Here is a 57527-nt window from a genome sequence, read left to right on the forward strand (position 1 = left end):
GGCCGACCTCGACTGCGTGACAAGGGCGCGTCCAATCGCTGAAAGCCGGCGCGTCACTCATATTTTCTCCAATTCTTGATAGAAGAAATTTGATTGAGAAATAGAAGAACTGCGTTTTTGCACCATGCACGTTTCCGCCCGTCCGAAAGCGCCTACAACCCCTAGCTTGCAAAGTTCGACATTCGCATCGCGGGGCCCATCTGCTGGGGAGCAGCAGAATCAATCGACAAAGGACGTTCGCTATGAACAAAAGTTACGCGCTGGTCTGGAACGCTACCCAGGGGTGCTGGCAGGTCGCCAGCGAACTGACACGCCGCCGTGGCAAGGCGGGACGCGGCCGCGTGCTGATGACGGCAGGCGCCTCGCTGATCGGGCTCGCCTTCGCCGGACTGGCCCATGCCCTGCCGACGGGCGGAGCGGTGGTCGACGGCAAGGGCACGATCCAGTCCGAAGGCCAGCAGATGATCGTGGACCAGCAGAGCCACAAGCTGATCACCAACTGGGAGAGCTTCAACGTCGGCGCCCAGGAAGGCGTCACGTTCCGCCAGCCCGACCAGAACGCGATCGCGCTGAACCGCGTCATTGGCAATGAGGGCAGCAGCATCCTGGGCCGCATCGACGCCAACGGCCAGGTCTTCCTGGTGAACCCGAACGGCGTGCTGTTCGGCCAGGGCGCGCAAGTCAACGTGGGCAGCCTGGTGGCTTCGACCCTGAACATCAGCAACGAGGACTTCAAGGCGGGCCGCTACGTGTTCGCTGGCGACTCGGCCGCTCAGGTCGGCAACGCGGGTTCCATCCAGGCCGCCGCCGGCGGCACTGTGGCGCTACTGGGCGCGCAGGTCGGCAACACCGGCACGATCCAGGCCACCGAGGGCAGCGTCGCGCTGGGCGCCGGCGGGAACATCCGCCTGCATCTCGACAAAGGCAGCTTGATGTACCTGCAAATCGACAAGGGCGCGGTGGACGCGCTGGCACACAACGGCGGCCTGATCCAGGCGGCGGGCGGCGACGTCTGGTTGCAAGCGAACGCCACCAATGCGCTGCTGCGCACCGTGGTCAACAACGAAGGCACGATCGAGGCGGTGTCCCTGCAGGGCGACAGGTCCGGCCGAATCATGCTGCAGGGCTTCAATCACGCCGTAAGTGTCAGCGGCAAGCTGGATGCCAGCGGCGTGAAGAACGCGGCCGATGGCGGCATGATCATGGTCCACGGCTCCAAGCTGGAGCTTGCTCAGTCGATGAAGGCATCCGCCCAGGCCGGCGCCGGCAAGGAAACCGGCATGCTGGAACTGAGGGGCTCGCGCGTGCGCGTGAGCGATACCCTGCGGATGACGCCGGACGGGTCCAGCGATACGCTGTTGTCCGCCGCGCAGCTGACCAATCTGCTGGCGCAGAACCAGGTATCGCTCATCGGCGACAACAGCCTGGCGGTCGAGAACACCCTCGCGTGGCAGCACGACAATGCCCTGAACCTGCTGTCCTCGGGCGATGTCAAGATCGGCGGCGCCATCACCGCTCAAGGCAACAACGCCCGGCTGACGCTGGGCGGCAGCAACGTGCTGATCGACAAGAACATCACCCTGACCGGCCGGAACGCCGCGCTGGCGCTGAACTCCGGCAATGGCCATCGGATCGGCCGCGGCGCCGCCGTGACGCTGTCCGGGGCGAACGCCGCGTTCAGCGCCAATGGCCAGGACTACAAAGTGGTGCACACGCTGGCCCAACTGAAGGCCATCGACGCCAATTTGAGCGGCCATTACGTGCTGGGCAGCGATATCGCAGGCCAGGGCTACTTCACGGCGCTGGCCGGCGGCCAGCGGGAGTTCAGCGGCGTTTTCGACGGCCTGGGCCATACCATTACCGACCTGAGCATCTACGGCAACGGACAAGCGCTTGGCATGTTCGGCCGCGTCAGCGGCACGGTCCGCAACATGACGCTGGACCGCGCCACGGTCAACGGCATGCAAAGCCCCTGGGCCACGCAGCTGGGCGTGCTGGCCGGCTTCAACTCCGGCAATATCGACAACGTCCATGCCACCAACAGCTCGGTGATGGGCAGCCGCAATCCGCATGTCGTCGGCGGGCTGGTAGGCAACTACTTCTGGGGCGATATCAGCAACTCGTCCTTCAGCGGCAACGTGCTGGGCAACGCCGGCAGCACCGCGATCGGCGGACTGGTCGGCCTGGTGCAGGACACGCCGCGCGCCAAGCAGATCAGCAACAGCGCGGCGCACGCGTACATCGCCGGTGGAAGTTATGACAACCCGGCGAACGGCACCGCCGTCGGCGGCCTGGTCGGCCGCAACCTTGGCGCCGAACTGCGCGACGTGCGCAGCAGCGGCACGATCTCGGTGCAGTATGCCAATGCCAGCGTGGGCGGGCTGGTCGGCCTGAATACGCTGGACAGGACGGGCGCCTACAGATCCGGCTACATCAGCAACGCCACCAGCACCGTCTCGGTATCGTCGGCCGGTATCAAAAGCAAGGTGGGCGGGCTGATTGGCGTCAACATCAACGGCATGCTGTCGAACGTGGAAGCGCGGGGCGACGTGAATGGCTACCGCAGCGCCGCCATCGGCGGCTTGATCGGCGAAAACAAGGGCACTGCCTACATGGGCGGCACGATCGAGGACGCGCGCTACGAGGGTCAGGTCAGGGACCTCACGGCCGCAACGCTCGGCGGACTGATAGGCAGCAACGTGTCGGCCAACGTGCAGCGAGTGCAGGTGAACGCCACGGTACAGGGCGGCGTCAACGCGAAGATTGGCGGCATCGCCGGCCAGATCGTCGATAGCAACCTGTCCGACGTCAACGCCACCGTCGACCTGCGCGGCGGATCCGGCGCACAGATCGGCGGCATTGTGGGCAATGCCGAAGACGCGCGACTGCAGAATCTGAACGTCAAGGGCGTGCTGTCGTCGTCGCCGGCGTACTCCGGCGCCGGCGCGCTGGGCGGCATCGCCGGCGTGCTGACGTCGGGATACATCGCGTACTCCGTCGCCAAGGTCGACATCCAGGCGCCCCCCGGCGCGTCGGCGGGCGGCATCGTGGGCGTCAACGTCGGTAACGTCTACAACACCCAGGCCTCCGGATCCATCACCGGCGGCTCGGCGACCGGCGGCCTGATCGGGACCAACTTCGGCTGGATCGCGGACTCGACCACATCGGTGCAAATCAACCGGCCGAACGGTTGGCATGGCAGCTTGATCGGTGACGACCACAATTACAGCTGGTGGACGCAGCAGCAAAACTCGGCGCAGGATAGCGCTCGACCGTCGATCGGGCGCATCGTGGCCGCCTACTAATCACCACCCAGGCAAGGCCCTGCCCCAGGCGGCCCCGGGGCCTTGCCACCCTGCATGGAAGGTAAAAAGGCCGGTACGCCTCACAGCGCACCGGCCTTCATTTTTTTCCACCCGCGTTCAATCGCGCGGCAGGGACAGCAGGGCCTCGCGCAACCGCGCCGTCCATTCGGACGCGTCCTGGTCCGCCGGCGCAACAGCGATTTCGTTTCCGTCCACCGTCACGCGCCCGGCCTGCAGCAGCTCGTCCGGCGAGGCTTCCTGCAGTCGCCGCATGTACTGGCCGGCTTCCTTGGGATCGACAAAAGGACGCGACAGCAGCACCTCGGCGCCATCGGCCGCCAACAGTCGGAAGCGGAAACCACCGTCGTCGCGGAAGCTGACGAAGCGGGCGCCCTTGCCCTTGGCCTTCTTGCCGGCCGCCTTATCCTGCGACACGGCGACGCTCAGATTGCGCAGGCCCACGGCCTCGCGCAGTTCGGCCATGAACGGCGTGGCCAGCTTGCGCGCCTTCGCCGCGCCGGCCTGCAACACTTCTTCGATGCGACCGGGGTTGGCCATCAGGTCGAAGTACTTTTCGCGCATCGGCGCCAGCAGCTGTTCCAGATGGTCCAGCAGGAACTGCTTGGCATCGCCCCAGCCCATGCCCTCTTCCAGCTGCTTGCGGAACGCGGCGGACTGAGCCGGCGTCGCGAAAGCGCGGTAGATCGTGAACAGGTGCGAATTCTCGGCGTCCTTGGGTTCGCCCGGCGCGCGCGAATCGGTCACGATGCGCATCACCGAGGCGCGCAGCGCCTGCGCGCCGCCTTCGAACAGCGGAATGGTGTTGTTGTAGCTCTTGGACATCTTGCGACCGTCCAGGCCCGGCAGCGTGGCGACTTCTTCCTCGATGGTCACCTCGGGCAGCGTGAAATAGTCGCGACCGTACTGATGGTTGAAGCGTTGCGCGATATCGCGCGCCATTTCCAGGTGCTGAATCTGGTCGCGGCCCACCGGCACCTTGTGCGCGTTGAACATCAGGATGTCGGCGGCCATCAGCACGGGATAGGAAAACAGGCCCATGGTCACGCCGTCGTCCGGCTCCACGCCCTTGGCCTCGTTCTGGTCCACCGAGGCCTTGTAGGCGTGGGCGCGGTTCATCAGGCCCTTGGCCGTGACGCAGTTCAGCACCCAGCACAGCTCAGGGATCTCGGGAATGTCGGACTGTCGATAGAACGTGACGCGCTCAGGGTCCAGGCCCACCGCCAGCCAGGTGGCGGCGATTTCCAGCCGCGATCGCGCCACCCGCGCCGGATCGTCGCACTTGATCAGCGCGTGATAGTCGGCCATGAAGAAGAACGCGTCCACGCCGGGCTGGGTGCTGGTGACGACGGCCGGGCGGATCGCGCCGGCGTAGTTGCCGAGATGGGGGGTGCCGGAGGTGGTGATGCCGGTAAGGACGCGGGTGTTCATGAGATGAGGCTGCGGTTGCTGGAGGAGGGTCCAAGTGTAACGTGTCGGCGTTGCGTCCCTGGATTGCCAGCCCCGCTGGCGCGGTCAGGCCCCGCCTTTCCGGTGCCGCCTGGCGACGTTCCGGGTCGCCGATGCGACGGGCGGCGCGACAGGCGGGGAAACGCCGACGTAGCGCGCGCGCGGCCGGATCATCTGCCCTGACCCGGCCTGCTCCAGCGCATGGGCGAGCCAGCCCACGCAACGTCCGATGGCGAAGAGCGCCAGCGGGGCATGCGAGGGCAGACGGTGCACGGCGCTCAGCGCCGCCAGTCCGAAATCGATGTTCGGCCGCTCGCCCGCCAGGCGCTCGACCTGCCGGGCCAGGTCGGCATAGGCGCTTGGCAGGGCCAGGCTTTCCAGCAGCGCGGCGGCGCGCGGATCTCCGGCGGGATACAAGGGGTGCCCGAAGGCGGGAAAGCCCAAGCCCATATGCAGGCGCTCTCGCACCAGGGATTCGGCATCGGCATGCGCCATCGCATCGATCAGCGGTTTCAGACTCATCGCCGCCCGGCCATGCAGCGGCCCCGTCAAGGTCGCCAAACCCGACAGGATGCCGGCGGACAGGCTGGCGCCCGTCGAGATCGTCACGCGCGTGGCGAAGGTCGAGGCATTGAGCTCGTGGTCCGCCAGCAGACACAGCGCCTGCCGGATGGCGGGTTCCGCGCGCGGTCGTTTCCAGGCAGCCGCCAGCTGCTGGCTGATGCTGCCGCCCGCGAGCAGCGCCTGGGATCCGAACATCGAGACGACAAGCGTTGCCAGGACGCCGCGGGCTTCCGCCCTGAGCGCGCCCAGGGACCGGCCCTGCGTGGGCAGGTCGGCGACACAGCGTCCCGCCATCGCCACGATGCCCGGCTGTATGGCCCCGGCTTCGCCAGGAGGCGGCGCCGCGCCGGCCGGCACGGCGGCAAGATCCACGCTTGCATCGCCGGTCTCCCACAAGACGGCCGCGATATCTTCCAACTGACTCGCGCGGGCCAGTTCAACGGCATCGGCGCCCCGGTACCACAGGCGGCCATCCCGCACCGTCGAGATGGCGGACGGCATGACCGGATCACCCCATTCCATGGCGCCGCTGGCCACCGTGGCGGCATTGCGTTGCCCGCGCTGGCGTCCCGCCATGCGGACCACGTCGTCACGGTGATACAGGCTGCGGCGGGAATCGGCGCCGTCCTGCCTGCTGCGGATTTTGCCTCGGCTGACGTAGGCATACAGGGTCTGCATGCGCACGCCCGTCAGCTCGACGGCTTCATGGGCGGTGATCCAGGTCATGGAATTTATATTGATCAAATTAATCAAGATTGACGTCAATACTATTGCAGATGAACATGATCCCATCAACAAGGAGCATGTGATGGCGATAGGTTTGGACGAAGTGATCGCGGCGGAAACCGTCTTGTCCGAGGTGGATGGCAATCGTGGAAAACTGATCATCCGCGGGCGCTCGCTCGATGATCTGGCAGCACGCGAGACCTATGAAGGCGTGATGGCGATGCTGTTCGAGCAGTTCCTGGATGAGCCCGCGCCCCCGCAGCACTGGCAATCGGCGCTGGGCGCCGCCCGGGTCGCGGTGTTCCAGCACCTGGGTTCGGCCGACGCGGCCTTGCTCGCGCTGGAACCCATCGACGCGATGCGCGCGCTGGTCGCCAGGATCCAGGATGGCAATGACCCGGTCACCGCGCTGCATCTGGTGGCCGCGCCGGCGGTCTTCACCGCCGGCCTGATCCGGCTGCGGCAAGGCCAGGCCCCGATTCAGCCGGACGCTGGCCTGGGACACGCCGCCGACATCCTGCGCATGTCGGGACTGCCCGCCGAGGCCGCCCATGTACATGCGCTGGATGCGTACCTGGTGACGGTGGCCGACCATGGCCTGAACGCGTCCACGTTCGCGAGCCGGGTCGTGGCCTCGACCCGGGCCGGACTGACATCGTCGGTCCTGGCCGCGATCAGCGCATTGAAGGGCCCGCTGCACGGCGGCGCGCCGGGTCCGGTGCTGGACATGCTGGATGCCATCGGCACGGCGGACAAGGCGTCGACGTGGCTGGATGCGGCGCTGGCGCGCGGCGACAGGCTGATGGGATTCGGCCATCGCATCTACCGGGTCCGGGACCCGCGCGCCGATGCGCTGAAGGCCGCATTGCAGCCGCTGCTGCAGGGCCATCATGTGCCCGGCCAGCGCGCCGAACTGGCGCAGACGATCGAACGGATCGCGCTGGATACGCTGCGCCGCCACAAGCCTGATCGCGCGCTGGAGACGAACGTCGAGTTCTATACGGCCTTGCTGCTGGACGCCCTGGGTTTCGATCGCGAGGTCTTCACCTGCATCTTCGCCATGGGACGCGTCTCGGGATGGATCGCCCATGCGCGGGAACAGGCATTGACAGGAAGATTGATCCGGCCGCAATCTCGCTATGTCGGGCCCTTGCCCGAAGCGATTGCGGATGAAGCGACGGCCGTCGGCGACTGAGCCCGCCGGCCGGTGACGGGAGCGTGCACATGGCGACACTCAAGGCGCATTTCGATGTCCTCGCGCGGTACAACGCTTGGGCGAACCGGATCCTGTACAACGCGGTCGGCGGGCTCGAAGCCCAACAATACCGCCAGGATTGCGGCGCCTACTTCAAGTCCATCGAGGGCACGCTCAATCACCTGCTCGTGACGGACCGGATCTGGCGGCATCGCCTCTGTGGCCTGCCGGATCCGGGTTATCGCCTGGACCAGATCCTTCTCGAGGACTTCCCGGCGTTGAAAGCCGCGCGAGAACGTGAGGACGAGGAGATCGCCCGCTATGTCCTGGCCTTGCCCGAGTCCGCCATGGATACCGTCATTTCGTACCGGCGGACCTCGACGCCGGAGCAACTGCGGCAGCACGTCGGATCCGCCCTCGCCCACTGGTTCAATCACCAGACGCACCACCGCGGGCAGGCGCACGCCATGCTGACGCGCGTTTCCGGGCAGGCTCCCGAGCTCGATCTGCTGTTCTATCAACGGCAGATGAAACTGGCCGCTCCGGCCTGAGCAGACCGGCGGCGCGTCAGACCACGGCGAGCACGGGCGCGGCCAGCGCGCACAGGCCGCCGGCGGTCAGGGCCGCGCGCGGACGGAAGGTCAGGAACCAGATCAGCAGCAGGCCGGCGATGCTGAGGATGCCGATCCATTCGACCGTGCCGTAGCTCCAGCCCCAGACCTCCGCCGAGGCCCACAAGGACAGCGCCAGCGCGATCCAGCCGAACAGCCGCAGCGACAGACGATGGCGTCGCGGCAGTTCGCGGTCGAACACGTCTTCGTAATGACGGTCCATGCCCAGGCACAGGGCGGAGAAACCCGCATAGGCCAGGCAGAAGGCGGCAAGCGTCATGGTTGCTCCTCGATTCTCAAGCGGCTGGGGAAGATTGAGGGGACGGCGCGGGCCGGGCCGCCGGACGGCCGGCCGGCGCCTTGCGGGCGCGGGCCGCCTTGCGGGCCATCCAGGCCAGCAGCAACGCACCGGCCAGGCAGGTCAGGTCGAATCCGGCCATCACCCAGTCGCCGGCCGGCAGCGAGACCGCCAGATGGCGCTGGGTGGTCAACGCATTGATCACCGGCACCAGCGCCAGCGACGCGGCGGCGACGGCCAGCAGGTCCAGCCATTTGCGGCGTTGGAACAGGAAAGCGTAGACCAGCGACAGGCCCCAGGCCGAGAAAAAAGCGCGCACTTCCCAGAGCTGGCGTCCCGGCAGGTCGGGCGGCAGCAGGCGGTTGGCCCAGAAGAAGGCGGCGACGGCGATGAACAGGCCGGCCACCGTGCCGGCGTTCAAGCCGTCCACCAGGCGCAGCGAGAAGGCTTCGCGCGCGCCCGGCCGGGCCTTCTGGCGACGCTTGGCGATCCACAGCACCAGGCCGGTGCCGACCATCCCGGTGCCGGCCAGGCTCACCAGGAAATAGAACCAGCGCAGCACGGGCGCGGCGAACAGTCCCAGGTGCAGGCCGGTGATCACGCCCGCCGTGCGCACGGTGGGACTGAGTTCGTCCAGGTTCTCCTGCATCTGGCCGGTCACGCCATCAAAGCGCATGTAGGGAGACAGGCGGCCATAGGACACGCCGTCGGCCGCGTTGCGCGTCAGCGTCACGGTGGCGCCGGCATCGCCGGGGTTGTTGACGGTGACGCGCCCCACGTTGCCCTGCCAGTGGCTCTCGGCCTGCGCCACCAAGGGCGCGAGATCGGTCAGGGGCGCGGGCGTGCCGCGCGGCGGCGTGACCTTGAACGAGGCGAAGACCTCGTCGCTGAACTGGCGCGCATCGTCATAGACAGCCAGGATGCCCGCCGGCATCAACATGCCCATGAACAGCACCAGCCCGCTGAACGTGATCATCAGGTGGAATGGCAGACCCAGCACGGACAGCGCGTTGTGGCCGTCCATCCAGGCGCGCTGTCCGCCCTTCTTCGGACGAAAGGTGAAGAAATCGGCAAAGATCTTCTTGTGCGTGATGACGCCGCTGATGATGGCCACCAGCATGAACATGCCCGCGATGCTGGCCAGCCAGCGTCCCCAGGGAAAGCCGATCTCCAGCTCGAAGTGGAAGCGGTAGAAGAAGTCGCCGCCGCGCGTCTCGCGCGCCGTCACGGCCTGGCCGGTCTGCGGATCGAGCTTGACCCGCACGAAGCCGCGCTCGCCCGGCTTGGGCTTGGGCGTCTGGTAAAGCAGCAGGATCAGCGGCTCGCGGTCCGTCGGCGGCGTGATGAACCAGCGCTTGGCGTCGACCGCGTGCTCGCTGAGATAGCGCTGGGCCGTGGCCACGGCCTGTTGCGCGGGCGCGGGCCGGACCTGGATCTCGGGCTGCATCCAACGCGTGATCTCCGGCCGGAAGAATGCCAGCGTGCCGGTCAGGAACATCGCGAACAGCGCCCAGCCGAAGATCAGCCCCGACCAGGTGTGCAGCCAGGACATGGCCTGGCGCAAGCCCTCCTGGCCCTGCTGCTTGGCGTCCGCCGGCTTCATGCCGGCACCGCGACGCGGCCCGCCAGATACAGCAGGCTCAGCGCGGCCGTGGGGATCAGGATGCCGCCCCAGGCGCGCCAGGCGTTGCGGGTCGCGAAGACCCAGATCACGCCGCAGGCGTAGAACACGAAGGACAGCATCTGCGCCGTCACCACGGCGTCGGCCCGCGCCAGCGGCAGCCAGACGGCCAGGCAGGCGGCAGCGGCGGAAGCCAGGCCGTAGCAGCCCAGGATGGCGGCGATGGCGCGCGAGGCCACGGCCAGTTGATAGGGCAGCATGGCTGCGCCGGCGGCGGGAGCTTTCACAGGAATAGCGGAAATGTCAGGTTGGATACGGAGCGGGCCGGGCCATCGGGCTTGCCCGCGGCCAAGCCGGAATCCGCCTTTCAAGCGGATAGAAGTTATAAATTATAACTATTCTCACTACGATATGAGAAACAAAAAAGGCGGCCGTGCGGCCGCCGATTCTTGCCACCCTCCCCGCGCCTTGCCGACGCGGTGGCGCCGCTACAGCGTCACGGTGAGCCGGCGCTCGGATTCCAGGTACTCGCGCGACTGCATCTCCAGGATGCGCGACACGGTGCGGTGGAACTCGTTGGCCAGCGCGCCCTCGGTGTAGATCTCTTCCGGCTCGCACTCGGCCGACATTATGAGCTTGACGCGATGGTCGTAGAACACGTCGATCAGCCAGGTGAAGCGGCGCGCCTCGGAGGCTTGGCGCGGCCCCATGCGCGGCACGCCGGACAGGATCACGGCGTGGAAGCGGTTGGCCAGCTCCAGGTAGTCGTTCTGCGAGCGGGGGCCGCCGCACAACGTGGCGAAGTCGAACCACACCACCGAGCCGGCCAGCCGGAGCGCGCGGATCTCACGGTGCTCGATATGCAGCAGCGGTTCCTGCGGCGGCGTGTCGGCCAGCTGATTGAACGCTTCCTGCAGCGCCGCCTGCGCGCGCTCGTCCAGCGGCGTGTGATAGCACTGCACCTGCTCCAGCGAACGGCGGCGATAGTCGACGCCGGCGTCCACGTTCATGATGTCCATGCGCGCCTGGATCAGCTCGATGGCCGGCAGCACGCGGTCGCGGTGCAACCCTTCGGGATACAAGGTCGATGGTTCGTAGTTCGACGTCATCACGAAGGACGTGCCGTGCTCGAACAGCTTGAGCAGCAGCCGGTGCAGGATCATCGCGTCGGCCACGTCTGACACGTGGAACTCGTCGAAGCAGATCAGGCGATAGCGCTTGGCCACGCGCCGGGCCACTTCGTCCAGCGGATCCTGCATGCCCTTGACCTCTTCCAGCTCGCGGTGCACGCCGCGCATGAACTCATGGAAGTGCAGGCGCGTCTTGCGCACCACCGGCACGGTGGCGTAGAAGGCGTCCATCAGGAAGCTCTTGCCACGCCCCACCCCGCCCCACAGATAGACGCCGCGCGGCACGTCCGGCCGGTTCAGCAGCTTCTTCAGCGCGTTCGAGCGCATCGCCTTGAACTTGACCCATTCGTCGTAGTAGCGCTGCAGGCGGTCGATCGCCTTCTTCTGGGCCTCGTCGGGCTGATAGCCGCGCTCGGCCAGGGCGTGTTCGTAGTATTCGCTGACGTTCATGTGGGGAAACAGGCTGGCAGGATGAAAAAAGGGCGGATCCGCGAACCCGCCCCCAGGCAACCATGGCGCCGATCCGCCGGGGCCAGGCCCCGAACGGACCGGAGCCCGCGCATCAGAAGTTCAAGGCGCGCTTGTCCACCGCCAGCGCGGCTTCCTTCACGGCTTCCGACAGGGTCGGGTGCGCGTGGCAGATGCGGGCGATGTCTTCGGCGGCGCCGCGGAATTCCATGATGGTCACGGCTTCCGAGATCAGCTCCGAGGCCATCGGGCCGACGATGTGCACGCCCAGGACCTCGTCGGTCTTGGCGTCGGCGATCACCTTGGCGAAGCCGGTGGTGTCGCCCAGCGCGCGGGCGCGGCCGTTGGCCAGGAAGGGGAAGCTGCCAGCCTTGTACTCGCGGCCTTCCTTCTTGAGCTGCTGCTCGGTCTTGCCGACCCAGGCGATTTCCGGCGAGGTGTAGATGACCCACGGCACGGTGTCGAAGTTGACGTGGCCGTGCTGGCCGGCGATGCGCTCGGCAACCGCCACGCCCTCTTCCTCGGCCTTGTGGGCCAGCATCGGGCCGCGCACCACGTCGCCCACCGCCCAGACGTTGGGCAGGTTGGTCTTGCAGTCGCCGTCCACGGCGACGAAGCCGCGCTCGTCGAGCTTCAGGCCCACGGCGTCGGCGTTCAGGCCGCCGGTGTAGGGCACGCGGCCGATCGAGACGATCAGCTTGTCGACCACCAGCTTCTGCTCGGCGCCCTTGGCGTCGACGTAGGGCACGGTCACGGACTTGGCGGTCGCCTTGATTTCGCCGATCTTGACGCCCATCTGGATGTTCAGGCCCTGCTTGGTGAAGGCCTTCAAGGCTTCCTTGGCCACTTGTCCGTCAGCGGCGGCCAGGAATTCCGGCATCGCTTCCAGGATGGTGACTTCGGAACCCAGGCGGCGCCACACGCTGCCCATTTCCAGGCCGATCACGCCGGCGCCGATCACGCCCAGCGTCTTCGGCACGGCGCCGATGTTCAGCGCGCCGTCGTTGGACAGCACGACCTTCTCGTCGAACGGCAGGCCGGGCAGCTCGCGCGCCGACGAACCGGTCGCCACGACCACGTGCTTGGCCACCAGGTCTTCCTCGGTGGTGCCGGTGACCTTGATCGCCCAGCCGCCTTCGACCTGGCCGGCGAACGCGCCCTTGCCATGGAAGAAGGTGACCTTGTTCTTCTTGAACAGGTACAGGATGCCGTCGTTGTTTTGCTTGACCACCGAGTTCTTGCGACCGATCAGCGTGTCGAGCTTCAGGCTCACGCCCTTGACTTCGATGCCGTGCTCGGCGAAGTGGTGGTTGGCCTGCTCGTAGTGCTCGGACGATTGCAGCAGCGCCTTGGACGGGATGCAGCCCACGTTGGTGCAGGTGCCGCCGGGAGCCGGGCCGCCCTGGCCGTTCTGCCAGGCGTCGATGCAAGCCACCGACATGCCGAGCTGGGCGGCGCGGATGGCGGCGATGTAGCCGCCGGGGCCCGCGCCGATGACGACGACGTCGAATTGTTTGGACATAGTGTTCTCGCGATGGGAAATGAAGGGGAACGCGCACCGTCCGCGTCAGGCCGGCATGACGCCGGCCCGGGCGCGCGTGGCGGGGCCGCCGCGCGCCGGGACGGGAAAGCTGGAATTACAGGTCCAGCAGCAGGCGCTGCGGATCTTCCAGCGCGTCCTTCATGGCGACCAGGCCCAGCACGGCTTCGCGGCCGTCGATGATGCGGTGGTCGTAGGACAGGGCCAGGTAGTTCATCGGACGGATGACGATCTGGCCGTTTTCAACCACGGGGCGCTCCTTGGTGGCGTGCACGCCCAGGATGGCCGATTGCGGCGGGTTGATGATGGGGGTGGACAGCATCGAGCCGAACACGCCGCCGTTGGAGATCGAGAACGTGCCGCCGGTCATCTCTTCGATGCCCAGCTTGCCGTCGGCGGCGCGGCGGCCGAAGTCGGCGATGGCCTTCTCGATGTCGGCGATCGACAGCTGGTCGGCGTTGCGCAGGATCGGCACCACCAGGCCGCGCGGGCTGCCCACGGCGATGCCGATGTCGAAGTAGCCGTGATAGATGATGTCCTTGCCGTCGATCGAGGCGTTGATCAGCGGGAACTTCTTCAGGGCGGCCACGGCGGCCTTGACGAAGAACGACATGAAGCCCAGCTTGATGCCGTGTTCCTTCTCGAACTTGTCCTTGTACTTGTTGCGCAGGTCGATGACGGCCTGCATGTTCACTTCGTTGAACGTGGTCAGGATCGCGTTTTCCTGCTGCGACTGCAGCAGGCGCTCGGCGATGCGGGCGCGCAGGCGGCTCATCGGCACGCGCTGTTCCGGACGGCCGTCCAGCGACAGCGTCGGGGGCGCGACCGGAGCGGCGGCGGCCTTGCCGGCGGTGTCGATGCGGGCCAGCAGCTCGCCCGAGGTCACGGTGCTGCCATCGCCCTTGACGATTTCAGCCAGCACGCCCGAAGCGGGGGCCGGCACTTCCAGCACGACCTTGTCGGTTTCGACTTCGATGAGGATTTCGTCCGCTTCGACGGCCGCGCCGGGCTGCTTCTTCCAGGTCAGCAGGGTCGCTTCGGAAACGGATTCGGAAAGTTGGGGGACGACGACGTCGGTGATAGCCATTTGATGTATTCCGTTGAGTTTGTGTTCTGTGCTCGCCGCGTGGCGGGCGCCGGTTCTGATTCCGGCGCGCCGCCGCGCGCTTTGGTGCTTACTTCGTCAGCATGACCTTGAACTTGGGCGCGAAGGCGGTCTCGATCAGGGCCTTCTGCTGTTCCTGGTGCTTGGCCAGGTAGCCGACGGCCGGCGAAGCCGACGCGGCACGACCGGCGTAGCCCAGCTTCTGGCCTTCGGTCATGTTCTCGTACACGTGATGCTGGATGTAGAACCACGGGCCCTGGTTCTGCGGCTCGTCCTGCACCCAGATCACTTCCGTGGCCTTGGGGTACTTGCGCAGTTCGGCTTCGAAGGCCTTGTGAGCGAACGGATACAGCTGCTCGACACGGACGATGGCGACGTTGTCGGCGCCACGCTCGCGGCGGGCGTTGACCAGGTCGTAGTAGACCTTGCCCGAGCAGGCCAGCACGCGCTTGACCTTGGCGGCGTCGATCGTGTCGTCCACTTCGCCGATCACGGGGCGGAAGCTGCCGCCGGCCAGATCGGTCAGCGGCGAGCCGGCGTCCTTGTTGCGCAGCAGCGACTTGGGCGTGAACAGCACCAGCGGCTTACGGAACGGGCGGATCATCTGGCGACGCAGAACGTGGAAGATCTGCGAGGCCGAGGTCGGCTGAACCACTTGCATGTTGTTGTCGGCGCACAGCTGCAGGAAGCGCTCGATGCGGCCCGACGAGTGCTCGGGGCCCTGGCCTTCGTAGCCGTGCGGCAGCATCAGGGTCAGACCCGACTGGCGGCCCCACTTGGCTTCGCCGGAGCTGATGAACTGGTCGATCACGACCTGGGCGCCGTTGACGAAGTCGCCGAACTGGCCTTCCCAGATGGTCAGCGTGTTGGGCTCGGCGCTGGAGTAGCCGTATTCAAAGCCCAGCACCGCCTCTTCGGACAGCACGGAGTCGATCACGGTGAAGGGCGCCTGGCCTTCCGAGACATTCTGCAGCGGGATGTAGGTGCCGTCGTTCCAGCGCTCGCGGTTCTGGTCGTGCAGCACGGCGTGGCGGTGCGTGAACGTGCCACGGCCCGAGTCCTGGCCGGTGATGCGGATGGCGTAGCCCGAGGACACCAGGGTCGCGAAGGCGAGGTGCTCGCCCATGCCCCAGTCCAGGTTCATCTCGCCCTTGGCCATGGTGCGACGGTCGTTCAGCAGCTTGGCGACCAGCGGGTGCACGGTGAAGCCTTCCGGCACCGTGGTGATGCGCTCGCCGATGCGCTTCAGTTCAGCCAGCGGCACGGCGGTGTCGGCCTGGTCGGTCCACTTGGCGCCCAGGAAGGGCGACCAGTCGATGGCGTACTTGCTCTTGTAGTCGGTCAGCACCGGCTCGATGGTGCGCTGACCGTCTTCCATCAGCTGGCGGTAGTCCTTGACCAGTTGGTCGGCTTCGCCTTCGGCCAGCACGCCCTGCGTGGTCAGCTTGTCGGCGTACAGCTTGCGCGTGCCGGGGTGATGGCCGATGCGCTTGTACATCAGCGGCTGCGTCAGCGAGGGGGTGTCCTGCTCGTTGTGGCCCAGCTTGCGGAAGCAGACGATGTCGACCACGACGTCGTGGCGGAACTGCAGGCGGTAGTCCAGCGCCAGCTTGGTGACGAACACCACGGCTTCGGGATCGTCGCCGTTGACGTGGAACACCGGGGCTTCGATCATCTTGACCACGTCGGTGCAATACAGCGTCGAACGCGAGTCGCGCGGGTCGGACGTGGTGAAGCCGATCTGGTTGTTGATGACGATGTGCAGCGTGCCGCCCGTGCCGTAGCCGCGGGTCTGGGCCAGGTTCAGGGTTTCCATGACCACGCCCTGGCCGGCGAAGGCCGCGTCGCCGTGCACCAGCACCGGCAGCACCTGCTTGCCTTCGGCGTCGCCGCGGCGTTCCTGGCGAGCGCGCGCGCTGCCTTCGACCACGGGGTTGACGATTTCCAGGTGGGACGGGTTGAACGCCAGCGACAGGTGCACCGGACCGCCACGGGTGGACAGGTCGCTCGAGAAGCCGTTGTGGTACTTCACGTCGCCGTCGGTCAGGCCTTCGGCGTGCTTGCCTTCGAACTCGGCGAACAGGTCGCCGGGCATCTTGCCCATGATGTTCACGAGCAGGTTCAGGCGGCCGCGGTGGGCCATGCCGACCACGATTTCCTGCACGCCGTTCTCACCGGCGTGGTTCACCACTTCGTCCATCGAGGCGATGAAGCTCTCGCCGCCTTCCAGCGAGAAGCGCTTCTGGCCGACGTACTTGGTGTGCAGGAAGCGCTCGAGGCCTTCGGACTCGGTCAGCTGCTGCAGGATGTGGCGCTTTTCCTCGACCGTGTAGGTCGGCGCGCCCAGCGTGGTTTCCAGGCGTTCCTGGATCCAGCGCTTGGCGGCGGGGTCGGAGATATGCGTGAATTCGGCACCGATGCTGCGGCAGTACGTGTCGCGCAGCGCCTTCAGGATGTCGCGCAGCGTCATGGTGCTGGCGGTCGTGAAGTAGGTGTTGGTGGCCGAGTAGGTCTGGTCCAGGTCGGCTTCGGTCAGGCCGTAGAAGGCGGGATCGAGCTCGGGGATCGGCGGACGTTCCTGGCGCTTGAGCGGATCGAGGTCGGCCCAGCGCGAACCCAGCGAACGGTAGGCGGCGATCAGGGACTGCACCGAGACTTGCTTGCTGGCGACGCTCAGGTCGGGTTCGGCGGCGCGTTGCACGAAGGCATTGGCCTTGGCGCGCTGGGCGAACGATTCGACGATGGGAGCGTGGGCCTGGTCGCGGGTGGATTCCTGGCCGTCGGTGGCGGGAGCGTGCTGCAGCTGGTCGAAGTATTCGCGCCAGTTGTCCGGCACCGAACCGGGGTTGTCGAGGTAGGCTTCGTAAAGCTCCTCAACGTAGGGGGCGTTCCCCCCAAACAGATAAGACGTGGATAGGGATTCTATTTCCGAAGACATAATCGCTTCACCTTTACGAGTGCTTCACTCGACACGATGCAGGAAAAAACCTTCCGCGACACGGGCTTCCCGGTTAGCGGATAGCAGGGGCAGAAGGCGCGTACAAGCCCTTAAAAGCCGTATGGATTAAGAGTATAACCCTTTGAGTTTATGGGCGTCTTGCTGCGATTGCGTGACGCAAAACGGCCGTCCATCGCCGTTTCCCGGCCTGCGGGAATGTCCTGGCAACCCCTTCTATCGAGCCGTCTACGCGCATTCAAAATGCCGTCTGCGAAAAATGCGGCGGCGCGTCATGAAAGACCTCGCAGCAGCGCAGTGTTGCGCTTTTGCGTCGGATCAGGCGCGCTCAGAGCGGCAATTCGGTGGTCGACATGATCTCCTTCAATACGAAGAAGGTGCGGATCTGCCGTACCCCGGGCAGCTTGATGATCTCGCCCGCGTGCAGCTTGTTGAAGCGCTCCAGGTCGCGGATGCGCAGCATCAGGAAGTAGTCGAACTCCCCCGCCACCAGATGACACTCCAGGCAGCCGCTGATGCCGCGCGCGGCCTCCTCGAAGTCGGTGAAAGCCTCCGGCGTGGAACGGTCCAGCACCACGCCCACGATCACCAGCGTGGCCATGTCCGCCGCGGCCGGCTCCAGCAGCGCCACCGTCTTGCGGATCACGCCCTCGGCGCGCAGCTTTTCCACCCGCCGCAGGCAGGCCGCCGGGCTGAGATTCACCCGCGCGCTCAAATCCAGGTTGGTGATCTGCGCGTCCTTTTGCAGCACCCGCAGGATCTGGCGGTCGATCCGGTCCAGGCTGGAGAGGGTGGCCATCTTATCCGTCCCTTTAAATTTAATTTTGATGAGTCATCGTTTTTATAAATTCAAAGGACTATCAAGTCCATCAACCTAAATGAAACATCAATAAATCACAAAAATACGCAATTGACCACATAACCCCATGATTCCTATGATTTTTTCAGCCACGGCCGCTTCCGGCCCGGCTCGAAAACGCCAAAGGAGCTTCCATGGACCTGCAACGCTTCCCCCGCCACCGCCTGACCTTCGGCGACACGCCCATCGAACGGCTGGACCGGCTGTCGGCCCACCTGGGCGGCAAGGTCGAGCTCTACGCCAAGCGCGAGGACTGCAATAGCGGCCTGGCCTTCGGCGGCAACAAGCTGCGCAAGCTGGAATACCTGATCCCGCAAGCGCTGGAACAAGGCTGCGACACACTCGTCACCATCGGCGGCATCCAGTCCAACCACACGCGCATGGTCGCGGCGGTGGCGGCCAAGCTGGGCCTGAAGTGCGTGCTGGTGCAGGAAAACTGGGTGGACTATTCGGACGCCGTCTACGACCGGGTCGGCAACATCATGATGAGCCGGCTGATGGGCGCCGACGTGCGGCTGGTGGACCAGGGCTTCGACATCGGCTTCCGGCGCAGCTGGGAAGAGGCGCTGGAGGACGTGCGCCGCCGTGGCGGCAAGCCCTACGCCATTCCGGCCGGCGCGTCGGACCATGAACTGGGCGGACTGGGCTATGTGGGCTTCGCCGAGGAAGTGCGGCGCCAGGAAGCCGGGCTGGGCTTCAAGTTCGACTACATCGTGGTCTGCGCAGTCACCGGCAGCACGCAGGCCGGCATGGTGGTGGGCTTCGCCGACGACGGTCGCGCCGACCGCGTGATCGGCATCGACGCCTCGGCCACGCCGGACCAGACGCGGGTGCAGATCCTGCGCATCGCGCGCCGCACCGCCGACATGGTCGGGTTGGGCCGCGCCATCGAGGACGCCGACGTGACCCTGGACACGCGCTACGCCTATCCGGCCTACGGCCTGCCCTCGGCCGAGACCAACGAGGCCATCCGCCTGTGCGCGCGGCTGGAGGGCATGATGACGGACCCGGTCTACGAGGGCAAATCCATGCAGGGCATGGTGGACAAGGTCCGGCGCGGCGAATTTCCCGCCGGCTCGCGGGTGCTGTACGCACATCTCGGGGGGGTGCCGGCGATCAACGCCTACAGCTTTCTCTACCGCAACGGCTGAGCCCGGCGGCTACGGCGCGCTGGGCTGGCCTTGCGGCGACCTGCGCTGAGCAGGCTCGGCGGTGCAACCCATGCATTCATGTATATGACCGCGACGGGATTCGGGCTATGGTGTCTGGCCCTTTCCCGCCCCTGCCCTCTCACGGATCCGCGCCATGCCCCATACGCTAGCCCGACTCAACGCCGCGACCGCCGACGACGCCGCCAGCATGCTGGCCGGACTGTACCCGGGCGCGCCCGGGATCGCGGCCCGGGCGCTGGACGAACGCCCCTTCGCCACGCTGGCCCAGCTCAAGCAGGCCCTGCGCCGCGCTGTCGACGGCGCGGGCGGCGAGGTGCTGGCGGCGCTGATCGACGCCGGCGCCAGCACGCTCCCCAAGGGCGACACGTCCGCCGAACGAGACGAGCTGGCCAGACTGGCCGCCGCCTATCGCGAGCGCCATGGCCACGATCCCGTGCTGGCGACGCACGACGCACGGGGCCGCGAACTGGACGCGGGCCAGGCCATCGCCAGCCTCGCGCGTCGCCTGGACCATCCGGCCGACATCGAACGGCAAGAGACGCTGATCGCGCTCCATCGCAACGCCGAACTGCGACTGCGCGACGCCTTCGGTGACCGCCCCGCGCTGGGCGAGGATATCTGGGACTGGCATGAGCAACTGAGCGCGCACAGCGACCCCGGCTACGCCGAGCGCGGCCTGCTCACCGTCACCTACCTGACCGATGCCCACCGGGCCTGCGCCCGCCAGATCGAAACCTGGATGCGCGACGGCGGCTTCGACGAGGTCGGCATCGACGCGGTCGGCAACGTGGTCGGCCGCTATCGCGCCGCCACGGCGGACGCCCCCATCCTGTTGACCGGCAGCCACTACGACACGGTGCGCAACGCCGGCAAGTACGACGGCCGCCTGGGCATCTTCGTGCCCATGGCCTGCGTGCGCGAGCTGAGCCGCCAGGGCCGGCGGCTGCCGTTCCAGATCGAGGTGGTCGCCTTCGCGGAAGAAGAAGGTCAGCGTTATCCCGCCACCTTTCTGGGATCCGGCGCGCTGACGGGCGACTTCCAACCCGCCTGGCTGGACCAGGTGGACGCCGACGGCATCAGCATGCGCGAGGCGCTGCGCCGCGCCGGCCTGCGGGCCGAGGACATTCCCCGGCTGCGCCGCGATCCGGCGCGCTACCTGGGCTTCATCGAGGTGCATATCGAGCAGGGCCCGGTGCTGTACGAGCTGGGCCTGCCGCTGGCCGCCGTGACCTCGATCAATGGCTGCGTGCGCTACCGCGTGCGCATCCAGGGCATGGCCAGCCACGCCGGCACCACGCCCATGGGCAGCCGACGCGACGCGGCCACGGCCGCGGCGGAACTGTTGCTGTACGTGGAGCGGCGCGCCGCCGCCGACGCGGGCTCGGTCGGCACGGTGGGCATGCTGGAGGTGCCGAACGGCTCGATCAATGTGGTGCCCGGGGAATGCCGGTTCAGCCTGGACCTGCGCGCGCCCAGCGATGCGCAGCGCGACGCGCTGGCCCGCGACGTGCTGGCCGAGCTGGCCGCCATCTGCGCGCGCCGTGGCCTGCGCCAGACGACGGAGCAAACCATGCGCGCCTCGGCCGCGCCCAGCCATCCGCGATGGCAACAGCGCTGGGAGCGCGCCATCGCCGCGCAGGGCCTGCCGCCGCATTGCATGGCCAGCGGCGCCGGCCACGACGCCATGAAGCTGCATGAAATCATGCCGCAGGCCATGCTGTTCGTGCGCGGTCAGAACCACGGCATCAGCCACAATCCGCTGGAAACCACCACCAGCGACGACATCCAGCTGGCCGTGCAGGCCTATGGCAGCCTGCTGGACGAGCTGGCCCGCGAATCGGGGAATTGAACAAGAAAATCGGCCCGCGATCGCGGGCAGACCGGCGGCGGGCCGATCCGGGAATCGCTCAGGCCAGGCGCATCACCCGGCGCCAGAACAACAGGGCCACGAACGCGAACACGGCCAGCCCCAGGTACGAGGCGGTGACGCCGAAGTCCGCGCCGACCAGGGCCAGCGGCGCTTCGCTGCCCGAGGCGCCGATGATGGCGGCCATCAGCACGCCCACCAAGCTCTCGCCCACGATCAGGCCGGAGGCGATCAGCACGCCGCGCCGGTTGGCGGCGTCGGCGTAGTCGTCATAGCGCTGGCCGGCGGCCGCGGCGCGGCGGCGCAGCGCGCGCTCCAGCGCCCAGGCCAGCAAGGCGCCCGCCACCAGCGGCGCGGCGACGGTGGGCGGCAGATAGATGCCGATGCCCACGGCCAGCACCGGCATGCGCGCCACGCGGCAGGTGCGCTGCATGATGGCGTCGACCGCGATCAGGCCCACGCCCACCGCCATGCCGATCAGGATCATGGTCCAGTTCAGCTGGTGCGAGAAGATGCCGCGCGCGATCGCCAGCATCAGCGTCGCCTGCGGCGCGGACAGGGCCTGGCCCGGATCCATGCCTTCGCGCGGCATGGCGTCGGCGAAGCCGTAGGCGTTATACAGCAGTTCCAGCACCGGCGAGATCACGGCGGCGCCGAGCACGCAGCCGATCAGCAGCGCCACCTGCTGGCGCCAGGGTGTCGCGCCCACCAGCCAGCCGGTCTTCAGGTCCTGCAGGTTGTCGTTGGCGATCGAGGCCACCGCCACCACCGCCGAGGTGCTGAAGATCGCCAGCGCGATGGTCATCTGCACGCCGTTCTTCGCTTCCAGCAGCTCGCCGCCCAGGACCAGCATCAGCAGCGAGACCAACACGATGGCGACGATGCCCACGCCCGAGATCGGGCTGGACGACGTGCCCACCAGGCCGGCCATGTACCCGCAGGCCGCCGCCACCAGGAAGCCGAAGACGAAGGCGAACAGCACGGCGTAGGCGACCAGCTTCCAGACGGCAGCCGCCGACAGCGGCGCGTCGGCCAGGAAGACCTGGAACGTGATGACCAGGATGGCCACCAGCACCAGCGTGACGAGGGAGATCCAGCCCGCCGACAGGTCGCGCTCGGTGCGCGGCGCCTGGCCGGCGCGGGCCTTGCCCGCCTTGCTCAGGGCCGAGAACGAGGCCTTGACGCCGCGCGCCATCGGCATGAACAGCGTGGCCAGGGTCCAGATCGCGCCCACGCCGATCACGCCGGCGCCGATGAAGCGCACCTGCGAAGACCAGATGCCGGTGGCGTACTGCGCCAGCGTCTTGCCGGTCGGCAGGTCGCCCATGGCGGTCAACACCGGCACGGCGATGCCCCAGGCGATCACCAGACCGGTCAGCATGGCCATGCCGGCCACGATGCCGATCAGGTAGCCGGCGCCCAGCAGCGCCAGCGAAAAGCCCATGGGCAGGCGGAACACCGCCCCGCCCAGCGCGAACCAGCCGCTCACGCTCTCGCCCAGCACCCGCAGGCCGCTGGCGGCGAAGCTCACCGCCGCGGCGACCACGCCGCCGGCCGCGATATCGGCCATGCCGGTGGCGGCGGGCTTGGCCGCCTTGCCCGGCGCGGCGTCGGCCTGCGCTTCCTGAGCGCGCTCGGCGCTGCCCACCCGGAGAATCTCGGCCGCGGCCACGCCCTCGGGATAGGGCAGCTCGCTCTGCACCACCATGACGTGGCGCAGCGGAATCGAGAACATCACGCCCAGCATGCCGCCGGCGGCGCAGATGCCCAGGGTCTGCCAGAACGGAAAGCCCTGCCAGTAGCCCATCATGACCAGAGCGGGCAGGATGAAGATGATGGACGACAGCGTGCCCGCCGCCGAAGCCTGCGTCTGCACCATGTTGTTTTCAAGGATGTTGGCGTCCTTGAACAGGCGCAGCACGGACATGGAAATCACGGCCGCCGGGATGGCGGACGAGAAGGTCAGGCCGACCTTCAGCCCGAGGAACACGTTCGAAGCCGTGAAGATGACGGTGATCAGTGCGCCCAGCAGGACGCCGCGGAACGTCAGTTCCGGCAGCGTCACGTCTGCCGGGACGCTGATGGGTTGAGCCATTGAAGTCTCCTTTTCACTGGCCGGGCGGCTGCGTGTCGGACTTCTGGTCCGCGCCGCGGCGCCCGGCCTTAGGGGCATGTCGCCCTGTAGGTTTGCCGGTTGGTTTTTTTGCCAAACCGCGAATTCTAGCCTGCCCGCGTCCGCCCAGTGGTCGCGCGACATCAAACGCATTGCACGGCAGAAACTGCCGCCAGCGAAAAAGATCGCGGAAGATTATGCTGAATCCCTACGATACCGCACGGGAATTTGGACACTCATACCGGAGGCCAGGGTCTAGCATGAGCGCTATAACAGGAGACGATTTCACCATGTGCGACGCCAGCCATCCGAACGCCGGGCAAGACCTCCGGCAAGCCGCCACCGAGGACGCCGATCCCGCCGAAACCGCCGAATGGCGCGAGGCCCTGCAGGCGCTGGCGCAGAGCGCCGGCCCTGGCCGCGCCGGTTACGTGCTGGAGAATCTGCTGGCCCACGCCGCGTCGCTGGGGCTGCGCGCCAACGGCCAGACCCGCAGCGCCTATCTGAATACCATCCCGGCCGACCAGGAGCCGCCCTTCCCCGGCAACCTGGCGGTGGAAGAGCGCATCGCCCGCATCAATCGCTGGAACGCGCTGGCCATGGTGGTGCGGGCCAACCAGGCGCACGGCGAGCTGGGCGGCCACATCGCCAGCTATGCCTCGGCCGCCGACCTGTTCGAGGTGGGCTTCAATCATTTCTTTCGCGCGCAGGGTCCGGACGGTCCCGGCGACCTGGTCTACATGCAACCGCACTCCGCGCCGGGCGTCTATGCGCGCGCCTACCTGGAAGGCTTCCTGAACGACGAGGACCTGGCGCATTTCCGCCAGGAGATCACGGCGCGGGCGCGCGGCCTGCGCGGCCTGTCGTCCTATCCGCACCCGTGGCTGATGCCGGACTTCTGGCAGTTTCCCACCGGCTCGATGGGAATCGGCCCGATCAACGCCATCTATCAGGCCCGCTTCATGCGCTACCTGGAACACCGCTCGCTGGCCCCTGCCAGCGAGCGCAAGGTCTGGGGCATCTTCGGCGACGGCGAGATGGACGAGCCCGAATCGATCGCCGCGCTGACGCTGGCCGCGCGCGAGAAGCTCGACAACCTGGTGTTCGTGGTCAACTGCAACCTGCAACGGCTGGACGGCCCGGTGCGCGGCAACGGCCGCATCATCGATGAGCTGGAAACGCTGTACGCCGGCGCCGGCTGGAACGTCATCAAGCTGGTCTGGGGCAGCGACTGGGACGCGCTCCTGCGGCGCGACGCCACCGGCGCGCTGGCGCGCGCCTTCGCCAACACGGTGGACGGCCAGTTCCAGACCTTCGCCGCCAATGACGGCGCCTTCAACCGCGCGCATTTCTTCAACCAGAATCCCGAGCTGGCGGCGCTGGTGGCCGACTGGACCGACGACGCCATCGACCGCCTGCACCGCGGCGGCCACGACATGGTGAAGATCCACGCCGCCTACCATCGCGCGGCGCGCCACCGGGGCCAGCCCACCGTCATCCTGGCGCAGACCAAGAAGGGCTTCGGCATGGGTACGGCCGGCCAGGGCAAGATGACCACGCACCAGCAGAAGAAGCTGGACGACGAGGCACTGCTGGCCTTCCGCGACCGCTTCGCGCTGCCGATCTCGGACGCCGACTGCCTGGCGCTGAAGTTCTACCGCCCGGCGCCCGACAGCGCCGAGATCCGCCACCTGCAGGCGCGGCGCGCGGCGCTGGGCGGCCACATTCCCCGCCGCAACACGCAGTCGCCGCGCCTGCCCGCGCCCGAGGTCGCGCAGTGGGGCCGCTTCGCGCTGGAGGCCGACGGCAAGGAAATGTCGTCGACCATGGCCATCGTGCGCATGCTGACCGCCCTGCTCAAGGACGCGACCGTGGGCCCGCGCATCGTGCCCATCGTGGCCGACGAGGCGCGCACCTTCGGCATGGCCAACCTGTTCCGCCAGATCGGCATCTATTCGGCGCAGGGCCAGCTGTACGAGCCGGAGGACATCGGCTCGGTGCTCTATTACCGCGAGGCGCGCGACGGCCAGATCCTGGAGGAAGGCATCACCGAGGCCGGCGCGATCTCGTCCTGGACCGCCGCCGGCACCAGCTATTCGGTGAACGGCCTGCCCATGCTGCCGTTCTATATCTATTACTCGATGTTTGGCTTCCAGCGCATCGGCGACCTGATCTGGGCCGCCGCCGACCAGCGCACGCGCGGCTTCCTGGTGGGCGCCACCTCGGGCCGCACCACTCTGGGCGGCGAGGGCCTGCAGCACCAGGACGGCTCCAGCCACCTGACGGCGGCCACCGTGCCCAACTGCCGCGCCTACGATCCGGCTTACGCCTACGAGGTCGCCGTGATCGTGGAATACGGCATGCGCCGCATGCTGGACGAGCAGCACGACGAGTTCTTCTACCTGACCGTCACCAACGAGAACCTGGCCCAGCCCGACATGCCGGCGGACCCGGCGGCGCGCGCGGGCATCCTGCGCGGCCTGTACCGGCTGCGCCCGGCGCGCGGCCAGGCCCAGGTGCGCCTGCTGGGCTCGGGCCCCATGCTGCGCGAGGCCGAACTGGCGGCCGATCGCCTGCGCGACGAATACGGCGTGGACGCCGAGGTCTGGAGCGTGACCAGCTATTCCGAACTGGCGCGCGACGGCCGCGAAGCCGAGCGCGCCCGCCTGCTGGGCCTGCCGGCGGCCCCGGATGCCGACTGGGTCCGGGCCTGCCTGGGCGACAGCCAGGCCCCCGTGATCGCCGCCAGCGACTACGTGCGCGCCGTGCCCGAACAGATCCGCGCCTTGGTGCCCGCGCCCTACCGCACTCTGGGCACCGACGGTTTCGGCCGCAGCGACACGCGGGCGCAGCTGCGCGACTTCTTCGAGGTCGGCCGCGACTGGATCGTGCTGCAAGCGCTGGACAGCCTGGGACGCGCGGCCGACGTCCAGGCGCTGCGCGAGCGGCTGGGCGCGGCAACGCGCCATACGCCGCCCTGGGCGCAGTGAAACACAGGGAGGCGGCCGCGCCATTGCGGCGAGGCCGCCTCCCCGCCGCCCATTCCCCACCGACCTGTTCCCGGATCCAGGTCCGCCGTCGGACTTGTCCCAGGCCGGCATTACCGCCTCTCGTCGCCCCCCATTCCTTTCGCGGCCCGCCCGCAGCCCGAACCGCGCGGATTTCCCGCCGCGATCACGCGCCGGCTTGATCAAAGTCCACCCTGAATCCGCTGCTCGTTGCGGCGCAGCAAGCGCTCGCGCCCGCTTTCTGGTGAAATACGGACGTTCCCAGGCATTTCCCCAAAGAATACGCGGGCCCCAGGCCCGCATTTTTGTTTCCCGTTTCCGTTTCACCGTTGATGGCCCTCGCAGGCCCTATCCCCATGGACGACACTCTCGCTAAATTGGCGTTGGACTACCACGCCTACCCGACCCCGGGCAAAATCTCCGTCACCCCGACCAAGACGCTGGCCAACCAGGACGACCTGTCGCTGGCCTACTCGCCGGGCGTGGCCGCCGCGTGCATGGCCATCTTCGACCAGGGCGACGACGCCGCGTCCAAGTACACCTCGCGCGGCAACCTGGTGGGCGTGATCACCAACGGCACCGCCGTGCTGGGCCTGGGCAACATCGGCCCGCTGGCCGCCAAGCCCGTGATGGAAGGCAAGGGCTGCCTGTTCAAGAAGTTCGCCGGCATCGACGTGTTCGACATCGAACTGGCCGAGAACGACCCCGACAAGCTGGTCGACATCATCGCGGCGCTGGAACCCACGCTGGGCGGCGTCAACCTCGAGGACATCAAGGCGCCCGAGTGCTTCTACATCGAGAAGAAGCTGCGCGAGCGCATGAAGATCCCGGTCTTCCATGACGACCAGCACGGCACCGCCATCATCTCGTCGGCCGCCATCCTGAACGGCCTGAAGGTCGTGAACAAGGACATCGGCTCGGTCAAGCTGGCCTGCTCGGGCGCCGGCGCCGCCGCCATCGCCTGCCTGGACCTGCTGGTGCACCTGGGCGTCAAGCGCGAGCACATCTACGTGGTGGACTCGCGCGGCGTGATCTGGGACGGCCGCGACGAAAACATGGAGGCCAACAAGAAGCGCTACGCGCAGAAGACCGACGCGCGCACGCTGGCCGACGTGGTCAACGGCGCCGACGTGTTCCTGGGCTGCTCGACCGCCGGCGTGCTGACCGCCGACATGGTCAAGACCATGGCCGACCGTCCGCTGATCCTGGCCCTGGCCAACCCCGAGCCGGAAATCCGCCCGGAAGTCGCCAAGGCCGCGCGTCCCGACTGCATCATCGCCACCGGCCGTTCGGACTACCCGAACCAGGTCAACAACGTGCTGTGCTTCCCCTTCATCTTCCGCGGCGCCATGGACGCCGGCGCCTCGCGCATCACGGAAGAAATGAAGCTGGCTTGCGTGAAGGCCATCGCCGACCTGGCCCAGGCCGAGCAGAACGACGAAGTGGCCCGCGCCTACGCCGGCCAGGAACTGTCGTTCGGCCCCGACTACATCATCCCCAAGCCCTTCGATCCGCGCCTGATCGTGCAGATCGCCCCGGCCGTGGCCCAGGCCGCCGCCGAGTCCGGCGTGGCCGCCCGTCCCATCGAGGACATCGAAGCCTACCGCCAGAAGCTGATGGGCTTCGTGTACCACTCGGGCCAGCTGATGCGCCCGCTGTTCGCCCAGGCCAAGAAGGCGCCCAAGCGCGTCATCTACGCCGATGGCGAAGACGAGCGCGTGCTGCGCGCCGTGCAGACCGTCATCGACGAGAAGCTGGCCCAGCCCATCCTGATCGGCCGCCCCTCCGTCATCGAGATGCGTATCAAGAAGTTCGGCCTGCGCATGACGCCGGGCGTGAACCTGGAGATCGTCGATCCCGAGGACGACGGCCGCTTCAACGAAACCTGGAACGCCTACTACCAGCTCAAGGGCCGCGAGGGCGTGACGCCGGCCATCGCCAAGGCGATGATCCGCAAGCACAACACGCTGATCGGCGCGATGCTGCTGCGTCGTGGCGATGCCGACGCGCTGCTGTGCGGCGTGGCCAGCAAGTACGACAACCAGCTCAAGTACATCGACGAGATCATCGGCAGGAAGGAAGGCCAGACCTACGCCGCGCTGAACGTGCTGATGCTGCCCGACCAGACGCTGTTCGTCACCGACACGCACGTCAACGAGAACCCCTCGGCCGAGGAAGTCGCCAGCATCACCATCCAGGCCGCCGACGAGATGCTGCGCTTTGGCGTGGTGCCGAAGATCGCGCTGCTGTCGCACTCGAACTTCGGCAGCCGCCAGACCGAGTCGTCGCGCAAGATGGCCGCCGCGCGCCAGCGCGTGCAGGAACGCGCGCCCGACCTGGAAGTGGACGGTGAAATGCACGCCGACGCCGCGCTGTCGGAGAAGATCCGCGTGCTGGCCTATCCGGACAGCACCCTGAAGGGTCGCGCCAACCTGCTGGTCATGCCCAACCTGGACACCGGCAACATCACCTACAACATGCTGAAGATGACCGGCAGCAATGGCGTGGCGATGGGTCCGATCCTGCTGGGCGCGGCCCGCCCCGTGCACATCCTGACCACCAGCGCCACCGTGCGCCGCATCGTCAACATGACGGCGCTGGCCGTGGTGGACGCGCAGCAGGAAGCCGCCGAGGCCGCCCGCCGCCGCTAGGCCGGCACGCGGTACCGCAGGCAGGGCGCCCCAAAGGGGGCGCCCTTTTTTTTCGCGCGCACGGTCTGGCCGGGAACGCCGGCGCGCCGTCCTCCTCGCGCCACGCGAAGAATGCCCACTGACGGCCGCTGTCATGCCGGCGCGCTGGTGCCGTCCCGCGCCTCGGTGTTAAAAACTGGGCATCCCAACTCCCCGTTTCTGGACACCGTCATGCTGCAAGACGCCCTGCTCGCCTGGATCCACTATCTCGCCATCTTCGTGCTGGTGGTCGTCATGACCGCCGAGGCCGTGCTGCTGCGCCCCGGCCTGGCGCCGGACACGGTGCGCCGGCTCGCGCTCTATGACCGCGTCTACATGTTCTCGGCGCTGGCCGTGCTGGCCACGGGCCTGCTGCGCCTGACGCTGGGCGCCAAGGGCGCCGCCTTCTATATGTCCAATCCCTGGTTCCACGCCAAGATCACGCTCTTCATCGTGATCGGGCTCTGTTCGATCCCGCCCACGCTCAGCTTCCTGCGCTGGCAGAAGCAGGCGCGCCAGCAGCCGGGCTTCGTGCCCTCCGAGCCCGAGATCCGCCGCGCCCGGCGCTGGGTCATGATCGAATCGCACCTGTTCATCCTGCTGCCGCTGTGCGCGGTGCTGATGGCGCGCGGCATCGGCATGTAGCGCCGCGCCAGGCTCAGTCCAGGCGCCGCGCCAGATGCCCGGCCAGCGCCCGCACCCGCGCGGGCAGCAGACGGGTCTCGGTCAGCGCATGGACGGGCAGCGGCGCCACGCGCCATTGCGGCAGGATCCTGCGCAACATGCCCGCGCGCACATAGGGCTCCTGGTCGCCGCCCAGCGCGGCCACGCCGGCGCCCAGCGCCGCGAGCCGCCGCGCCATGCCGGCTTCATTGACCGAGAAACGGCTCGCGGGCCGCACCTCGACGCGCTCGTCGCCGCAGGCCAGCGGCCAGCGCGCCGCCAAGCCATCGGCGCGCAGCCTGAAGCCGATGCAATCTTGCTCGCGCAGGTCCGACGGATGCGCCGGTTCGCCCCTGGCCGCCAGATAGGCCTCGGCGGCATACAGCCCGCCGGACACGAAACCCAGATGATGCGCGACGCGCGACGATACCGGCGGCTCGCCCACGCACAGGGTCAGGTCCGCCGCGTCGAACACGCGGCCCGCGTGCTCCGGATTGGCCAGGTTCAGCTGCAGCCGCATGCCGGGATGGTGGCGCGTGAAGTCCACAAAGGCCCCCGCCAGCGCCTCGGTGGCGAAGCCCGCCGGCAGATTGACGCGCAGCAGGCCCTCGAAGGGCGCGTTGCCGTCCTGCAGTTCCTCATGGACGAGCCGGGCCTCGGCCAGGATGCGCCGGCAGCGCTTCAGGTATAGCTGGCCGGCCTCGGTCAGCGCCAGCTTGCGCGTGCTGCGGCTGAGCAGGCTCAGGCCGACCGAGCGCTCAAGCCCCGCCAGCCTGCGCGACAGCGTGGACCGTGGCAGCCCCAGCGCGGCGGCCGCCAGGCTGAAGCTGCCGCGCGCGGCGACCTCGGCGAACATTTCCATGTCCTGCAAGCGCTTCATCGGACCCGCTCAGAACGCGTAGACCATGCCCACGCTGCCGAACACATTGCTGTCGCGCTCGACCAACGGGCTGTCGCGGGCGTCGCCCAGCACCGTCGATACGCCCAGCGTGGCGACCGTGCTCCAGCGCGCGGACAACTGATGCGACCAGGCGGCATACAGCGACGCCGACTGGAAGCCCGAAGACGGGGAATAGGCGTGCAGACCGGCGCGGCTGCGGGCGGCCTGGCCCGGCGTGACGCCGTACCAGGTCTGCATGGCGTCGCCGTTGGCCCATTCGGCGTTGACGCCCACGCGCAGCGCATTGCTGTCGTCGCGCCAGGCCAGGTAGCTGGCGCGCAGCTCCATGACGCCGCCATAACCTTTATGGGCGGCCTGGCGGTAGGCCAGGCCCAGCGCGTAGGGGCCGGGGCGCCATTCCACGAAGGCGCCATAGGTCGCGTGGTAGTCGATATCGTCCAGTCCTTTCAGGCGATCGGCATCGCTGGAATCGCGGTTCAGGCCCATGCCGACGAATACGCCGGCCTCCCAATCCTGCGCCAGCCGCGTCTTCAATCCCATGGCCGGCAGGCCGGCGCGCGGGGTCACGAAGAAGCTGCCCGACTCATAGTTCAGCATGGGCACCGGCAGTGTGCGGTACTCGCTGGAGCCCTGGTAGACCGGCACTACGCCCACCCCCAGCCCCACGACATTCCGGCCGCCGCCCTCGGCCTGGACGGCGGCCGCCGCCAGCATCGATGCCGCGGTTGCCAGGAAACGGCTTGTTAATATGCCCATACTTGTTTTCATCAAGGTTCATGCTCCAGGCGGTTGATCACGGCCGGGAACGTCGCCGGCCAGGGGCCTGTAACCCCAGCGCCGCATTCTGGCGGGGACCTTTTAAGAATTTTTTAAGCCCCGGGGACCGCGCCTCGCGCCCTGTCCCGGCGGCCCGGAGGCCCCTTGCAGATCTTGCTCGTTGAAGACGACGCCATGCTCGGCGACGCGGTGTGCGCCGGCCTGACGCAGGACGGCGCGCGGGTGGACTGGGTCCGCAGCCTGTCCGACGCCCGCCTCGCCCTGGTCGAGCACGACTACAAGGCGGTGCTGCTGGACCTGGGGCTGCCCGAGGGCAGCGGCCTGAAGGTACTGGCCTCGATGCGCGCGCGCTACGACGCCACGCCCGTGCTCATCATCACCGCGCGCGACCGCCTGAGCGAACGCGTCGCCGGCCTGGACGCCGGCGCCGACGACTACATCGTCAAGCCGTTCCAGCTCGACGAACTGCAGGCCCGGCTGCGCGCCGTCCTGCGCCGCAGCAGCAACACCGTGGTCTCGGCCATGCGCCGGGGCGATGTGGCGATCGAACCGGCCCGCCAGATCGTCACGCGCGCCGGCAGGGAAGTCAGCCTCAGCGCCCACGAATACCGCACGCTGCTGGCCCTGATGGAGCGCATGGGCCAGACCGTCAGCCGCGAACAGCTGGAGGTGGCGGTATATGGCGGCAGCGGCACCATCGAGAGCAATACCGTGGCGGTCTATGTCCACCAGTTGCGGCGCAAGCTCGGCGAAGGCCTGATCGTCACCGCGCACGGCGTGGGCTACCGCATCGAAACAGGCGATACGCCATGAAATCCCTGCGCAAGCGCCTGGCGGCCGCCTTGCTGCTGACGATGACGCTCGCCTGGTTCGCGGCCTTCGCGCTCCAGCACCGCATGGTGACCGACGAGCAGACCGGCCAATGGGACCAGTCCCTGCGCGATGCGGCGGTGCAGGCCATGACGCTGGCGCCGGACAGTCTGCTCGAACGCGCGCCCGGCGCGGGCCTGGCGGTCGCCACCACGCCCGAGGAGGACGCCGATCAGACCCGCGTGCAGGTCTGGTCTCTGGCTGATCGCCGGCTGCTGCAGCGCACGCCGGACACGCCGGACGCGCCCTTCGTCGTCGACTTCAAACCCGGCTATGCCACTTCTGATTCTGGCGGACAGACTTGGCGCGTCTATGCCCTCAACGACGCCAGCGGCCGCGTCCAGGTCCAGGCCGCCAAATCCACCCAGGCGTTGCGGGAAAACTATGTCCACCGCCTGACGCGCGGCCTGATCTTCGCCACGCTGATGTTCCTGCTGCTCGTGGCCGCGGCCCTGGGCGTGATGCGCCGGGCCTTCAAGCCGGTGGACCGCGCGGGCGACATGATTCTGCGACGCCAGCCGCAGGATCAGACATTGGTGCCGCTGGCGGGCATGCCGGCCGAGCTGCGGCCGTTCATCGATTCGATCAACCAGCTGCTCGAACGCCAGCGCGCGACGGTCGAGCGCGAGCGTGAATTCCTCGCCAACGCCGCCCATGAGCTGCGCACGCCGCTGGCCGCGCTCAGCGCCCAGGCCGAACTGGTGGCGCGCAGCCCCGACACGCCGCAACGCGCCGAAGCCGTGGACAAGCTGCGCGCCGTGGCCATACGCACCGGCCGCCTGACCGAACAGCTGCTGGACCAGGCCCGCACCGATACCCTGTGCGACAGCGTGCCGGAAACGCTGCGCCTGGACCAGCTGGCGAACATGATCGCGCGCGACTACGAGGCCGCCGCCCAGCGCAAGCAACAGCGCATCGTCCTGGACACGCAGCCCTGCGCCGTCATGGGCAACCTGGATGCGCTGGGCGTGCTGCTGCGCAATCTGCTGGACAACGCGCTGCGCTACACGCCCGCGGGCGGCCAGGTGATGGTGTCGTGCCGCGACAGGCAAGACGGCGGCGCGGTGCTGAAGGTAGCGGACAACGGCCCCGGCATTGCGCCGCAGGAACGGCAGCGCGTCTTCGACCGCTTCCACCGCGTGGCGGGCAGCGGCGAGCGCGGCAGCGGCATCGGTCTGGCGCTGGTCGCGCAGATCGCCCGGCGCCACGGCGCGGACATCACGCTGGGGGCCGGGCTGCAGGACCGAGGCATCGCGCTGACCGTCACGTTCCCGTCGTCCGCGCCCTGACGTCGCGGCGCCCGCGCATCAGGGGCAGCGCACCGGCGGTTCCTGCGGATCCGTCTCGTTGACGATGATCCGCGCGAAGCGCAGCACGCCGGCCTCTTCGTTGGACAGCACGCCCAGCACGGCGCCGTCCGGCGCCTGCACCACCGACGTGCCATCGTTCACCGGCTGCGACTGACCCGTGCGCGTCGCCTGGCCGGGCGCCACCGGGCTGAACACCCAGGACTGCGACGGAAAGCGCTGGCGCAGCGGATAACCCGCCGTCTTCATCTGCGTGCCCGCCGGATAGCGCATTTCGCCCAGCGTCAAGGGGCAGGCCAGCTCGGCATCCGACACCGCCAGCAGCTGGCGGTTTTCATCCAGCTGAACCGTGGGCCGGCCCAGCGTCAGGCCCGCCAGCGGCAGTCCCAGCGGATCGCGCACGCGAACCATCCAGTTCACCGGCTCGCGGTGCCCATCCGTGTAGACGACGCCTCCCCCCATACGCAGCAACTCGGTTCCGGCCGGCCAGCGCCCCACGCCCCCTTCGATGGCATTGCCCTCGGCCAGCACGCATTCGGCGAATTCTGGCCGCGTCCCTTCGTCCTCCACGCGCAGGCGCAGTTTCTGGCTCGTATCGCACAACCAGCCCTCGACCTGCTGCGGCCCCTCGCCCCACAGGTGGATGGTGTGCGGATAGCGGCGCAGCTCCTCGTACGTCTTGGAATCGTAGTCGGTGTGCAGGTAGCGTTCGATGCGGGAGACACGCAGGCCAAAGGCCGGCGCCGGCGGGTCGAACAGCGCCTCGGTGAAGGTTTCCAGCTCACCTTCCTTCGCCAGCGTCAGCCGCGCGCCGGCCGGCATCAGCACGCCGCCCAGCGTCTGCGCCTGGGCCAGCGTCACGCGTCGGGCGGCATCGCGGCGCGCGAATTCGCGGTCAATCTGCCACACCTGGTATTGGAATGACAGGTAGAAGCTGGCGGCCAGCGCCAGGACCAGCATCAGCACGACGCCCAGCACCGGCCTGGCGGCGAAGCGGGAACGCGCCCGCCGGCTCAACAGCAACCGCAACAGCCATATCAGCAGACACACTCCCGCGCCCATCGAGGCGAACAGCAGGAGCAGGGATTCGATCGAAGGTAGCGCGACGGGAATCATGGCTGAGCATGATACGCGAGTCGATACACGTATCCGCTCCTGTGTATCCCAGCGTTTCAATCCGCTGCGCGAGCGGCTCGCCCTCCTTTCTGCTAGGTGAAATGATCCAGCGCCGACTCGTCTGTCAGCTCATCGGGCTGCAAAGCCCGCGTGATGACGCCCTTGTGGATCAGCAGCACACGATCCGACAGCTGGCGGATGAAGTCGATGTTCTGCTCCACCAGCACGATGGTCAGCCCCAGGCGCGCGCGCAACTCCTTCAGCTTGTCCACGATCTCGTCGATGATGGAAGGCTGGATGCCTTCGGTGGGTTCGTCCAGCAACAGCAGCCGGGGCCGAGCCACCAGGGCCCGCGCCAGCGCCAGCAGTTGCTGTTCGCCGCCGCTCAGGGCGCCGCCCGGGCGGCTAGCCAGGGGCTTCAAGCGCGGATACTCGGCCAGGATCTCTTCCACGTCCATGCTGCGACCGGGATTGGCCTTGGCGGAAAAGCGCAGGTTGTCCAACACGGACAGGCCGGGAAAGATGCCGCGCCCCTGCGGCACATACCCCATGCCCAGGCGGGCGCGCGCATGCGCAGGCAGGCGGGTGATGTCCGCATCCTGCAGGCAGACTTCGCCCGCGCTGGCGGGCAGCTCGCCCATCAGCGTCTTGAGCAGCGTGGACTTGCCCATGCCGTTGTGGCCGAGCACGCCCAGGAATTCCGATTCGCCGACATGGAAGCGAACGCCGTCCAGGACCGGGATGCGGCCATAGCCGGACGACAGATGGTTGACCGTCAGCAGGTTCATGCGCCGCGCCCCCGTCCCAGATAAACGTCGCGCACCCTCGGGTCGGCGATGATCTGCGCGAATGAGCCTTCCTTCAGGATGCCGCCTTGATGAAACACCGTGACGATGCGCGCGATCCTGCCGATGAAGGCCATGTCGTGCTCGACCACCACCACCGCCGCCCGCGCATTCAGTTCCAGGATCAGCTCCGCCATGCGCACGGTTTCCTCGTCGCTCATGCCAGCCGCCGGCTCGTCGAGCAGAATCACCTTGGGTTCGCGCGCCACCACCATGCCGATCTCCACCCATTGGCGCTGGCCGTGGGCCAGCTCGCCCACCAGCCTGCGGGCGACGGCGCGCAGCCCCAGCCGCGCCTTCAGTTGCTCCGCCCGGTCCCGGGCCGCACGGGAACCGCAGGCGCTCCTGGCCGCCAGCCACAGGTTCTCGTCCACCGTCAGGCCGTCCAGCACGGTGGGCACCTGGTTCTTGATGCCCATGCCCCGCTGCGCGATGGCATGCGGCTGCGCGCGACGGATGCTGCGACCATCGAACAGGACGTCACCCTCCGACGGCGCCATCTGACCGCTGAGCAGCTTGAAGAAGGTGCTCTTGCCCGCGCCGTTCGGCCCGATCAGGCAGCGCAGTTCGCCTCGCCGCAGGGTGAAGTCGATATTGCCCAGCGCCCTGACGCCGCCGAAGCGCTTGCCCACGCCACGCGCTTCGAGAATGATGTCTGGCTGCGTCATCAGTCGCTCCCTTCGCGCCGCCGCGGCTGCAGCCGGCCCAGCAGGCTCCTGCATGCCGGCACCAGCCCCTGCGGAAACAGCAGCACGCAGAGAATCAATATGAAACCCAGGGTCAGCGTGACCTGCCCCACGCCCACCGTGCCCAGCCAGGTGGTGAGATACTGGATCAGCAAGGTGCCGATGATGGCGCCCAGCAGCAGCGAGCGCCCGCCCACGATCACCCAGATGACCACCATCGCGGCCTGATTCAGGCTGAACATTTCCGGGCCGACGAAGTTTCCCCACAGCGCGTACAGGCCGCCGGACAGGCCCGCGAGGCCGCCGGCGATGACGAAGGCCATCAGCTTGTACCGCCGGCTGTCGTACCCCAGCAGTTCCATGCGGCGCTCGTTTTCGCGCAGGCCCACCATCACGCGCCCTGGCGCGCTGGCCAGGAACAGGCGGATGCCGATGTACGCCAGCGCCAGCAAGCCCAGTGCCAGATAGAAAATGCCCTCGATGGACTGCAGGTCGAGCGGACCGATCCGCAGCGGCAGGCCCGGCAATCCCGGTATCCCGTTCTGGCCGTTCAGCCGCACGCTGCCGATCACGTACTCGGGCCCCGAGGTGGCGCGCACGCCCTTCTCGAAGATCAGCGTGACGACCAGCGTGATGACGCTCAGGTAGATGTCGCTGATGCGGCCGTACATCATGAAGTAGCCCAGCAGCAGCGCGAACAGCATGGGCACGACGGCGGCCAGCGCGAACGCCGCCAGCGGCAGGTCCGTGTTGAGGCTGCACAGCGCGTAGGCATAGCCGCCCAGTCCGAAGAAGATGGTCTGGCCGAAGCTGAGGATTCCGACGTAGCCCCACAGGAAGCCCATGCTCAGCGCCAGCAGGGACAGGATCATCACCAGCGACAGGTCGAGCTGCATCGCGGTGTCGCCGTACTGCGGCACGGCCAGCATCAGCGCCGTGCAGGCAAGCACCGAGAACCACCAGGGACGCCGCGGCGAACGGCCCGCATGCGCGTCGAAATCCATGGAAAACGTGGAACCGCTCATGCTAGATACCTCGCTTCATGCGGCCGGTGATGCCCAGCGGCAGCATGCGCAGCAGCAGGACCGCGGCGATCAGCATCGTGACCTCGCCCAGCACGGAGCTGTAGGCGTAGGACACCGCGCCATCGATCGCGCCGAACAGCGTGGACGCCGCGCTGGCGCCGACCAGGGGCAGATGGCCGCCGACGATGACGGTGATGAAGGCCTTGGCCACGAAGAAGCCGCCCATGGCCGGGCTGACGCCGGTCAAGGGCGCCAGCGCCGCGCCGGCAAGCCCGGCCAGGCAGGACCCGAGCCCGAAGGTGGCCATGTAAACCCGGTTCCTGTCCACGCCCAGGCAGCTGGCCATTTCCGGCGCCTGCATGGTGCCCCGCACGATCAGGCCGGCCTTGGTCCGCACCGCCAGCCACCAGCACAGCGCCACCAGGGCCAGGGAGAATGCGCAGATCGCCAGGTTGTAGGAAGACACGTTCATGCCGCCGATGGCGACGTTGGCGAAGTCCGTCGACAGGCCGATGCTGGAGGCGCCGAACACCGTGGTGGCCGCGCCCACGAACAGCAACGACAGTCCCCAGGTGGCCAGCAGCGTATCCATCATCCTGCCGTAGAGGTGGCGGATCACCAGCCGCTCGACCACGATGCCGGCCAGGCCCGTGACGACGCCGCCGGCCAGCACGCCCAGCCATAGCGGCGCGCCGGCGTTGACGGACAGCACGCAGGCGTATCCGCCCACCATCATGAATTCGCCGTGGGCCAGGTTGATGACCTTCATCATGCCGAAGATCACCGCCAGTCCCAGGCTGATCAGCAGCATCAACGAGATCGAGAAGACGATGAGGTAGAGGTTGGTGTAGATCGATGCCAAGGCGTTCTCCGCAGCGTAAGGCAGGGGCGCGTCCGCGCGGCCGGCATGGGTGGCGCGGGCGCATCCGGATCTAAAGCTTGGGCTCGTACTGACGGGTGTCGTCGGGGTTGCGGCGCAGGTCGCATACCGCCTGCGTATCGCTGGGCTGACGCTGGGGGAACGACTTGACGACGTCGAAGCCCTTGTCCTTGTTGCCGATGGCGATATGAATGTCCATGACGGTGTGGTTGGCCTGTTCGTCGATGGAATACAGCCCGCCGGGACCGTCGTAGCGCGTGCCCGGCAGCGCCGCGATCACCTTGTCGGGTTCCACGCTGCCGGCGCGCCGCACGGCCTCGGCCCAGAGCATCATGCCCCGATAGCCGTACTCGCCATACTCGCCGATGTAGTCGGATTCTCCGGTGAACCGCGCGAAGCGCTGGACGAAGCCCTTTGCCGCTTCCGTGGGCAGCGTGTCGATGAAGGACGCGGCGATGATGGTGCCGTCGTTCTCCTGCGCGCTCAGCATGGCGTTTTCACGGGCCGCGCCGTACACGGTGCCGATCAGCGTCATGTTCTTCTTGCCGATGGTCGATTCGAACTGACGGTAGAAGCTCATGTGGGCATCGCCGACCAGGGCGGACCACACGGCGTCCGGCCTGGCCGCCTGGATGCGGCTGAGCGCGGGCGCGAAGTTGGTCACGTCCAGTGGAAAGAACTCGACCGCGACGTCCCTGGCGCCCTTTTCGCGGATGAATTTCTGCAGCCACTTGCTGGTGATCTGGCCATAGTTGTAGTCGGCGGCCAGGATGTAGTGGGTCTTGGCGTTGCGCTCCTTGATCACGTAGTCGACCAGAGGATCTAGTTCCTGTCCCGGCACCATGCCAGGGCAGACATGACGCCGGTCGCAGACGCCGCCTTCGTACAGTGCATTGTAGAAATACAGGCCCTTGAAGCGCTGCACGATGGGTCGGACGACCTCGCGCGCTGAACTGGCGACCGCCCCATGGATCACATCGACCTTGTCGCGCACGAAGGCCTGGGTCGCGTATTGCGAGTAGAGCCGATTGCTGGATTGCGTGTCATAGAAGATGATTTCCACCTTGCGGCCGAGCAGGCCGCCGGCGGCGTTGATCTCGTCGGCCGCCATGGCCACCGCCTTGATCTGCTTGAGGCAGTAGTTGTTCAGCACGCCGGTCTTGTCCAGCAGGTTGGCGACCTTGATGGACTTGGACGAATCGATCTTCGCCTGCGCCAGCAGGTCGAAGCTGCTGGCGTAGGCCAGCGCGCCGGCGGCCGTCTTGATGAAACCGCGTCGATTGAGAGACATGGAGGCTCCTTCCATTGAGAGAGTCCGTGACCAGGACGTATCAGACCCAGGCCAGGTCGGGGCGACGGCGATGCCAGTCGGTGGCCTGCTGATAGGCGTGCGCGGCGCGCACGATCAGGTCTTCGCGGAAATCGGCGCCGACGAACTGAAAGCCGATGGGCGTGCCCGCATCCGCCAGGAAGCCGCCCGGCAGCGTGATGGTGGGCACGCCGGCCATGTCCAGCGGCGCCGTGTACCGCATCATGGCGAACCAGATGTCCACGTATTCCTGGCCGGAGACGTGCATCTGCGCCACCGTCGGCGAGGCGATCGGCGTGGTCGGCACCAGCAGCGCGTCCACCTGCCGCATCAGCGCGCGCATCCGGCCCGTGTACGCGGCCCGCTGCAGCAGGATCTTCTGATAGTCGGTGCCACGCAGCGCCCGACCCGTTTCGATGAGGTTGGCCAAGGCCGGGCCGTACTCGTCCTTGCGCGAGGGGTAGGTCTTTTCGTGGACCACGGCGGCCTCGATGCCGCACAGGTTGAACCAGTTGCGCTGCACGTCGACCGCGTCCGGCGCGCGGACCTCGACGATCTCGGCCCCCAGCTCCGTCATTACCCGCACAACCTCGTCCATCATGCCGCGCGTGGGCGCGTCGACATCATCGTGGTTCCAGCGTGTGTCGACGCCGATGCGCAGCCCCCGGACGCCGCGCTCCATTTCGCGCAGATAGTCAGGCACCGGCAACTGGCTGGCCGTGGGATCGTTGTCGTCGGCGCCCGCGATGACGCCCAGCATCGCCGCCGAATCTTCCGCGCTGCGGGTCATGGGGCCCAGGTGATCGAGCGAGGCCGCCAGCTCGAACGCGCCATGGCGGCTCACGCGTCCCCAGGTGGGCTTGATGCCGGTCACGCCGCAGGCCGCCGACGGAAAGCGGATGGAGCCGCCGGTGTCGGTGCCGATGGCGCCGTAGCACAGGCCCGCCGCCGGCGCGACGCCGGAGCCGCTGGAGGACACGCCGGTCCAGTGCGCGGGATTCCAGGGGTTCACGGGCGGATCGATATCAGGATGATGATCCGTCAGCGCGCCCTCTGTCAGCTGCACCTTGCCCAGGATGACGGCGCCCGCCTCGCGCAGGCGTTTCACCACCGTGCCGTCCTCGTGGGTCTGGAATCCACGGTAGATCGTGGTGCCGAAGGCCGTGGGCGCGTCGGCGGTCCAGCACAGGTCCTTGACGGCCACGGGCACGCCATGCAGCGGACCGCGCAGCTGGCCCTGCGCGATTTCCCTGTCGGCCTGGCGCGCGGCCGCCAGCGCGCCGTCCTTCATGAGCAATGCGTAGCTCTTGAGCTGGCCGTCAAGCCGGGCAATGCGTTCGAATTGGCGTTCGGTGACGGCTTCCGAGGAAAGCTCGCCAGCCTGGATGGCCAGGCCGATTTCGCGCATTCCCATGTAGTGCAGATCATCGTGATTCATCCCGTTCTCCCTGTCCGTGCAGTTGGCGCGCCCGCGCCGTGAACACACTGAAATGCCTAGATGCTTGCCTGCATGCAGACTACGGCGCTCGGAACAGGATTTCTTGCTCGTGACGGCCACGGCGCTTGACTGTGGCCGCCACGGACAAATCATGCAGACATGTGCGGCACACCACGCGCGCTTGCTACCCCCCCGAGAGGGGAGCGCTTTTCATCTTGGGGTGGCCCGAGGCAATGAAAAAGGCCGGCGCGCGGCCCTGTCCTGGGCTCGCGGCCGGCCTTGCGGTCGGTGTCGTTCTACGCCGTTCAGCGCCTCGGGCGGCTCAGCAGATCCTTCGGCGAATGGCCGTAGCTGAGCTTGAAGAGCCGGCTGAAGTGCGCGACGTCGTTGAAGCCATTGCGGAACGCCGCTACGGTCACCTGCCGCGCCCGGCCCTCCTTCAACGCGCAATACGCGGCCTCGAGACGCCGTTGCCAGACCCAGCGCATGGGCGTGCTGCCGCTGTGCGCGAACAAGCGGGTCAGCGTGCGCTCGGACATGTTCAGGGCGCTGGCGATGCGATCCACGGTCAGCAGCGGATCATCCAGCTGCGATTCGATGTACTGCTTGACCCGCTGCAACCGCCGCTCGCGTTCGTCGGCCTCGGGATCGCAGCCGGCCATCTGCACCTGGATGGTCGCGGCCAGCAGATCGAGCAATGACGCGGCAAACTGCTTTTGCACGCCGGCGGGCAGGTCTTCGGTGAAATTTGCGCTGGCGGCTTCGCGCAGCATGCTGGCCAGCAGGCCGGTGATGGGCTTGTCCGGCGTGAAGCGCACCGCCGTGTAGCGCTCGGCCAGGGGCGCGCGATACAGCAGCTGTTTGCGCGGGATACGTAACAATAGGACAGACTCAGGCGTCACGTCATAGGTGAACCGGCGCTCCGCATCGTACAGCGCGATGTCGCCATTGTTGACCTGCGTGGAACGGCCGGACTGCGACAGATGGCCGATCCCGGATTCCATCAGCGTCAGCAGGAAGGCCTCGTTCGAGTCCTTGCGCATATGGGTGGCCTCGCGCTCCCAGACATGGCGCGGCGAGGACATCCGGGAGATCTCGATGTCGTCGATCGACTTGGCGGCGTACTTGCCGATGAACTTGCGCGGGCTTTCGATGGTGCTGTCTGCCAGGACGCAATGCTTGCAGACGACTTCGTTCCAGTATTCCGGCCGCTGGCGCTCGGTCAGCGCCTCGGTTGAATAGTTCAGCTTCAATTTTCCCCCCGGCAGGGCTGACGCCGGCGAGCGGCGCTGTCTTTACGGGACTGCGGCTGGCCCCGCCCGCTGCCGCGGCCCGACGCCAGTTGCTGCCTGATGCTTGATGCTGCTGCCTGCGTGCTGCCGCAAGGGGCTTTCCGCCCTCGCTGTTTTCGGTGGATTCTGCCAAAAGGCATATGCCTTTGAATTGGTGTTTACCCGTTCCCTGTCAGATCTGACAGCGCCGGCCATGCCAGGGCCACCTGGCTCGACGCCACGCGCAAGCGCCTGATCCCGGGCGCCCAAAAAAACAAACCCGCCACAGCGGGCGGGTTTGTCTGCGCAAGCGCGGAAGGATCAGCGCTTGTCCATCGGGGGCACGTCGCGCGTGACCGAGCCGGTGAACAGCTGGCGGGGACGGCCGATCTTGTAGTCGGGGTCCGACAGCATTTCGTTCCACTGGGCGATCCAGCCCACCGTGCGGGCCAGCGCGAAGATGGCCGTAAACAGCGAGGTCGGGATGCCGATGGCGCGCTGCACGATGCCCGAGTAGAAGTCCACGTTCGGGTACAGCTTGCGCTGCACGAAGTACGGATCCGACAGGGCGATGCGTTCCAGTTCCATGGCCAGCTTGAACAGCGGGTCGTTTTCCAGGCCCAGGGCCGAGAGCACTTCCTTGCAGGTTTCCTGCATCAGCTTGGCGCGCGGGTCGTAGTTCTTGTAGACGCGGTGGCCAAAGCCCATCAGGCGCACGCCCGAGTTCTTGTCCTTGACCTTCTCCATGAACTCGCCGACCTTGGCGATGCCGCCGTTGGCTTGCAGTTCTTCGAGCATCTGCAGGCAGGCTTCGTTGGCGCCGCCGTGAGCCGGGCCCCACAGGCAAGCCACGCCGGCCGAGATGGCGGCGAAGGGGTTGGTGCCCGACGAGCCGCACAGGCGCACGGTCGAGGTCGAGGCGTTCTGCTCGTGGTCGGCGTGCAGGATGAAGATGCGGTCGAGCGCGCGCTCGACGACTTCGTTGACCTTGTACTCTTCGCACGGCGTGGCGAACATCATGCGCAGGAAGTTGCCCGTGTAGGACAGGTCGTTCTGCGGATAGATGAAGGGCTGGCCTTGCGAGTACTTGTACGCCATCGCGACCAGCGTCGGCATCTTGGCGATCAGGCGGATGGCCGAGATGTGGCGGTGCTGGGGATTGGTGATGTCGGTGGAGTCGTGGTAGAACGCCGACAGCGCGCCGACCAGGCCGGTCAGCACGGCCATCGGGTGCGCGTCGCGGCGGAAGCCGCGCAGGAAGAAGTGCAGCTGCTCGTTCACCATCGTGTGATGGGTCACTTGCGAGTCGAAATCGGCCTTCTGAGTCGCGTTCGGCAGTTCGCCGTTCAGGATCAGGTAGCAGATGTCCATGAAGTCGCAGTTCACGGCCAGCTGTTCGATGGGGAAGCCGCGGTACAGCAGCTCGCCCTTGTCGCCGTCGATGTACGTGATGCCCGATTCGCAGGCGGCGGTGGACATGAAGCCGGGGTCGAACGTGAACATGCCCGTCTGGCCGTACAGCTTGCGGATGTCGATCACATCCGGACCGACCGTGCCCTTGTAGACGGGAAACTCGATGGGGGCGCTGCCGTCCGAGAAGGATAGCGTGGCTTTTTTGTCAGACAGGTTCATGTTTTTTCCTCTCAATTAATCAGAGCGACCGCATCTGGCCGATGATGTTGCGGAGCCGGGGCGTGTCCAGCGCGCCCTCGAGTTCCTTGCGGGCCAGCAGCAGGTCGAGAAGATCGTTGTCTCCCAACTCGAAGAGCTGCGTCAATGCGGCTACGTCATCGTCGGTGAGCTCGGCCTCATGGGCGTCGAGGTACCGGGTGATGATCAAGTCGTTTTCGAGCAAGCCGCGGCGCGCCCGCCAACGCAGTCGCGCCCGCTCCAGTTCAGTAAGCCTGCTCATCGTTACACCTAAATGAAGGCCCTACGCGCGCCGCGCCCGCGGGGGCGTTGCCGCCTGGGAGCGGCCCGGCGGCACAATGCCTGCAACCCGCGCCGCCCTTCGGCGTGCCGCGCTCCGGGAGGGCCCGATCCCGGAGCGCGCGGCGATAAAAAAGCTGCTTGAAACTAGACCGTCCGGCGGACCATCAGTTCCTTGATCTTGCCGATCGCCTTGGTCGGATTCAGGCCCTTCGGACAGACGTCGACGCAGTTCATGATGGTGTGGCAACGGAACAGGCGGTACGGGTCTTCCAGGTTGTCCAGGCGGCTGCCGGTGGCTTCGTCGCGGCTGTCCGCGATGAAGCGGTAGGCCTGCAGCAGGCCGGCCGGGCCGACGAACTTGTCCGGATTCCACCAGAACGACGGGCAGGAAGTGGAACAGCACGCGCACAGGATGCACTCGTACAGACCGTCCAGCTCTTCGCGGGCCTCGGGCGACTGCAGGCGTTCCTTTTCGGGCGGCGGCGTGTCGTTGATGAGGTACGGGCGGATCGAGTGGTACTGGTTGAAGAAGTGCGTCATGTCCACGATCAGGTCGCGGATCACCGGCAGGCCGGGCAGCGGACGCAGCACGATCGGTTCCTTCAGCTCGCGCAGGTTCGTCGTGCAGGCCAGGCCGTTCTTGCCGTTGATGTTCATGGCGTCCGAACCGCACACGCCTTCACGGCACGAGCGGCGCAGCGCCAGGCTGTCGTCGACGTCGTTCTTGATGCGCACCAGCGCATCGAGCAGCATCTTGTCGGTCGGCTGAAGCTCGACTTCCAGCTTCTGCATGTAGGGACGCTCGTCCTTGTCCGGATCGTAGCGGTAGATTTCGAACTTGACGATTCTCTTGGTGCTCATAGTAGGCTCTATCCGGACTTAGAAGGTACGCGCCTTGGGCGGGAAGGACTCGACCGTCAGCGGCTTCATCTGCACGGGCTTGTAGTCCAGGCGGCTGCCTTCGGAGTACCACAGCGTGTGCTTCAGCCAGTTCTCGTCGTCGCGGGTCGGGTGGTCGTCCAGCGCATGCGCGCCGCGGCTTTCGGTGCGGTTGGCGGCCGACTTGATCGTGGCGCGGGCCACTTCGGTCATGTTGGCCAGTTCCAGCGCCTCGACGCGCGCGGTGTTGAACACCTTGGACTTGTCCTTGAAGTAGATGTTGTCGGCTTGCTTGGCCAGGTCTTCGATCTGGGTCACGCCTTCGTTCAGCAGCTCCAGCGTACGGAACACGCCGCAGTGACGCTGCATCGAGAAGCGGATGGCGTTGCCGATGTCCTGGGTCTTTTCGCCCGAGGTGCGCGATTCCAGCTTGTTGACGCGGTCCAGCGAGAATTCCACGGCCTGCTGCGGCACGGGCTGGTGCGAGTGCTGGCGTTCCGGGTGCGAATTGACGATGTGGTTGCCGGTGGCGCGACCGAAGACGATCAGGTCCAGCAGCGAGTTCGTGCCCAGGCGGTTGGCGCCGTGCACCGACACCGCGGCGCATTCGCCGATGGCGTACAGGCCGTTGACGATCTTGTTCTCGCCGTTTTCGCGCGTCAGCACCTGGCCGTGATAGTTGGCCGGGATGCCGCCCATCTGGTAGTGGATGGTCGGGACGACGGGGATCGGTTCCTTGATCGGGTCGACGTTGCCGAACTTGATGGCGATTTCGCGGATCGAGGGCAGGCGCTTGTTGATCACGTCGGCGCCCAGGTGGTCGAGCTTGAGCACCACGTAGCTGCCGTCAGGACCGCAGCCGCGGCCTTCCTTGATTTCCTGGTCCATCGAGCGGGACACGAAGTCGCGCGGGGCCAGGTCCTTCAGCGTGGGCGCATAGCGCTCCATGAAGCGTTCGCCATCCTTGTTCAGCAGGATGCCGCCTTCGCCGCGCACGCCTTCCGTGATCAGCACGCCGGCGCCGGCCACGCCGGTCGGGTGGAACTGCCAGAATTCCATGTCCTGCAGCGGGATGCCCGCGCGGGCGGCCATGCCCAGGCCGTCACCGGTGTTGATGAAGGCGTTGGTGGAAGCGGCCCAGATGCGGCCGGCGCCGCCGGTGGCCAGCACCGTGGTCTTGGCTTCCAGGATGTAGATCTCGCCCGTTTCCATTTCCAGGGCGGTCACGCCCACGACGTCGCCCGCTTCGTTGCGCAGCAGGTCCAGCGCCATCCATTCGACGAAGAACTGGGTGCGCGCGGCGACGTTGCGCTGGTAGAGGGTGTGCAGCAGCGCGTGGCCGGTGCGGTCGGCGGCGGCACAGGCGCGCTGGACCGGCTTCTCGCCGAAGTTGGCGGTGTGGCCGCCGAACGGGCGCTGGTAGATGGTGCCGTCGGGGTTGCGGTCGAACGGCATGCCGAAGTGCTCGAGCTCGTACACGGCGTTCGGCGCTTCGCGACACATGAATTCGATGGCGTCCTGGTCGCCCAGCCAGTCCGAGCCCTTGACGGTGTCGTACATGTGCCAGTACCAATTGTCCTCGCTCATGTTGCCCAGCGAGGCGCTCACGCCGCCCTGCGCCGCAACGGTGTGCGAACGGGTCGGGAACACCTTGGACAGCACGGCGACCGACAGGCCGGCCTGGGACAGTTGCAGGGAACAACGCATGCCGGCTCCACCGGCGCCGACGACCACCACATCAAACTGGCGGCGCGGCAAGGATTTCATGACAGAGACCACGGCTTAGATGCTCCAGAGGATTTGCGCGAAATAAACGACCGAACCGACCAGCCAGAGGATCGTCAGCACTTGCAGCAGCAGGCGCAGGCCCACCGACTTGACATAGTCCATCCAGAGGTCGCGCACACCAATCCAGGCATGCCAGGCCAGCGCAATGAATGCGAGGGTGGCCAGGAGCTGGCCGACCGGAAGTACGCCCACGTAGAACGTGAACAGCGCGGTCCAGTTCTCGTACGTGAAGGCGGGCATCACCAGGATGCCGATGAGCAGCACCAGCGTGTAGACGGCCATGATGACCGCGGTGACGCGCTGAATGATGAAATCGATGGTGCCGTAGTGCGCGCCTACGACCAGGCGCTTGGCGCCGTAGTTCTTTGCTTCGGCCATTACAGCACTCCGAACAGTTTGAGGGCGAACACGACGGTCAGCGCCAGGCTGATGCCGAAGACCACGCCGGCGCTCTTCTTGGCCGACTGCTTGTCCAGGCCGATGTGCAGGTCCAGCAGCAGGTAGCGGATGCCGGCGCAGAAGTGGTGCAGATAGCCCCAGATCAGGACCAGCAGGACGAGCTTGACGATCGGATTACCCGCGTAGGCAGCCACGGCCGCGAACGTCTGCGGGGCGGCCACGCTGGCCGCGAACAGCGGCAGGATGACCAAGGGCAGACAGAGGAACAGCAGCACACCGCTCACGCGGTGAAGGATGGACAGCTTGCCGGCCAGGGGCAGGCGATAGGAGAACGCAACTTGGGCTAGACCAATATTGCGAAACTGCGGGCGTGGCTTGGCAGCGGTGTCGGACATGACGGCCTCGGTGTTTCTGAACTAGGGAATCGTTACGGCGTAAAAAACTGGCGGAACTCTGCGTGGCCCTCGCGGGCAAACACAGTATTTTCGCCCAGAGAACGGGTTGGTATCAAATCGTAGGGAAAAAGCTCATCAATTCAAACTATTGCGGTAGTGGTAGCGATCGGTCAAGTACAAACCCCGCCGGATTTCCATGGGGCGGTCACCATAGGTATAGGACACTCGGTCCACCTGCAGCAACGGCGCGCCGGGGGAAACATTAAGCAAGGGGGCGATTTCGGCCGGCGCCGCCACGGCGCGCAGCTTCTCGTCGGCGCGCACCATGCTGACGCCGAACTCGGATTCAAACAGGCCGTACATCGGGGCCTTGTTGGCGGTGAGCAGCTCCAGCGTCAGCCCGCGGAAACTCGCGCCGGGCAGCCAGATGTCGTCCACCACGGTGGGGGTCGTGTCCATGCAGAGCAGGCGGCGGATCATGATGACCGTCTCGCCGGCGCGCAGCTCCAGGCCGCGCGCGATCTCGGCCGGCGCGCGCAGGCGCCGGCATTCCAGGATGCGGCTTTCGGCGCGGCCGGACCCGGCCTGGGCCTCGTCGTCGGCGGCCAGGCGCAGGAAGCGGTAGCGCACGCGCGCTTCGTGGTGGGTGGCGACGAAGGTGCCCTTGCCCTGGCGGCGCAGCAGCAGGTGCTCGGCGGCGAGTTCATCGACCGCCTTGCGCACCGTGCCCTGGCTCACCTGGAAACGGGCGGCGAGGTCGATTTCGCTGGGGATCAGTTCGCCGGGCTTCCATTCGCCGCGGTCCAGGCTCTGCACCAGCAGTTCCTTGATCTGGCGGTACAGCGGACTGAAAGCGGCCCCCTCGCCCGCCGGACGGGCGGCGCGTGTGCGTAGGGCGGTTTCGGGCCGTGGGTCTGCCATGGATCGTCTTGAAAGTGTCATGTCCATCCGGATGAATGAGTATGCGGCGCACGGGATCCATGCTCATCCACGATGCGCCGCCGCCGGTGATCTGGCCTAGGAACAGGCGCGCAGCCGGCTGTGCCGCGACGCATTCGAACAAACGCTCCATTGTGGCACATCGCCGGCGGCGTTGTCCAACGTCTTATGTCTTATATAAGATATAAGAGAAATTGACGCTCACGTAAATTCGATCTAGGATTTCGGGCTGTCAGAGGCTCATGCCCGCGCTGAGTTTCCGCGCCCAACGATTACACTGATTGTCGAGATTTCTTCTCGCCAAACACTTACGGAGAACGTCCATGTCCAAGCCCGCCTTGCGTGTCGCCGTCACCGGCGCCGCCGGCCAAATCGGCTACGCCCTGCTGTTCCGCATCGCCTCCGGCGAAATGCTCGGCAAAGACCAGCCTGTCATCCTGCAACTGCTGGAAATCCCCGACGAGAAAGCGCAAAAGGCCCTGAAGGGCGTCATCATGGAACTGGATGACTGCGCCTTCCCGCTGCTGCAGGAAGTCACCGCCCACAGCGACCCGCGCACCGCCTTCAAGGACGCCGACGTGGCCCTGCTGGTCGGCGCCCGTCCGCGGGGCCCCGGCATGGAACGCAAGGACCTGCTGTCCGTCAACGCCCAGATCTTCACGGCCCAGGGCAAGGCCCTGAACGACGTCGCCAGCCGCAACGTCAAGGTGCTGGTGGTCGGCAACCCGGCCAACACCAACGCCTACATCGCCATGAAGTCGGCGCCGGACCTGCCCGCCAAGAACTTCACCGCCATGCTGCGCCTGGACCACAACCGCGCCCTGTCGCAACTGGCCGCCAAGTCCGGCAAGGCCGTGGCCGACATCGAAAAGCTGGTCGTGTGGGGCAACCACTCGCCCACGATGTACCCCGACTTCCGCTTCGCCACGGTCGGCGGCCAGAGCCTGGCCAAGCTGATCAACGACGACGCCTGGAACCGCGACACCTTCATCCCCACCGTGGGCAAGCGCGGCGCCGCCATCATCGAGGCGCGCGGCCTGTCCTCGGCCGCCTCGGCCGCCAACGCCGCCATCGACCACGTGCGTGACTGGGTCCTGGGCAGCAACGGCAAGTGGGTGACGATGGGCGTGCCGTCCGACGGTTCCTACGGCATCCCCGAAGGCATCATCTACGGCGTGCCGGTCATCACCGAAAACGGCGAATACAAGCGCGTCGAAGGCCTGGAAATCGACGCCTTCTCGCGCGAGCGCCTGGACTTCACGCTGAAAGAGCTGCTCGAAGAGCGCGACGGCGTGAAGGACCTGCTGAAGTAATCAGGTCGAGCATGAAAATTGGGCCCGTTCGCGGGCCCAATTCACAGGCCGGCGATGCGCGGGCGCCATCCGCGCCATGCGATCGCAGGCCGCCCGCCAGGCGTCTTCGGACGCCTGCGCCCCGGCAAATACACCTGTCCGCTTGCGCCGCCGCCAATGCGTCGCAAACGATTGTCGCGCAGGGGACAGATTTATTTTCCGGACCCGAGGTAAGGTCGGACGCCAGCCACGAGCCGGCGCCGGGCCCGCCTCGGACCGGCACACCCACTGCCCGGGGACGTCCAGAACACCCGGTCCACATACACGGAGACCACCCATGTCCAGACCCGAATCGCCCGGCGCCCTGTTCCGTCGCGCGCTGGCCGAAGAAAGCCCGCTGCAGATCATCGGCGCCATCAACGCCAACCATGCGCTGCTGGCCAAGCGCGCCGGCTACCGCGCCATCTACCTGTCGGGCGGCGGCGTCGCCGCCGGCTCGCTGGGCCTGCCGGACCTGGGCATCAACACCATGGACGACGTGCTGACCGACGTGCGCCGCATCACCGACGTGTGCGACGTGCCGCTGCTGGTCGACATCGACACCGGCTTCGGTCCGTCGGCCTTCAACATCGCCCGCACGGTCAAGAGCCTGATCAAGTTCGGCGCGGCCGCCTGCCACATTGAGGACCAGGTCGGCGCCAAGCGCTGCGGCCACCGTCCCGGCAAGGAAATCGTCAGCACCGAGGAAATGGCCGACCGCGTGAAGGCCGCCGCCGATGCCCGCACCGACAGCGACTTCTACCTGATCGCCCGCACCGACGCCATCGCCTCGCACGGCGTGGACGCCGCCATCGAGCGCGCGCTGGCCTGCGTCGAAGCCGGCGCCGACGCCATCTTCGCCGAAGCCGCCTACGATTTGCCCACCTACGACCGCTTCGTCAAGGCGGTGAAAGTGCCGGTGCTGGCCAACATCACCGAATTCGGCAAGACCCCGCTGTTCTCGGTCGAGGAACTCAAGAGCGTGGGCGTGGGCATGGTGCTCTACCCGCTGTCGGCGTTCCGCGCCATGAACAAGGCCGCCGAGGCCGTCTACACCGCCATCCGCCGCGATGGCCACCAGAAGAACGTGGTCGACCTGATGCAGACGCGCGAAGAGCTGTACGACCGCATCGGCTATCACGAATTCGAATCGAAGCTGGACGCCCTGTTCCAGAAGAACAAGGGCTAGTCCCGCACCGTCTACGGCGGCGGGCGCGGCGGCGATCCGCCGCGCCCGCCCGTCCCACTGCATTGACCATCCCGCAAGGCAAGGAGAGTAGAGACATGAGCACGGCCCCCAAGAAGCAAGCCCCCAAGGCGGACGCGAAGACGCAGGCCCAGCCCGAGGAAAAGGCGGCATTCAAGCCCAAGAAATCCGTGGCGCTGTCCGGCGTCGTCGCCGGCAATACCGCGCTGTGCACCGTCGGCCGCAGCGGCAACGACCTGCACTACCGCGGCTACGACATCCTGGACGTCGCCGACACCTGCGAGTTCGAGGAAATCGCCCACCTGCTGGTCCACGGCAAGCTGCCGACCAAGGCCGAACTGAAGGCCTACAAGGAAAAGCTGCGCAGCCTGCGCGGCCTGCCGGTGCAGCTGCAACTGGCGCTGGAAGCGCTGCCCGCCGCCAGCCACCCGATGGACGTGATGCGCACGGCCGTGTCGGTGCTGGGCTGCGTGCTGCCCGAGAAGGACGACCACAACCTGCCCGGCGCGCGCGACATCGCCGACCGCCTGATGGCCAACCTGGGCTCGGCCCTGCTGTACTGGTACCACTACAGCCACAACGGCCGCACCATCGACGTGCAGACCGACGACGACAGCATCGGCGGCCACTTCCTGCACCTGCTGCACGGCGAGAAGCCCAGCGAAGAGTGGGTGCGCGCCATGCACATCTCGCTGAACCTGTACGCCGAGCATGAATTCAACGCCTCGACCTTCACCGGCCGCGTGATCGCCGGCACGGGCTCGGACATCTATTCCGCCATCACCGGCGCCATCGGCGCGCTGCGCGGCCCCAAGCACGGCGGCGCCAACGAAGTCGCGTTCGAAGTGCAGAAGCGCTACGAGACCCCCGACGAGGCCGAGGCCGACATCCGCCGCCGCGTCGAGGCCAAGGAAGTCGTGATCGGCTTCGGCCACCCGGTCTACACCGTGTCCGACCCGCGCAACAAGGTCATCAAGGAAGTCGCCCGCAAGCTCTCGAAGAAGGCCGGCAGCACCAAGATGTTCGACATCGCCGAACGCCTGGAAACCGTCATGTGGGACATCAAGAAGATGTTCCCCAACCTGGACTGGTTCTCGGCCGTCAGCTACCACATGATGGGCGTGCCCACCGCCATGTTCACCCCGCTGTTCGTCATCGCGCGCACGGCGGGCTGGTCGGCCCACATCATCGAGCAGCGCGTCGACAACAAGATCATCCGCCCCACCGCCAACTACGTGGGCCCGGAAGACCGGAAGTTCGTGCCGATCGAGAAGCGGAAGTAACGTGACCGCCCCGGGCCCGTCGTCGTCCCATCCGGCGCCGCGCGGGCCCGCCGCGGCCTCCTGTATCCATTTCCAGGAGAGGTATCCGCATGTCCGCCCCCATCTCCAACGTGCGTCCCGATCCCGACCAGGTGCTGGCCGATATCGCGGACTACGTCCTCAACCATGACATCCAGAGCGATCTCGCCTACGAGACCGCGCGCAACTGCCTGATCGACACGCTGGGCTGCGGCCTGGAAGCGCTGGAGTACCCGGCGTGCCGCAAGCTGCTGGGCCCGATCGTGCCCGGCACGGTGGTGCCGCAGGGCGCCAAGGTCCCCGGCACCCAGTTCCAGCTGGATCCGGTGCAGGCCGCCTTCAGCATCGGCGCGATGATCCGCTGGCTGGATTTCAACGACACCTGGCTGGCCGCCGAATGGGGCCATCCGTCCGACAACCTGGGCGGCATCCTGGCCGTCGCCGACTGGCTGTCGCGCACCGCCGTGGCCGCAGGCAAGCCGCCCCTGAGCATGCGCGCCGTGCTCACCGGCATGATCAAGGCGCACGAGATCCAGGGCTGCATCGCGCTGGAGAACTCCTTCAACAAGGTCGGCCTGGATCACGTGGTGCTGGTCAAGGTGGCGTCCACCGCCGTGGTGGCGCAGATGCTGGGCCTGGAGCGCGATGAAGTCATCAACGCCGTGTCGCTGGCCTGGGTCGACGGCCAGAGCCTGCGCACCTATCGTCACGCGCCCAACACCGGCAGCCGCAAGAGCTGGGCCGCCGGCGACGCCACCAGCCGCGCCGTGCGCCTGGCGCTGATCGCCCGCAGCGGCGAGATGGGCTATCCGTCGGTGCTCAGCGCCAAGACCTGGGGCTTCTACGACGTGCTGTTCAAGGGCCAGCCGTTCAAGTTCCAGCGGCCCTACGGCAGCTACGTGATGGAGAACGTGCTGTTCAAGATCTCGTATCCGGCCGAGTTCCACGCCCAGACCGCCGTGGAATGCGCGATGCAGCTGCACGAACGGCTGCGCCTGCTGGGCCGCAAGGCCGAGGACATCAGCCGCATCGTCATCCGCACGCACGAGGCCTGCATCCGCATCATCGACAAGCAGGGTCCGCTGAACAACCCGGCCGACCGCGACCACTGCATCCAGTACATGGTGGCCGTGCCGCTGCTGTACGGCCGCCTGACCGCCTCCGACTACGAGGACGGCGTGGCGCGCGATCCGCGCATCGACGCCCTGCGCGCCAAGATCGTCTGCGTCGAGGATCCGGCCTATACCCGCGACTATCACGATCCGGCCAAGCGCTCCATCGCCAATGCGCTGACCGTGGAGTTCGAGGACGGCGACAGGCTGGACGAGGTGGTCTGCGAATACCCGATCGGCCACCTGCGCCGCCGCGCCGAGGGCATCCCGCTGCTGGAAGCCAAGTTCCGCACCAACCTCGCCCGCGTGTTCCCGGACCGGCAGCAGCGCCGCATCCTCGATGCCTCGCTGGATCAGGCGCGGCTGGAGGCAATGCCGGTGAACGAATACGTCGACCTCTATGTGATCTAGGCGGCATGGGCATCCCGGAAGCGCCCGTGGCGCTTCCCTCCCATGCGCCTGGGCGGTCTGGCGTCCGCGCCCGCCAGCCCGCCCAGGCGCGCGAAAGCCGCGGCTTACAATGCGGCTTTCCACGCAAACGGGACCGCGCCATGGCCATGCTCTGGGTCAAGACCTTCCATATCGTCTTCATCGCCTCCTGGTTCGCCGGGCTGTTCTACCTGCCGCGCATCTTCGTCAACCTGGCCCAGCAATCCGACGCCTCGGTCCAGGCCACCCTGCTGGGCATGGCGCGCCGGCTGTACCGCTTCACCACCCTGCTGGCCGTGGTCGCCGTGGCCTTCGGCATGTGGCTGTATCTGGGCTACCGCATCGGCGTGGGTCCGGGCAACGGCTGGATGCACGCCAAGCTCTTTTTCGTGCTGCTCGTGATCGGCTACCATCACGCCTGTGGCGTCATGCTGCGCAAATTCGAACAGGGCAAGAACACCCGTTCGCACAAGTTCTATCGCTGGTTCAACGAAGTTCCCGTCTTGCTGCTTTTGGCGGTGGTGGCGCTGGTCGTCGTCAAACCCTTCTGATTTCCCCTCTGCCTTTGCCCATAAGCCAGGATCCGCATGTCCTCTGACGAACAGGACCGTCCGCGCAAGACGCTGACAATCAAGAAAACCGCGCGCGACGCCCGCGCCGAAAGCGAGGCCGCGCCGGCCAAGCGCAGCCGCAGCGGCGCCCGCGCCCGCCTGGTCGCCCAGATCGAGCGCGACAAGGAAAAAATCGAACGCCTGAAGACGCCGGACGCGCCCGCGCGCGACGCCGGTGACGGCGAACGCGCCCCGCGCAAGCCCGTGGCGGCCCGAGGCGCCGCCAGCCGGACCGATGCCGGCCGTGGCCGGCGCGATGACGGCGGCGCGCCGCGCCGCGCCGCTGGCGCCAGGCCCGCTCGCGCCCCGCGCGACCGCGACAACCAGTACGTCGCGCCCGCCACGCCCGCGGGCCGCTTCTACGATCCGTTCGAGGACGACGGCCCGGCGCCGGAATTCGCCCCCGAGCCGGACCGCGACGACGAGATCGAATACGCCACCGAAGCCCGCGACGAGCCCGACTTTCACGCCCGTGGCCGCCGTCCGCGCGAGCCCCGCCAGGCCGAGGTGTTCCAGGTCTTCGCGCCCTGCCCCCAGGGTCTGGAAGAAGCGCTGACCGCGGAAATGCAGGCGCTGGGCTATGAAGACGCCCGCGCCGGCCGCGCCGGCTGTTCCTTCAGCGCCGACTGGGCCGGCGTGCAGCGCGCCAACCTCTATTCGCGGCTGGCAACGCGCATCCTGGTCCAGGTCGCGCACGCCGAGATCTCCCACGAGGACGACATCCTCGACCTGGCCCGCGCCACGCCCTGGGAGCGCTGGTTCGGCGCCGAGCAAACGCTGCGCGTGGACACCTCGGCGATCAAGAGCCCGGTGCAGAGCCTGCAATACTGCAACCTGCGCGCCAAGGACGGCATCTGCGACCGCCTGCGCGAGCGCGAAGGCGAGCGTCCCGACATCGACACCGTGCGCCCCGATGCGCGCGTGCACCTGTTCCTGACCGGCCATACCGCCACGCTGTACCTGGACACCTCCGGGGAATCGCTGTTCAAGCGCGGCTGGCGCCTGGACAAGGGCGAGGCCCCGCTGCGCGAGAACCTGGCGGCCGGCATGCTGGCCCTGGCCGGCTGGGATCCGGCGGCTCCGCTGCTGGATCCGTTCTGCGGCTCGGGCACCATCCTGATCGAAGCCGCCTGGATCGCGCTGGGCGTGCCTCCCGGCATCTCCCGTCCCTTCGGCTTCGAGCGGCTGCGCGGCCATGACCCGCGCCGCTGGCGCGACCTCAAGGAAGACGCCCGCGCCCGCATCCTGCCCCAGCTGGACGCGCCGCTGGTCGGCTATGACCTGGATCCGCAGGCAATCGAGTTCGCCCGCAACAACGCCGAGCGCGCCTGGCTGACCTCGGACTCGATCCGTTTCGAAGTGGGTGATGCCCGCCAGGTCCAGGCGCCGGCCGACCATGGCTGGATCGTCACCAACCCGCCTTACGGCGAACGGATGCCGACCGAGCAGGACGCGCAGCTCTGGTCCGAATGGGCGACCTGCCTGAAGCGCAACTTCGCCGGCTGGCAGTTGCACATCATCACCAGCGACCTGGAGCTGCCCCAGCGCATGCGCCTGAAACCCAAGCGCCGCGTCCCGCTGCACAACGGCGCGCTGGACTGCCGCCTGTTCGGCTTCGAGCTGGTGGCGGCGGGCTACCGGGACGCCTGACGCCTGATCCCCGGCGCCCCGCCACGGGGCGCCGGCGTCCGCCGCAGCGGATGCCTCGTTGTAAAAGCGCCGCAACATGGTGCGGCTATCTTTGCTTATGGTGCCCCGCCGCAACGTTTTGGGGCATCATCAGCTACACGGTGTTGCCGATTCGCACCAGCCTCTTGCACACGACCAGGGTAAACCCTATAATTCGGGTTATCCCTAGTAGCTAAACAAATGTGCAAGCCCGTGGAGGCTAACGTGACGAACCTGAACAACACCATCCGCCTGACCGACGAACTCGAGCGCCAACTGATGCTCCAGGCGATCGAAGAGCAATTCCGCCCGCACCCGATGCGCGCCCTGGCCGCCGGACTGCGCAAGCTGGCCCACGGCATCCGCGCCCTGGTTGGCAAGGCGAGCGCGAAGGACGCGCACTCGGCCGCCTGAGCGCCGATGGGCCCCTGGCGGGCCCGGACAGATTTCCCCTTGGGGGCTGCATAGCCCCTTTTATAGACCCGCCCTCACCGGCGGGTTTTTTTTCGCCTCCGCCTCGCACGGATCGCCGGCCGGACGCTCCCGCGTCGGCGGCGAATGGTCTTGCCCCAACCCGTTTGCGCCGACGCAAGCGCGCCGCCCGCCGGGCCCGGCGCAAACCCGCGGCCCTTTGCTAAGATAGCCGCCCATGACGCCCGACGCCTCCCCAGACCAGACTCCCAACCGGCTGCGCCGGTTCGCGTGCATGATGTACGAAGCCGTGCTGCTGTTCGGCGTGGTGTTCCTGGCGGGCTATCTGATGGATACGCTGACCCAGAGTCGCAATGCGCTGGAACTGCGCCCGCTACGCCAAGCCTGGCTGTTCGTGGCGATCGGCGCCTACTTCGTGCTGTGCTGGCGCCGCCGGGGCCAGACGCTGCCCATGAAGACCTGGAACATCCAGCTGGTCGGCCGCGACGGCCAGCCACCCTCCGTGCCGCTGCTGATGCTGCGCTACATCCTCGCCTGGCCCCTGGTGCTGGCGGGCGCCGCCCTGGTCTGGCTGGCGGCGCGCTACACGGGCTGGCCGTCCATGGACATGTTCATCGTCGCAGCCCCCTTCATGATTTTCATCTGGACCTGGATCGACCGCGACGGCCAGTTCCTGCATGACCGGATCCTGGGCACGCGCCTGCGCAACGCGCCCCCGCGCGCCAAGCCCGGGCGTCCGGAAAATAGCGCCGCCAGGGCCGTCAAGTAATACCAAGTTTCAATCAGAAAACTTACGCGCCGATTCTCACCGGCGCGTTCAGAAAGCTGAAAGCTGCGCGCCAAGACAATAAGGCCCTATTTAAAACCGGACCTTATCCATGCGCGCCCTACTCTCCCGCCTGACGCTGGCCGCCAGCGCCCTGTTCTTCCTGCCGTGGGCGCATGCCCAGAACGCCGACGCCCGCAAGGAAATCGAAGCCGCCTCGCAGGCCGCGCTTTCCGCCGCCCAGCAAGGCCCCGCCGAAGTGAAGCTCGGCGGCCAGGCCGTGCTCAAGCTGCCCGACAACATGATGTTCGTGCCGCGCCTGCAGGCCGACCGCCTGATGGCGGCCTATGGCAACGGCAAGGATCCCAGCCTGCTGGGCGTGGTGCTGCCCAAGGGGGACGAGGACGACTGGCTGATCACCGTCAACTTCGAGAAGACCGGCTACATCAAGGACGACGACGCCCGCAACTGGAACGTCGGCGAGCTGCTGGACAGCCTGCGCGAAGGCACCAAGCAATCCAACGTCGAGCGCGTCAAGCGCGGCTTCCCCGAGCTGCTGATCGACGGCTGGGTCGA

The 57527-nt window shown here is 67.2% G+C and carries 47 protein-coding genes (1 of these 47 running past the window's edge); 19 read left to right on the plus strand and 28 right to left on the minus strand.

The window, feature by feature from the left end:
• Window positions 1-242: 242 nt before the first annotated feature.
• Complete coding sequence (locus AC6LJ5_RS12985; protein WP_498140681.1) at window positions 243-3305, plus strand: two-partner secretion domain-containing protein; 3063 nt, start codon at window positions 243-245, stop codon at window positions 3303-3305.
• A 117-nt stretch (window positions 3306-3422) separates the two neighbouring features.
• Here the strand turns inward: AC6LJ5_RS12985 and AC6LJ5_RS12990 are convergent, their stop codons facing one another.
• Both AC6LJ5_RS12990 and AC6LJ5_RS12995 read right to left on the minus strand, forming a co-directional pair.
• Complete coding sequence (locus tag AC6LJ5_RS12990; RefSeq protein ID WP_392411683.1) at window positions 3423-4754, minus strand: tryptophan--tRNA ligase; 1332 nt, start codon at window positions 4752-4754, stop codon at window positions 3423-3425.
• An 84-nt stretch (window positions 4755-4838) separates the two neighbouring features.
• Entirely contained in the window at window positions 4839-6062 is a 1224-nt protein-coding gene (locus AC6LJ5_RS12995) for a citrate synthase family protein (RefSeq protein WP_392411685.1), read from the minus strand.
• On the opposite strand from AC6LJ5_RS12995, the gene AC6LJ5_RS13000 reads away from it, so the two are divergent.
• Entirely contained in the window at window positions 6013-7257 is a 1245-nt protein-coding gene (locus tag AC6LJ5_RS13000; RefSeq protein WP_498140682.1) for a citrate synthase/methylcitrate synthase, read from the plus strand. The genes AC6LJ5_RS12995 and AC6LJ5_RS13000 overlap by 50 nt on opposite strands.
• A 29-nt stretch (window positions 7258-7286) precedes the next feature.
• Window positions 7287-7808 (plus strand): DinB family protein, encoded by a 522-nt coding sequence (locus tag AC6LJ5_RS13005; RefSeq protein ID WP_103273235.1) that lies wholly within the window; start codon window positions 7287-7289, stop codon window positions 7806-7808.
• 16 nt (window positions 7809-7824) lie between these two features.
• Here the strand turns inward: AC6LJ5_RS13005 and AC6LJ5_RS13010 are convergent, their stop codons facing one another.
• The 8 genes from AC6LJ5_RS13010 to AC6LJ5_RS13045 form a co-directional block, all read right to left on the minus strand.
• Window positions 7825-8148 carry a DUF3325 domain-containing protein gene (locus AC6LJ5_RS13010; protein WP_103273234.1) on the minus strand — a complete coding sequence of 108 codons (324 nt, stop codon included), beginning with the start codon at window positions 8146-8148 and terminating at the stop codon, window positions 7825-7827.
• Between the two features lie 16 nt (window positions 8149-8164).
• A complete protein-coding gene (locus tag AC6LJ5_RS13015) occupies window positions 8165-9769 on the minus strand; it encodes a PepSY-associated TM helix domain-containing protein (RefSeq protein ID WP_498140683.1) in 1605 nt (534 codons plus the stop codon).
• Entirely contained in the window at window positions 9766-10047 is a 282-nt protein-coding gene (locus tag AC6LJ5_RS13020) for a DUF3649 domain-containing protein (protein WP_103273232.1), read from the minus strand. The genes AC6LJ5_RS13015 and AC6LJ5_RS13020 overlap by 4 nt, the downstream gene beginning before the upstream one ends.
• A 228-nt stretch (window positions 10048-10275) precedes the next feature.
• Complete coding sequence (gene zapE, locus AC6LJ5_RS13025) at window positions 10276-11367, minus strand: cell division protein ZapE (protein ID WP_498140684.1); 1092 nt, start codon at window positions 11365-11367, stop codon at window positions 10276-10278.
• Between the two features lie 112 nt (window positions 11368-11479).
• Entirely contained in the window at window positions 11480-12907 is a 1428-nt protein-coding gene (gene lpdA / locus AC6LJ5_RS13030; protein ID WP_103273230.1) for a dihydrolipoyl dehydrogenase, read from the minus strand.
• Between the two features lie 115 nt (window positions 12908-13022).
• Window positions 13023-14012 carry a 2-oxoglutarate dehydrogenase complex dihydrolipoyllysine-residue succinyltransferase gene (gene odhB / locus AC6LJ5_RS13035; protein WP_498140685.1) on the minus strand — a complete coding sequence of 330 codons (990 nt, stop codon included), beginning with the start codon at window positions 14010-14012 and terminating at the stop codon, window positions 13023-13025.
• A gap of 88 nt (window positions 14013-14100) precedes the next feature.
• The gene (locus AC6LJ5_RS13040; protein WP_103273228.1) at window positions 14101-16968 is read right to left on the minus strand and encodes a 2-oxoglutarate dehydrogenase E1 component; all 2868 of its coding nucleotides are present in this window, start codon (window positions 16966-16968) and stop codon (window positions 14101-14103) included.
• A gap of 346 nt (window positions 16969-17314) precedes the next feature.
• Window positions 17315-17785, minus strand: a complete 471-nt coding sequence (locus tag AC6LJ5_RS13045) for an Lrp/AsnC family transcriptional regulator (protein ID WP_498140686.1) — start codon at window positions 17783-17785, stop codon at window positions 17315-17317.
• A gap of 194 nt (window positions 17786-17979) precedes the next feature.
• Between AC6LJ5_RS13045 and AC6LJ5_RS13050 the strand changes: the two genes are divergently transcribed.
• Both AC6LJ5_RS13050 and AC6LJ5_RS13055 read left to right on the plus strand, forming a co-directional pair.
• Window positions 17980-18996 (plus strand): 1-aminocyclopropane-1-carboxylate deaminase, encoded by a 1017-nt coding sequence (locus tag AC6LJ5_RS13050; protein WP_498140687.1) that lies wholly within the window; start codon window positions 17980-17982, stop codon window positions 18994-18996.
• A 154-nt stretch (window positions 18997-19150) separates the two neighbouring features.
• Window positions 19151-20866: a hydantoinase/carbamoylase family amidase gene (locus AC6LJ5_RS13055; protein ID WP_498140688.1), complete on the plus strand. Its 1716-nt coding sequence runs from the start codon at window positions 19151-19153 to the stop codon at window positions 20864-20866.
• Window positions 20867-20924: 58 nt separating this feature from the next.
• On the opposite strand, the gene AC6LJ5_RS13060 is transcribed toward AC6LJ5_RS13055, so the two are convergent.
• Window positions 20925-22979, minus strand: a complete 2055-nt coding sequence (locus tag AC6LJ5_RS13060; protein ID WP_498140689.1) for an OPT family oligopeptide transporter — start codon at window positions 22977-22979, stop codon at window positions 20925-20927.
• A 308-nt stretch (window positions 22980-23287) separates the two neighbouring features.
• Between AC6LJ5_RS13060 and mdeB the strand changes: the two genes are divergently transcribed.
• The 3 genes from mdeB to AC6LJ5_RS13075 all read left to right on the plus strand — a co-directional run bounded on the left by mdeB (window position 23288) and on the right by AC6LJ5_RS13075 (window position 29319).
• Window positions 23288-25987 carry an alpha-ketoglutarate dehydrogenase gene (gene mdeB / locus AC6LJ5_RS13065; RefSeq protein WP_498140701.1) on the plus strand — a complete coding sequence of 900 codons (2700 nt, stop codon included), beginning with the start codon at window positions 23288-23290 and terminating at the stop codon, window positions 25985-25987.
• 374 nt (window positions 25988-26361) lie between these two features.
• Window positions 26362-28656 carry an NADP-dependent malic enzyme gene (locus tag AC6LJ5_RS13070; protein ID WP_103273222.1) on the plus strand — a complete coding sequence of 765 codons (2295 nt, stop codon included), beginning with the start codon at window positions 26362-26364 and terminating at the stop codon, window positions 28654-28656.
• 210 nt (window positions 28657-28866) lie between these two features.
• Window positions 28867-29319 carry a DUF2214 family protein gene (locus AC6LJ5_RS13075; RefSeq protein WP_103273221.1) on the plus strand — a complete coding sequence of 151 codons (453 nt, stop codon included), beginning with the start codon at window positions 28867-28869 and terminating at the stop codon, window positions 29317-29319.
• Between the two features lie 13 nt (window positions 29320-29332).
• Here AC6LJ5_RS13075 and AC6LJ5_RS13080 read toward each other — a convergent pair whose 3' ends face one another.
• Both AC6LJ5_RS13080 and AC6LJ5_RS13085 read right to left on the minus strand, forming a co-directional pair.
• Window positions 29333-30217 carry a LysR family transcriptional regulator gene (locus AC6LJ5_RS13080; protein WP_233772758.1) on the minus strand — a complete coding sequence of 295 codons (885 nt, stop codon included), beginning with the start codon at window positions 30215-30217 and terminating at the stop codon, window positions 29333-29335.
• Window positions 30218-30226: 9 nt separating this feature from the next.
• On the minus strand, window positions 30227-30994 hold the full coding sequence (locus tag AC6LJ5_RS13085) for a MipA/OmpV family protein (protein WP_498140690.1): 768 nt from the start codon (window positions 30992-30994) through the stop codon (window positions 30227-30229).
• Window positions 30995-31159: 165 nt separating this feature from the next.
• Here AC6LJ5_RS13085 and AC6LJ5_RS13090 point away from each other — a divergent pair, with 165 nt between their 5' ends.
• Together AC6LJ5_RS13090 and AC6LJ5_RS13095 are read left to right on the plus strand one after the other, a co-directional pair.
• Window positions 31160-31828, plus strand: a complete 669-nt coding sequence (locus tag AC6LJ5_RS13090; RefSeq protein ID WP_498140691.1) for a response regulator — start codon at window positions 31160-31162, stop codon at window positions 31826-31828.
• Window positions 31825-33174 carry a sensor histidine kinase gene (locus tag AC6LJ5_RS13095; protein ID WP_498140692.1) on the plus strand — a complete coding sequence of 450 codons (1350 nt, stop codon included), beginning with the start codon at window positions 31825-31827 and terminating at the stop codon, window positions 33172-33174. Before AC6LJ5_RS13090 ends, AC6LJ5_RS13095 begins: the two co-directional genes overlap by 4 nt.
• A gap of 18 nt (window positions 33175-33192) precedes the next feature.
• Here the strand turns inward: AC6LJ5_RS13095 and AC6LJ5_RS13100 are convergent, their stop codons facing one another.
• The 15 genes from AC6LJ5_RS13100 to AC6LJ5_RS13170 form a co-directional block, all read right to left on the minus strand.
• Window positions 33193-34308, minus strand: coding sequence for a hypothetical protein (locus tag AC6LJ5_RS13100; protein ID WP_498140693.1), 1116 nt, complete (start codon window positions 34306-34308; stop codon window positions 33193-33195).
• 92 nt (window positions 34309-34400) lie between these two features.
• The gene (locus AC6LJ5_RS13105) at window positions 34401-35096 is read right to left on the minus strand and encodes an ABC transporter ATP-binding protein (protein WP_498140694.1); all 696 of its coding nucleotides are present in this window, start codon (window positions 35094-35096) and stop codon (window positions 34401-34403) included.
• On the minus strand, window positions 35093-35821 hold the full coding sequence (locus tag AC6LJ5_RS13110) for an ATP-binding cassette domain-containing protein (RefSeq protein WP_392410581.1): 729 nt from the start codon (window positions 35819-35821) through the stop codon (window positions 35093-35095). The genes AC6LJ5_RS13105 and AC6LJ5_RS13110 overlap by 4 nt, the downstream gene beginning before the upstream one ends.
• On the minus strand, window positions 35821-36864 hold the full coding sequence (locus tag AC6LJ5_RS13115) for a branched-chain amino acid ABC transporter permease (RefSeq protein WP_103273215.1): 1044 nt from the start codon (window positions 36862-36864) through the stop codon (window positions 35821-35823). Before AC6LJ5_RS13115 ends, AC6LJ5_RS13110 begins: the two co-directional genes overlap by 1 nt.
• A gap of 1 nt (window position 36865) precedes the next feature.
• Entirely contained in the window at window positions 36866-37726 is an 861-nt protein-coding gene (locus AC6LJ5_RS13120) for an ABC transporter permease subunit (protein WP_498140695.1), read from the minus strand.
• A 70-nt stretch (window positions 37727-37796) separates the two neighbouring features.
• The gene (locus AC6LJ5_RS13125) at window positions 37797-39035 is read right to left on the minus strand and encodes an ABC transporter substrate-binding protein (protein WP_498140696.1); all 1239 of its coding nucleotides are present in this window, start codon (window positions 39033-39035) and stop codon (window positions 37797-37799) included.
• A 40-nt stretch (window positions 39036-39075) separates the two neighbouring features.
• On the minus strand, window positions 39076-40491 hold the full coding sequence (locus tag AC6LJ5_RS13130) for an amidase (protein WP_498140697.1): 1416 nt from the start codon (window positions 40489-40491) through the stop codon (window positions 39076-39078).
• Window positions 40492-40796: 305 nt separating this feature from the next.
• Window positions 40797-41744, minus strand: a complete 948-nt coding sequence (locus tag AC6LJ5_RS13135) for a helix-turn-helix domain-containing protein (RefSeq protein WP_392410585.1) — start codon at window positions 41742-41744, stop codon at window positions 40797-40799.
• A 339-nt stretch (window positions 41745-42083) separates the two neighbouring features.
• Complete coding sequence (locus AC6LJ5_RS13140; RefSeq protein WP_103273211.1) at window positions 42084-43394, minus strand: citrate synthase; 1311 nt, start codon at window positions 43392-43394, stop codon at window positions 42084-42086.
• A 19-nt stretch (window positions 43395-43413) separates the two neighbouring features.
• Window positions 43414-43674, minus strand: coding sequence for a succinate dehydrogenase assembly factor 2 (locus AC6LJ5_RS13145; RefSeq protein WP_103273210.1), 261 nt, complete (start codon window positions 43672-43674; stop codon window positions 43414-43416).
• A gap of 164 nt (window positions 43675-43838) precedes the next feature.
• Window positions 43839-44555 carry a succinate dehydrogenase iron-sulfur subunit gene (locus tag AC6LJ5_RS13150; protein ID WP_024068140.1) on the minus strand — a complete coding sequence of 239 codons (717 nt, stop codon included), beginning with the start codon at window positions 44553-44555 and terminating at the stop codon, window positions 43839-43841.
• An 18-nt stretch (window positions 44556-44573) separates the two neighbouring features.
• Window positions 44574-46352, minus strand: a complete 1779-nt coding sequence (gene sdhA, locus AC6LJ5_RS13155; RefSeq protein WP_212318171.1) for a succinate dehydrogenase flavoprotein subunit — start codon at window positions 46350-46352, stop codon at window positions 44574-44576.
• Between the two features lie 3 nt (window positions 46353-46355).
• A complete protein-coding gene (gene sdhD / locus AC6LJ5_RS13160) occupies window positions 46356-46739 on the minus strand; it encodes a succinate dehydrogenase, hydrophobic membrane anchor protein (RefSeq protein ID WP_103273208.1) in 384 nt (127 codons plus the stop codon).
• On the minus strand, window positions 46739-47155 hold the full coding sequence (gene sdhC / locus AC6LJ5_RS13165) for a succinate dehydrogenase, cytochrome b556 subunit (RefSeq protein ID WP_103273207.1): 417 nt from the start codon (window positions 47153-47155) through the stop codon (window positions 46739-46741). Before sdhC ends, sdhD begins: the two co-directional genes overlap by 1 nt.
• Before the next feature lie 135 nt (window positions 47156-47290).
• Window positions 47291-48076, minus strand: coding sequence for a GntR family transcriptional regulator (locus tag AC6LJ5_RS13170; RefSeq protein ID WP_392410586.1), 786 nt, complete (start codon window positions 48074-48076; stop codon window positions 47291-47293).
• Window positions 48077-48417: 341 nt separating this feature from the next.
• Here AC6LJ5_RS13170 and AC6LJ5_RS13175 point away from each other — a divergent pair, with 341 nt between their 5' ends.
• From AC6LJ5_RS13175 to AC6LJ5_RS13215, 9 genes are all read left to right on the plus strand, one after another.
• A complete protein-coding gene (locus AC6LJ5_RS13175) occupies window positions 48418-49407 on the plus strand; it encodes a malate dehydrogenase (RefSeq protein WP_103273205.1) in 990 nt (329 codons plus the stop codon).
• A gap of 316 nt (window positions 49408-49723) precedes the next feature.
• Window positions 49724-50614: a methylisocitrate lyase gene (gene prpB / locus AC6LJ5_RS13180; RefSeq protein WP_103273204.1), complete on the plus strand. Its 891-nt coding sequence runs from the start codon at window positions 49724-49726 to the stop codon at window positions 50612-50614.
• Between the two features lie 95 nt (window positions 50615-50709).
• The gene (prpC, locus tag AC6LJ5_RS13185; RefSeq protein WP_498140698.1) at window positions 50710-51915 is read left to right on the plus strand and encodes a bifunctional 2-methylcitrate synthase/citrate synthase; all 1206 of its coding nucleotides are present in this window, start codon (window positions 50710-50712) and stop codon (window positions 51913-51915) included.
• Between the two features lie 89 nt (window positions 51916-52004).
• Window positions 52005-53456, plus strand: a complete 1452-nt coding sequence (locus AC6LJ5_RS13190; protein WP_498140699.1) for a bifunctional 2-methylcitrate dehydratase/aconitate hydratase — start codon at window positions 52005-52007, stop codon at window positions 53454-53456.
• 140 nt (window positions 53457-53596) lie between these two features.
• Window positions 53597-54025: a CopD family protein gene (locus tag AC6LJ5_RS13195; RefSeq protein WP_199770996.1), complete on the plus strand. Its 429-nt coding sequence runs from the start codon at window positions 53597-53599 to the stop codon at window positions 54023-54025.
• A 36-nt stretch (window positions 54026-54061) separates the two neighbouring features.
• Window positions 54062-55735, plus strand: a complete 1674-nt coding sequence (locus AC6LJ5_RS13200; protein WP_103273201.1) for a THUMP domain-containing protein — start codon at window positions 54062-54064, stop codon at window positions 55733-55735.
• 219 nt (window positions 55736-55954) lie between these two features.
• Window positions 55955-56167: a hypothetical protein gene (locus tag AC6LJ5_RS13205; RefSeq protein ID WP_199770995.1), complete on the plus strand. Its 213-nt coding sequence runs from the start codon at window positions 55955-55957 to the stop codon at window positions 56165-56167.
• A 235-nt stretch (window positions 56168-56402) separates the two neighbouring features.
• Entirely contained in the window at window positions 56403-56954 is a 552-nt protein-coding gene (locus AC6LJ5_RS13210; RefSeq protein WP_103273200.1) for an RDD family protein, read from the plus strand.
• Between the two features lie 109 nt (window positions 56955-57063).
• Window positions 57064-57527, plus strand: partial view of a DUF2167 domain-containing protein gene (locus tag AC6LJ5_RS13215; protein ID WP_103273199.1) — the 5' portion only. Its footprint extends 448 nt past the window's final position; only the first 464 of its 912 coding nucleotides appear in the window; it begins with the start codon at window positions 57064-57066; its stop codon lies off the right edge, out of view.

It is taken from the genome of Achromobacter sp. 1011791174, from assembly GCF_059760925.1.

Bases quoted from the DNA above. Each gene is read 5' to 3' on its own strand.
- AC6LJ5_RS12985 (WP_498140681.1), top strand. From the start codon at position 243: ATGAACAAAAGTTACGCGCTGGTCTGGAACGCTACCCAGGGGTGCTGG.
- AC6LJ5_RS12990 (WP_392411683.1), bottom strand. From the start codon at position 4,754: ATGAACACCCGCGTCCTTACCGGCATCACCACCTCCGGCACCCCCCAT.
- AC6LJ5_RS13000 (WP_498140682.1), top strand. From the start codon at position 6,013: ATGCGCACGCCCGTCAGCTCGACGGCTTCATGGGCGGTGATCCAGGTC.
- AC6LJ5_RS12995 (WP_392411685.1), bottom strand. From the start codon at position 6,062: ATGACCTGGATCACCGCCCATGAAGCCGTCGAGCTGACGGGCGTGCGC.
- AC6LJ5_RS13005 (WP_103273235.1), top strand. From the start codon at position 7,287: ATGGCGACACTCAAGGCGCATTTCGATGTCCTCGCGCGGTACAACGCT.
- AC6LJ5_RS13010 (WP_103273234.1), bottom strand. From the start codon at position 8,148: ATGACGCTTGCCGCCTTCTGCCTGGCCTATGCGGGTTTCTCCGCCCTG.
- AC6LJ5_RS13015 (WP_498140683.1), bottom strand. From the start codon at position 9,769: ATGAAGCCGGCGGACGCCAAGCAGCAGGGCCAGGAGGGCTTGCGCCAG.
- AC6LJ5_RS13020 (WP_103273232.1), bottom strand. From the start codon at position 10,047: ATGCTGCCCTATCAACTGGCCGTGGCCTCGCGCGCCATCGCCGCCATC.
- zapE (WP_498140684.1), bottom strand. From the start codon at position 11,367: ATGAACGTCAGCGAATACTACGAACACGCCCTGGCCGAGCGCGGCTAT.
- lpdA (WP_103273230.1), bottom strand. From the start codon at position 12,907: ATGTCCAAACAATTCGACGTCGTCGTCATCGGCGCGGGCCCCGGCGGC.
- odhB (WP_498140685.1), bottom strand. From the start codon at position 14,012: ATGGCTATCACCGACGTCGTCGTCCCCCAACTTTCCGAATCCGTTTCC.
- AC6LJ5_RS13040 (WP_103273228.1), bottom strand. From the start codon at position 16,968: ATGTCTTCGGAAATAGAATCCCTATCCACGTCTTATCTGTTTGGGGGG.
- AC6LJ5_RS13045 (WP_498140686.1), bottom strand. From the start codon at position 17,785: ATGGCCACCCTCTCCAGCCTGGACCGGATCGACCGCCAGATCCTGCGG.
- AC6LJ5_RS13050 (WP_498140687.1), top strand. From the start codon at position 17,980: ATGGACCTGCAACGCTTCCCCCGCCACCGCCTGACCTTCGGCGACACG.
- AC6LJ5_RS13055 (WP_498140688.1), top strand. From the start codon at position 19,151: ATGCCCCATACGCTAGCCCGACTCAACGCCGCGACCGCCGACGACGCC.
- AC6LJ5_RS13060 (WP_498140689.1), bottom strand. From the start codon at position 22,979: ATGGCTCAACCCATCAGCGTCCCGGCAGACGTGACGCTGCCGGAACTG.
- mdeB (WP_498140701.1), top strand. From the start codon at position 23,288: ATGTGCGACGCCAGCCATCCGAACGCCGGGCAAGACCTCCGGCAAGCC.
- AC6LJ5_RS13070 (WP_103273222.1), top strand. From the start codon at position 26,362: ATGGACGACACTCTCGCTAAATTGGCGTTGGACTACCACGCCTACCCG.
- AC6LJ5_RS13075 (WP_103273221.1), top strand. From the start codon at position 28,867: ATGCTGCAAGACGCCCTGCTCGCCTGGATCCACTATCTCGCCATCTTC.
- AC6LJ5_RS13080 (WP_233772758.1), bottom strand. From the start codon at position 30,217: ATGAAGCGCTTGCAGGACATGGAAATGTTCGCCGAGGTCGCCGCGCGC.
- AC6LJ5_RS13085 (WP_498140690.1), bottom strand. From the start codon at position 30,994: ATGGGCATATTAACAAGCCGTTTCCTGGCAACCGCGGCATCGATGCTG.
- AC6LJ5_RS13095 (WP_498140692.1), top strand. From the start codon at position 31,825: ATGAAATCCCTGCGCAAGCGCCTGGCGGCCGCCTTGCTGCTGACGATG.
- AC6LJ5_RS13100 (WP_498140693.1), bottom strand. From the start codon at position 34,308: ATGATTCCCGTCGCGCTACCTTCGATCGAATCCCTGCTCCTGCTGTTC.
- AC6LJ5_RS13105 (WP_498140694.1), bottom strand. From the start codon at position 35,096: ATGAACCTGCTGACGGTCAACCATCTGTCGTCCGGCTATGGCCGCATC.
- AC6LJ5_RS13110 (WP_392410581.1), bottom strand. From the start codon at position 35,821: ATGACGCAGCCAGACATCATTCTCGAAGCGCGTGGCGTGGGCAAGCGC.
- AC6LJ5_RS13115 (WP_103273215.1), bottom strand. From the start codon at position 36,864: ATGAGCGGTTCCACGTTTTCCATGGATTTCGACGCGCATGCGGGCCGT.
- AC6LJ5_RS13125 (WP_498140696.1), bottom strand. From the start codon at position 39,035: ATGTCTCTCAATCGACGCGGTTTCATCAAGACGGCCGCCGGCGCGCTG.
- AC6LJ5_RS13130 (WP_498140697.1), bottom strand. From the start codon at position 40,491: ATGAATCACGATGATCTGCACTACATGGGAATGCGCGAAATCGGCCTG.
- AC6LJ5_RS13140 (WP_103273211.1), bottom strand. From the start codon at position 43,394: ATGAACCTGTCTGACAAAAAAGCCACGCTATCCTTCTCGGACGGCAGC.
- AC6LJ5_RS13145 (WP_103273210.1), bottom strand. From the start codon at position 43,674: ATGAGCAGGCTTACTGAACTGGAGCGGGCGCGACTGCGTTGGCGGGCG.
- AC6LJ5_RS13150 (WP_024068140.1), bottom strand. From the start codon at position 44,555: ATGAGCACCAAGAGAATCGTCAAGTTCGAAATCTACCGCTACGATCCG.
- sdhD (WP_103273208.1), bottom strand. From the start codon at position 46,739: ATGGCCGAAGCAAAGAACTACGGCGCCAAGCGCCTGGTCGTAGGCGCG.
- sdhC (WP_103273207.1), bottom strand. From the start codon at position 47,155: ATGTCCGACACCGCTGCCAAGCCACGCCCGCAGTTTCGCAATATTGGT.
- AC6LJ5_RS13170 (WP_392410586.1), bottom strand. From the start codon at position 48,076: ATGGCAGACCCACGGCCCGAAACCGCCCTACGCACACGCGCCGCCCGT.
- AC6LJ5_RS13175 (WP_103273205.1), top strand. From the start codon at position 48,418: ATGTCCAAGCCCGCCTTGCGTGTCGCCGTCACCGGCGCCGCCGGCCAA.
- prpB (WP_103273204.1), top strand. From the start codon at position 49,724: ATGTCCAGACCCGAATCGCCCGGCGCCCTGTTCCGTCGCGCGCTGGCC.
- prpC (WP_498140698.1), top strand. From the start codon at position 50,710: ATGAGCACGGCCCCCAAGAAGCAAGCCCCCAAGGCGGACGCGAAGACG.
- AC6LJ5_RS13190 (WP_498140699.1), top strand. From the start codon at position 52,005: ATGTCCGCCCCCATCTCCAACGTGCGTCCCGATCCCGACCAGGTGCTG.
- AC6LJ5_RS13195 (WP_199770996.1), top strand. From the start codon at position 53,597: ATGGCCATGCTCTGGGTCAAGACCTTCCATATCGTCTTCATCGCCTCC.
- AC6LJ5_RS13200 (WP_103273201.1), top strand. From the start codon at position 54,062: ATGTCCTCTGACGAACAGGACCGTCCGCGCAAGACGCTGACAATCAAG.
- AC6LJ5_RS13205 (WP_199770995.1), top strand. From the start codon at position 55,955: ATGTGCAAGCCCGTGGAGGCTAACGTGACGAACCTGAACAACACCATC.
- AC6LJ5_RS13210 (WP_103273200.1), top strand. From the start codon at position 56,403: ATGACGCCCGACGCCTCCCCAGACCAGACTCCCAACCGGCTGCGCCGG.